The organism is Micromonospora sp. NPDC005206 (assembly GCF_040608175.1).
Lineage (GTDB): Bacteria > Actinomycetota > Actinomycetes > Mycobacteriales > Micromonosporaceae > Micromonospora.
This window is the reverse complement of the sequence record NZ_JBEXHU010000030.1, coordinates 1-51,693: the sequence shown is the minus strand read 5'-3', so window position 1 is coordinate 51,693 and position 51,693 is coordinate 1. Positions and strand designations below refer to the sequence as shown.

Below are 51,693 nucleotides of genomic sequence, written 5' to 3'. Positions count from 1 at the left end.
GAGAGGTCGGGTCGGCCGCCGCAGAAGCTAGAACTTCCGAGGAAATCGTCACCCACGAAGCTTTGCACGTCTTTGCACGTCTCAAGATCGGACGCACTGTTCTCGACACGACAGGGCGGTGCCGGACGCACGGTCAGCGGCAAATGAGTGCACCGCGGCGAGGGGACGGCTCTACCGGATCGCCGGGGAATCAGCGCCACCTCGACATGCCCACGTCACCGGTCGCCCTGGCTGAGCATCGCCCGCCGGCGCCCCCATGAACGGATTTTTAGCCCGATCAGTACCGCTGAGACAATTCCCGGTCCACAGTGGACCGCTAGTACGCCGGCCAGGCTCGGGCCGCCCCAATCCGACCGGTAGTCGGCCGGATCCTTCATGTTGATCACGAACGGCTCGACAGCAGCACGAACAATCAGGTAGAGCCCGAACAGCATTCCGACAGCGGCAAGGATCCTCTTCATGCGCACGACGCTAGAAGGAGATCGCGCGGCTCCACGTCACTCCCCGGTATCATCTTCCGCCTCGTACCAGCGTGCGACTGCCGCACGTCGACCTGACTGAGCGTCGGAATCGAAGACGTCCGACTCGCGGCTACTTAGAGACTTTGCGCAGGATCGGTGTCCGGCCAGACTCGGTCCAGGTGCTCGGCGAGACGCTCCCACATTGCGGCTGCCCACCGGTGTCATTGGTGTGGCTCTCTCATGGCCTGCGGTCTCGCCGGGCACCGCGCGAGGAGAGGCTGGAAAGGGGTTTGTTCTGCTCGAAGTAGCGGTGCCCTCCTTGCTGACAACTCATCGAGTTCAGTCAAGGGGAGGCGCCGATGTCGGTGATCATCGGGATGGACCCGCACAAGCGCTCAGCAACCATCGAGGTTGTCGACGAACGCGCCCGGGTGCTCGCAGTGGGCAGGTACGGCACCGACAAGACCGGCTACGCGCAGATGCTCGCCGCCGGCCGCAAGTACACCGATCGGGTGTGGGCGGTCGAGGGGTGCAACGGCATCGGCAAGCACATCGCCCACCGCCTGCTGCATGACGGTGAGACGGTCATGGACGTGCCCGCGAAGCTGTCCGCGCAGGTGCGGGTGTTCGCCACTGGCAACGGCCGCAAGACCGACCCGGTGGATGCGCACTCGGTGGCGATGGTGGCACTGCGTTCGCCGAACCTCGTACGGGTCCAGCTCGACCCGGACCTGCAGGTGATGGGGATGCTGGTCGACCGTCGCGACGAGCTTGGCCGCGCACGGACGCAGACCGTCAACCGGCTGCACCGGCTGCTGCTGGAACTTTTCCCAGGCGGGGCAAAGCAATTCCTGTCCGCCCGGCAGGCACGTGCGCTGATCGCGACCATCAAACCCCGCGACATCGTGGGCAAGACCAGACGCCGCCTCGCCGTCGAGCTGATCGGTGAACTTGAGAGCATCGACAAGAAGATCAAGACCGCGGAGAAGGACCTCAAAAAGCTGGTGATCGCCCGCGGCTGCACCCTGATGGACCTGCACGGCATCGGCCCGTCAGGTGCAGCCCGGCTGCTGGCAGACGTCGGCGACATCCGCCGCTTCGCCGACCGCAACCGGTTCGCCTCCTGGAACGGCACCGCCCCGCTCGACGCCTCCTGCGGCGACCAGCAGCGTCACCGGCTCTCCCGCGCCGGCAACCGCCGCATCAACCGGACGCTGCACATCATGGCCGTGGTCCAGCTACGCAACCGCACCGAAGGCCGCGCCTACTTCGACACGAAGAAAGCCGCCGGGAAGACCTCGATGGAAGCCATGCGGGCGCTCAAGCGGCGACTGTCCAACGTCGTCTACACCCGCATGCTCGCAGACCAACAGCAACGGCAGGCGGCGGATCCGGGAGGGCACTCGGGGACGACTCTGCAACCCAGCGTGACCGACCTGACCCCGGACATCGGCCCTTCGGACAAGCCACTTCCCGGACCCGCCACCACCCAACCTAAACCCGCCCTCCGAGCGGTGTCTTGACACAAAGGGTGCCATGACAGGACGCCCGAGGGTGACCAATCGGTTGTCGCGTGCTTCGATGGGAAGGTGACCCGCCTCCATGAATCCGAGCATGTCGTCACCGCCAGCCGTGATATTGCCGCGACGGCTGCGGAGATCTTCGAGCTCATCGCCGATCCGTCACAGCAGCCCCGCTGGGACGGCAACGACAACTTGTCCGAGGCGCTTTCCGGGCAGCGAGTCCATGCCGTCGGTGACGTCTTCATCATGACGATCACGACAGGCAGCGTCCGCGAGAACCATGTGGTCGAGTTCGTCGAGCAGCGCCGCATCGCGTGGCGACCAAGCGAGCCAGGCCAGCCGACACCCGGGCATCTGTGGCGGTGGGTACTCGAGCCGATCGACGCATCACACACGCGCGTGACGCACACCTACGACTGGACACAACTCACGGATGAGAAGCGCATCCCGCACGCAAGAGCGACCACGGCGGACAAGCTGCGGGCCTCGCTCGACCGGCTCGCCGAGCTGGCCGAACGCCGCTGATCCACACCCTCGGAACGCCATCAGCCGAGCAACGTCGTTCAGCGGAGCACGTCCCGAATCCGGCGCCGCCGGCCATCGGCCGTTTGATCACTTCGACGCCGGGCCTCCGCCATGATCACGTGCGCGCTCATCGGCAGATCCGGATGGTGGGGGCGCATGCCTGCAACTCATGGCGTGGGTCCTATCGCCGGCAGCCCCAGGAAGGCGGGCCCGGCAGGCTGCCTGCGGAGGGCTTCTTGGCGTTTCTGAGCGAGGAAGGTCAGCGTTAGGTCGATTCCTTCAATCTCGACGAGCCAGCGCTCCTGTTCAGCGCGGTGCCGCACCCGCTCGAAGAACTCGGGAAGCTCGAACGGTTCGGCCTCCTCGTCGAGCTTGCGTAGGTCTCCCCGCAGCCCCTCGGGGAGCTGCACGGCGAGATCCCGTGCCTGGCCGCCGCTGAGCCGCTCCGCCAACGTCGCGAGCGTCGGGATGTCGTCTTCGTCGACGGCGTCCGTACCCCGTTCGGCAAGGCGGGTGGCACGGGTGATCGGCTCGGACCTCGAACCCCCTCCTGCCGCGAATGCTGCGTCTACCCGCGCGTCAAGGGTGAAACGGCGCCCGCCGCGTCAGTGGCCGGGGGCCTCCGCGGCGCGTGCCGCCGCGACGATGGCGCTCACCCCGATCCCGGCCTGGTCCATCAGCTGGGTCGGGGTACCGGAGGTGGGGAGGCCCCGTACCGCCAGGTGCTTCACCCGCACCGGCTCGGCGAGGTCGGCCAGGGACTCGAGGACCGCCGACCCCACGCCACCCTCCGGGTAGTGATCCTCGACCACCAGCAGCCGGCCGCCGGTGGCCCGGACGGCGTCGAGCAACCGGTCCCGGTCCAGCGGCTTGACCGAATACAGGTCGATGACCCGGGCCTTGATCCCCTCGCGCGCCAGCTCGTCGGCGGCGGCGAGGCAGTTGTGCACCGTCACCCCGGCGCCGATCAGCGCGACGTCGTCGTCGCCGCCGCCGCCGCGGAGCAGTTTGCTGCCGCCGACCGGGAAGGCGTCCTCGTTGTCGTAGAGCACCGGGTACTTGCCTCGGGTGGTGCGCAGGTAGTTGACGCCCTTGCGGTCGACCATCTGCGCGACGAGGGCCGCGCAGGACACGGCGTCGCTGGGATACAGCACCGTCGACCCCTGCACGGCGCGCATGGCTGCCAGGTCCTCCAGCCCCATCTGCGAGGGACCGTCCGTCCCGATCTCCACCCCAGAGTGCGACCCGGACAGGGCGATGTCGGCCCGGGAGATGCCGGCCATCCGCACGAAGTCGTAGGCGCGGGAGAAGAACGCCGCGAAGGTCGAGGCGAAGGGCCGATAGCCGCGTACCTGAAGCCCGACCGCGGCGGCGACCAGTTGCTGTTCGGAGATGAACATCTCGAAGAACCGGTCGGGATACGTTTCGCCGAACTTGTCGGCGCGGGTGGAGTCGCTGACCTCACCGTCTAGGGCGACCACGTCCGGCCGCGAGCCCAGCGCGCGCAGCGCGTCACCGTACGCGTTCCGGGTGGCCACCTTTGCCCCCTTGTCGTACCGCGGCAGCGTGGGCGGCTCGCCGACGGGGGCGCCGGCGGGCGGGGCGGACTCGGGTTGCGGCCCGGTGACGCGGATCTGGCGTATCCCGCCGAGAGCCTCCACGGCCCGCTCGGCCATGTCGGGTTTCAGCGGCTTGCCGTGCCACCCGGGCTGGTTCTCGACCTCCGGCACCCCCTTGCCCTTGACCGTCCGGGCGAGCACCACGGTCGGGCCCGTCGCCTGCCGCGCCCGGCCGAACGCCTCGTCGATCGCGGCCAGGTCGTGGCCGTCGATGACGAGCGCCTGGCAGCCGAACGCCTCGACCCGGCGGCGGTAGGTGTCCAGGTCCCATTCCAACTCGGTCGGACCCCGCTGCCCGAACCGGTTGATGTCGACGATCGCGGTGAGGTTGCGCAGTCCGTAGTGGCCGGCCTTGTCCAGCGCCTCCCAGATGGAGCCCTCGGCCATCTCGCTGTCGCCGCACAGCGCCCACACGTGGAACGGCAGGTGGTCGAGGTACCGGCCGGCGAGCGCGATCCCGACCCCGACGGGCAGTCCCTGACCGAGCGACCCGGTGGCCACGTCGACCCAGGGCAGGGCCGGCGTGGGGTGTCCCTGCAGGCGCGACCCGAACTGGCGGTAGGTCTCGACCAACTCCTGATCGGTGATCGCGCCCACCGCCTTGAAGACCGCATACAACAGCGGCGAGGCGTGGCCCTTGGAGAAGATCAGGTGGTCGTTGGTCCGACCGCGCGGGTCCGTCCACTGGTAACGCAGGTGTCGGGAGATCAGCACCGCGAGCAGGTCCGCGGCGGACAGACTCGAGGTCGGATGCCCCGATCCCGCCCTGGTGCTGCACCGGATCGCGTCCACTCGGAGTTGGGCGGCGAGCTCACCCAGTCGGGTGAGCTCCTCCGCGCGCAGGGTGCGCTCTGCTTCCATCGTCACCGGCATCGCCTCCGCAGATACCGTAGTCAGGAAAGACCCGCATTACCCGGTAATCGCCGATTTGCCAGGGGCAGAGCGGGCCGGCCACGACCGGGAGCCGACCAGCCAGCCCGCCACCGCCAGGTACGGGCCGAAGACCGTCGGCGGGTGCCGGGCCGTGGGTGGTTGCGGAGGGAGCCATCCCGCCTGCCATCGACCCGGCGAGCCGAGCAGGCGCTCTTGCATTAAGCCATCGCGCCGTCTCGGCGCCGCAGATCTTCCCGTCACGAGGTTCCAGACGGGCGGCAGGGCGGCCATCGGTTGCTCGATAGGGCTGCCAGTAGGACACCTTTTGTCCCGATCCTGTAGACCGAGTTGTGGGCCCCAAGCTCGATCTTGCAGGAAGCCTTGCGACAAGTGATCTTGACGATCCCTTAACGCAACAGCGCCCCAGTCAGCACGGCGTCGGCCGACTGGAGGCGGATCTGGCTGACCTCGGCGACCGCCAGCCTGAGCTGGTATCCGTAAGTTCCTGTGCGGTTGGTGACCTGGCAGGTGCCGATCGGGTGCATGGCGCCGGCACGGTCGACGGCGAAGGCTGCGTAGGGGCCGTCGGCGGGCGCGGCGGTGATGGTGACCAGCACCCAGGACGGGTTCCCCTGGTAGAGGAAGACGGTGCCCGCTGGTCGTGCGTCGGCAGTGGTCAGGGTGGTTGCCTTGAGGTAGCGACCGTTGGCGACAGCGAGGGTCTGCCGGTACTGGTCGGCTAGGCGCCGGTCCTCTGCGGTACGTGACTGGACGAACAGCGCCCCGCCGCCGGCGCCGACCAGCACGGAGACCGCGATCGCCAGGGCCGCCACGACCCGCCGCCGGGCCAAGAAACGCCGGCGGGGTGGCGGCGCGGGAGCCGCGTCCAGCCGGGCGAGGACGCTGCTCTCGAACTGCGGCGGGGGATCGACGGAGGGCGCGAGCAGCAGGACGGCATCGGCGGTCGTGGTCAGGTGGTGAAGTTCTCGGCGACAGTCCTGGCAGCGCGCCACGTGGGCCAGGGCCCAGGCCCGATCATCCCCAGCGGCCGCACCGGTGGCGAGCTCCGGGAGCACGCCGCGCACGTCGGGGCACTGTGGCAGCTCACTCATCACGTACCTCGAAATGATCGCGTAGCCGGGACAGGCCCAGCCTGATCCTGGTCTTGACGGTGCCCAGCGGTAGGCCCTGTCGCTCGGCGATCTCCTTGGCGGTGAGTCCGTGGAAGATCGCCAGGACGACGGCCGTGGCCTGTTCGGGCGGCAGCTCGCGCAGGGCGACGCGGATGCGGTCGGCGTCGGCGACCTCGTCGGTCGGTGCGGTGGTGGCGGCGGTTTCGGCGGCGGCGAGCAGCGCCACCATCACCTCCGGCTCGTAGGGGCGATCGCGGCGCAGCCGTATCGCGTCGATTGCCGCGTTGCGGGTGATGGACAGCAGCCACGGCAGCACGGCGCCACGGCGGGGATCGTAGCCGCCGGCGTACCGCCACGCCCGCACGAACGCCTCCTGGGCGACGTCCTCCGCGGTGGCCGTGACCCCGACGATACTCACCGCCAGGCCGTATACCCGGGCCTGGAAGCGGCGCACGAAGCTCGCCGTGGACTGCGGGTCCCCGGCCGCCATCCCAGCGACCAGAGCCTCGTCACTGACACCCACATTCAGTACTACGCACGACACGTCGTTGCGGGATCTCTCCTGGGCGAGAAATCCCTCCCCAGGTCGACGCAGGTAGTACTGGTATGAGACTCAAGATTGCGATAGGCGTGGCGATGCTGGCCACACTGGCCGCCTGCACCGGACCGAACGGCGCGACCGGGGGCGACAGCGGCGAGTTGTCGGTCCTCGTCGTCGAGCCCGTCAGCGGCGCTACCGTGTCCACCCCGTTCACCGTCAAGGTTGACAGCAGCGAGCCGCTCGGCCCGAGCGAGTCTGGCCAGCACCACGTGCACATCTGGTTCGACGACAACGAATCCGACTACCTCATCGTCGAGTCCAACACCACCCAGATCACCGACGCGCCCTCCGGGCAGCACACGATGCACGTGTCGCTGCGCAACGCCAACCACTCCCCGGCCGGGGCCGAAGCCACCACGCCGATCACCATCGGAAGTGGCGGAGGGCCTGTACCCTCGCCCAGCGCCGCAAGCGAGGGGACGCCACCCACGATCTCCAACCCGTACATCTACTGACGCCATGGCCAGCGACCCAGGCACCGTCCGGCGCTACTCCCGCGCCACGCGGTGGTTTCACGCACTCACCTATCTCACCGTGCTGATCCTGCTGGGTACCGGCTGGTGGTTGGTCGCCGGGCGGGAGGGGCAGCCCAGTGTTGCCGCTCGGCTGACCGGGATCGCCGACACCAGCCTGCACCGGTACGCCGGCTGGGTGCTGACGGCACTGGCCGCCAGCGCGGTGACGCTCGGGGTACGGGCAACCCGCGCCTTCCTCCGGGAGTCGCTGCGCCACGACCACGGCGATCTGAGGTGGTTCGCCCGCTGGCCGGGCGCACTCGTGACCGGCCGGTTCGCCCGGCACGAGGGCCACTTCGACCCGGGACAGCGCGTCGCGAACCTGCTGATGGTCGGGCTGTTCGTGGCCCTGATCGGCAGCGGCATCGGGTTGGTCCTGGTCACCGGCGGCCCCTGGTTCGTCTGGCTGCAGCGGGTGCACCGCTGGGCCACGTACCTCATCACACCGGTCCTCATCGGACACATCGTCATCGCTGCCGGCCTCCCGCCCGGCTACCGCGGCGTGGCCCGAGCCATGCACCTCGGTGGCCGCCTGCCGCTACAGGTCGCCCAGCGGCTCTGGCCGGGCTGGCTCGATCGGCAACGCGGAGCCCACCATGACAGCTGAGCCGCCGTGCCCGTTCACGACCTCGGTCGCCTCGCTGCTCATCGGCGCCCTCGGCCCGCTCGAACGGCAGGAACTCGAAACCCACCTGCGGCAGTGCCCGATGTGCCTGGAGGAACTCATCCTCCTCGCGCCGCTGCCCGGCCTGCTGCACCGAGCAACGCCGCCTGAGTTGTGCCCCCGATGGGAGCCCTGATCGACGGGATGGCAACGAGCGTCGGGGTCGGGCTCGCGGTGGGTGTCCGCGTCGGCAGCTCGGCCGGCTGCTGCGCCAGTTTCGCACCGGAGCGGGCGTGACCGTGGGCGCCGCCGCCGAGGCGGCGGGCGGTTGAATGGCTGGTCGACAACTCGCTCGTCGACGACGAAACGGGCGAGCGTTTCGTGGCCGAGCACCGAGATCCCGACCATCCCTGAGCTGGCGCCCGCGCCGCGCGATTTCCTGTACGACGAACGCACGCATCTGCCGCAGGCCGCGCGTCGTGGAGCGCAGCCGTCTGACGGGTGGCGACGCGCGCATGTGCCGATGAGCGGATATCTGATCTTGATCCCGGTGTCGGTGTGCGATGACTAAAGTCTCGTGCCCTTGCGCGGAGCCGAGACCCACGCGGGCTGGTACTGCTGCGGGCTGATTGTGCGGCAGCCGCCGAAACAAGTACTAGCGGAAACGGGTTTGCTATGGAAACCTGTTGGCATGACCACTGACTCGGTACCCGCCGGCGGTGACCCCCGCCGGCTGCTGTCTGATGCGCGCGACCTCGCGCGCCGGGTTCGTCTTGACCAGCGGGTGACGTGGCTGCCGCTGCTGGTGCTGGCCCTGGTGATCTTCGGGGCGATCCCGGCGTACCGGTACGGTCGCGTCGTCAGCGACTGCCAGGCGGTGCAGGACGGCCAGGTGTGCAAGGTCTGGTTCCAGACCGTGACGTTCTACTGGTTGGCGGCGCTGGTCCTGGCGTACGTGGTGATCGCCGGCGGGTACCTGCGGGTGGCCCGGGCCCGGGGCGTGGACGCCCGGGTGCTGCCGTACGCGGTCACCGGCGTCGCGCTCGTCGGGCTGGGCTTCGCCTTCGCGGCGGTGTGGATCCGCCTCAACCCGCTGACCTACCCGGAGGAGCCGTCCGCCTTCGCCCAGTTCCTGTCCCGGCTGCTCGACCCGCCCGGCGCGATCGGGTTGGCCCTGCTGGTGCTGGCCTGGCTGGAGCGGCACGTCGCGCTGCTGCTGTTCACCATCGGGTACCTGACGGTGGTGCTGGTGCCGATCAACTTCGGATGGGGCGCGCACTGGGGTCCGCACACCTGGTTCATACCCGAGCTGGTCATCAACGGCGGCGTGCTGCTGCTGGGCAGCGCCGGCTTCGCGCTGGCGCAACGGCTGCGGCGGCCCCGGTGACCGACCCCGCCGACACCCCGGAGCCGGACGAGACCGAATCCCCGCATCCGGTCACCGGCCTGGACGACGTGGTGCACCAGCGGGTCCGGCTCGGCATCCTCACCATCGCGCACGAGGCCCGCCGGGTCGAGTTCGGCTACCTACGCACCCAACTAGAACTGACCGCCGGCAACCTCTCCCAGCACATAGGCGTGCTGGAGACCGCCGGGCTGGTCCAGGTCGAGAAGGGCTACGCCGGACGGCGCGGCCGTACCTGGATCACCCTCACCGCCGCCGGCAACACCGCGCTCGCCGAAGAGATCGGGCGCCTGAAGCTGCTCATCGCGCGAGTCGAGACCACCGACACCCAGGAGGACCGATGACCACCGCACTGACCCGCCGACACCTGCTCGCAGCCGCGCTCGCAACCGGGGTCGCCGTGCCGCTCGGCGACGCCGGCCGCGGCCGCGACCACGACAGCCACCGCCGCTTCGTCCGCGCCCGCGGCATCACCCCCGTCATCGCCCGCCGCGGCACCGCCCACGGCTCCAACCTCGGCACACTGCGCTGGGTCAACGCGCGTCCAACCCAGAGCCTCCGTCGACGAGACGAGTCGACTAGGCAAACGACACCATTTGATCGGGTACACGGATCTGCCGCTGAGGCGGTGCTGCGGCTCACGTCGATCGTCACGGTCCGTACGCCGCTCAGCAGGCCATTGATCACAAGTCTGGCGAGCGCGCCACATGGCGACGATCTTGGCTCGGCTTACGCCACCAGCTCCTCGCTGAGGGTCCATAGACGCGCGGCCGCCTCGGGGTCGCGGGCCAGGGAGCTCGGCTCGATCTGCTTGCCGCGGAAGAAGTAGCCTCCGGTGACCTCGGCCGCCTCTGGGGCGCTGGCCAGGTGGACCGGGGTGGCCGCGCCGGTCTGGACGGTACCCATGAAGGGCTTGGCGGCCGCGACGAGGAGCTTCGCGACGCCGCGGACCTCGCGGCCCAACTGGGTGCGGATGAGGCCCGGGTGCAGGCAGTTGGCGACCACGCCGGTGCCGGTCAGGCGCTTGGCCAGCTCGGCTGTGAACAGGATGTTCGCCAGTTTCGACAGCGGGTAGCTCGGCTCGCCGTGGGCCAGTTCGTCCCAGGGAATCTGCTTGGCCGAGCGATGCACATTGGACGAAACCGTGATCACGCGGGCCGGCGCGCTGCCTACCAGCCGTTCCCGCAGCAGGCTGGTCAGCAGGAACGGCGCCAGATGGTTGACGGCGAACATGGTCTCGTAGCCGTCGACCGTGAACTGCTGCTTGAGCATGATCACACCGGCGTTGTTGTCGAGCACGTCGAGCCGGTGGTACTTCTCCAGCACCTCGGCGGCCAGCCGGCGCACTTCGGCCAGGCTCGACATGTCGGCCGTCAGGAGGTCCACCTCGGCGCTGGGCGCCCGATGCCGGATCTCCTTGACGGCCGCTCGCCCTCGCTCGACGTCGCGCCCGACGACGACCACGGTGGCCCCCAGCTCGGCCAGCCGGGCCGCCGTCTCCCGGCCAATCCCGCTGGTCCCGCCGGTCACCAGACACACCTTGCCGGACATTGTGGTCATCGACCCTCCCGGATGTACTTGCCGCAGCGCCATTCTCTCCACGGCGACGCCTCGGGTACCAGGTGTGGCTCGACGCCGTCAGCAGACGTGCCCAAGACACACGAGCGCGACGAGCAATCCCTCCGTCGAGCGAACGCGTCTGCCCTCGTACACGTGGCAAACGCCTGAAGACGTGCCAGCCTTCAGGTATCTCTGATTTCCGTGCCCGGCGCACTCATTTGCCGCGATTCGCGCGCTACGCAGCGTCACGCCGAGTTGGCCCGGTTGCCGTCCGGACATGCCGAGATGCGTGCAGCCGATCAAGGTCCGGCGGGTCGGTGCCGTCCGCGGCGGCGTCAGGGGATGAGCCGGTCGAGCAGTTCGAACCGTTCGTACGGCTGGTTGTAGTCGCCGAAGTGCCCGTCGTCGCGCACGATCTGGGTGCCGCCGAGTCGCTCGAACATGGCGCGTCCCTGTCGGTCGTCGCAGCCGTACGGATCCTTGCGGGAGTTGATGTAGTAGATGTCCCGCACGTGCGACCGGATTGCGGCCCAGTCGTAGCCCTGCTGGAGGACCGGTTCCTCCTCCGTGTTGGGCCGGGTGCAGTAGCCGGCAACCAGGATTGCCTGGGCGACGGTTACGTCCATATGCTCCAGGAGCGCGAGCAGGAGGGCCGCGCCGCCGGAATGGCCCACGAGGACCGTGTCCTCGTCGAAGCTGTGCCCGTTCAGCACCTTCGGTAGGAACGTAGCGATCGGCTCGACGTTGATGCCCGGGTGATGCGGCACCTCGACGGCGTATCCCCGGGCCGCGAGCCGCCCTGCCAGCCAGGGATACCAGCATATGTCCGGGTTGCCGCCGGTCCCGTGGAAGATGATCGCTCTGCGCCCCATCATGCCCCCTTCGGATCGACGTCTTGATCAAACCACGTGATCCGCACGAGCGGCTCTCGGCGTGCTGACGCAAGTCAGGCGGAGTCGAGTCGCCCTCATGTGCCACCGATCGCGCGCGTTGGCTGCGGTGCCGACTTGGTCCCCGCCGATTGGGCGCGCACATCTAGCCGCGTTCCGCTCGGCCGTACGGAAGGTCATTCCGCTGCGCCCCGGCCGCGGCACTCAAGTCGGGCGCGGATGTCTCGGTCACCGTGCGCTTGGACGCCAAGGTCAAGACCGCGATCTCCTCGATCCCCGAGGACGCCTGGACCACGATCGAGTACACCGACGCCGACTACGACGAACAGACCAGTCGTTTCTCCCGCTCGATGTCACATCCGCGGCCCGGCCGGTGTCTCCATGGCATGACGACCTACCAACCGGTCGACACAGCCACCGACACAGGAGGAGACATGGAGCACACGACCCGCATCCCCCCGGCCGAGATTACCGGCGTCAAGGGAGCGCTGATCAAGCGGATGATCGAGAAGAAACTGGGCAAGGTGCCGACGGCGGTGGGCGTCTACTGGCACAACCCCAAGGTGCTGTTCGCCAGCTTCGGCCTCGGCGGCAAGCTGCAGAAGTGGGACGCCTGCGACGAGGGCCTGAAGTCGTTCGCCCACATGGCGGTCGCGTCGCTAGTCGGCTGCACGTGGTGCCTGGACTTCAACTACTTCGAGACCCGCAACAAGGGGCTCGACGTGGAGAAGGCGCGCGAGATCCCGCGGTGGCGGGAGGCGGACGTCTTCACCCCGCTGGAGCGGGACGTCCTGGAGTACGCCGAGGCGATGAGCCAGACACCGCCGACCGTGACCGACGAGCTGGTGGACCGGCTGCACGCCGAGCTGGGACCTCCCGCCGTGGTCGAGCTCACCTCGGTGATCGCATTCGCGAACATGAGCACGCGTGGCAACGTGGCGCTCGGCATCGAGTCCGACGGGTTCGCCGCCACGTGCGGCTTAAAGCCGCTGGCCGAGCGACCGGGAGTAGCGTCCGCGTCATGAGCGAGGACCCCTTTGTCGCCCACCGCAGCCTGCTGTTCACCGTCGCCTACGAGATGCTCGGCTCGGTCGCCGACGCCGAGGACGTGGTGCAGGAGACCTGGCTGCGGTGGGCAGCCTTGGTCGACGCCGAGCGCTGCGAGGTCCGGGACCCCCGCGCGTACCTCGTGCGGATCGTGACCCGGCTCTGCCTCAACCGGCTGCGCACGCTCGCGCGGCAGCGCGAGGAGTACGTGGGCGAGTGGCTGCCCGAGCCCGTGCTGACCAGCCCGGACGTCGCCGAGGACGTCGAGCTTGCGGAGAGCGTGTCGATCGCCATGCTGGCGGTACTCGAGACGCTGCTACCGACGGAGCGCGCGGTCTTCGTGCTCCGCGAGGTCTTCGACGTTGCCCTTGCCGAAAACCTCATCCGCACAGGTCAGGCGGCATGCTGGTACTCGTGGAGGATGCCGCCGAGCCGATCACGTCGGCGTATGTCGAGACGGGTGATCTTGTATGGGTCGGCGATCGGCGCGGGTAGCGAGCGGAGCGGACGGGCGTTCGCGATGCCCTGGTGAGGCCGGTGCCCGTTGTAGAACTGTTCGAACGCGCGCAGGGCGTGCAGCAGGTGGCGCTGATTCCAGATCAAGGTCCTGTCGAGGAGCTCTTGCCTGCAGCTCTGCACCCACCGCTCCATGATCGAATTCATCCTTGGCATCCGGACGCCGCTGAGCACGACCTCCATCCCCGAGTCGTTGAGGACGGCGTCGAACAGCTCCGGGAACTTGCCGTCCCGGTCCCGGATCAGGAACCGCGCCACACAGTCGGCGTCCTCAAGGTCCATGACGAGGTTCTTCGCGGCCTGCACCACCCAGGCCGCTGTCGGGTGTGCGGTAGCGCCCAGGACCCGGATCCGGCGACTGCCGTGCTCAATCACCGCGAAAACGTACATCCGCGCCCCGGACAGGGTGACCGTCTCGAGAAAGTCGCACGCCAGCAGGGCGTCGGCCTGGGAACGCAGGAAGTCGGCCCAGGTACTGCAGGTGCGCTCGGGTGCCGGGTCGATGCCTGCCTCCTTCAGGATCTCCCACACCGTGGAGGCGGCCACCTTCACCCCTAGGACCAGAAGCTCGCCGTGGATCCTGCGATACCCCAGCTGGGGTTCTCCCGCGCCAGGCGCAAGGCCAGGGCGCGGACGGAGCGCACGGTCCGCGGCCGGCCCGGGCGTTTCGGCCGGGAGCCGGCGGCTTGCCGACGGGCGACCAGGTCGCGCTGCCAGCGCAGCACCGTATCCGGACGGACCAGCAGCCGCAGCCGACGCAGCACGCCCTTCGGCAGGCGGTGCAGCAGCGCCGCGAGAAAGATCCGGTCGCTCGGGGTGAACCGCGCTCTCTCCATGCCCAGTTGACGCTGCAGGACAGCGAGTTGGTGACGCAGGGCAAGGATCTCCGCATCCTTCTCCCGATCACTCATCGGCAGCAAGCGCAGCACCGCGAACGCGTTCGACACGGTCAGGAAGGCGAGTCGCAGCAGCACGGTCGATCATCATGCCGCGGCGATCACCAAGCGCGCGAGGCCACAGCAGCTATAGCCAACCTCCCTGACCCCGCACACCAGCTTTCACCAGGGCGGATGAGGTTCTCGGCAAGGGCAAGGTCAACAGGGATTGCACCTCGGCTGATGTCCTCATCTGGCCGCAAGCTGCAGTTCGTCCTGAATGACGATCATGGACTCCCGGTCGACGTCGCCCCTCGGACACCAATCATTACCCCACGGTGTGCGCTGAGATCTACTTCAGCGCGCACCGTTTGCGTTTTGGTCTGGTAGGTGAGCCGGCGGCCCAGCTGTCGGTAGACCTCGGCTTTGTCGTCGGGGTCGGCGTCGCGCAACACGGTGGCGATGTCGCCGAGCGCTCGGACCAAGTCGGCGATCTGGGAGGGCGGCCCGGAGCTGCGCGGGCTTGTGTCACAGGCCGCGACAGTGGCCCGGGCTGCGGCCGCAACTGGCGTGAGTTGATCCACGGGCTGGGCGTCGGCCAGGGCGTGGTCGTTTGTTCGAGATGGTCCAGGGCGAACGCGGATGCCAGCCACGCGTCGAGCGGGTCGGTGAGGGCGTCCTCGCGGAGGTAGCAGCCGCTGCCGCTTGTCGTCACGTAGCCCGGAGCGGGCAGACGTCCAGCAGCGCCGGTCATGCTGTCCGCAACCGGACGACGAACCGGCACCCCTCGATCGTGTTGTGCACGTCGACCTTGCCACCGTGCGCCTCGACCAGCCCGTGCACGATCGCCAGGCCGAGTCCGCCGGCGCCGCCTGGGCTCTGCCCGGGGGAGCGAGCCGGCTCGCCGCGGAATGCCACGTCGAATAGTCGGGGCAGGTCGCTGGGGGAAATCCCGCCGCAGGTGTCGGCCACGGACAGCCACGCGGCATTCCGGTCATGCCCCGCCTCGATCCGCACGGTGCCGTCGTCCGGTGTGTAGCGCACGGCGTTGAGCAGCAGGTTGGCCACCACCCGCGCCAGTTCCGGCTCACTGGCTGCCACGGTGGGCCAGCCGGCTTCGGGGGCGACCAGACGGATGCGACGGGCGTCCGCCAGCGGCGCGGCGGCAGCCAGCGCGTCCGACACCACGTCCCTGAGGGGCACCGCTGCCAGCGACAGCCGCAACGCCCCCGCGTTGATCCGGGAGAGCTCGAACAGGTCATCGACGAGTCTCGTCATCCGGTCGGTCTCCACGCCGATCCGCCGGTGATACTCGGCAACCGTCGCCGGGTCCCGTACCACCTGGTCCTCCAGCGCCTCCGCCATTGCCCGCAGGCCGGCAAGTGGCGTACGCAGGTCGTGGGACACCCAGGCGACGAGGTCACGGCGGCCCTTTTCCAGTTGCCGTTCCCGGGCGCGAGCCTGGCCCGCCCAGACCGCCGCGCGCGCCAGCCGATGCCCGAAGTGCCCGCCGATGCCGAGGCTGACGACGGCGGCTGCGGCGACCGTGATCAGCACGACCTCGAGGTCGTGCCGGGACAGGAACATCGCCTTGGCGACGGCGGCGACGCCGCCCACGACAGCGAGCACGGTGACAGTGAGTAGTACGCAGAGGTGCACGGTGATCGAGCTGCGGCGCAGTAGCCGTAGCAGCAGCCCTCCGGCGAGGCCGACGACGAGTGCCGCGCCGAGGGCGAGCGCGAAGATCAGCGCAAGATCACGCATCGGTCGGCTCGTACCGGTAGCCAACGCCCCAGACCGTCACGATCCGCCGCGGGTTGGACGGGTCGCTCTCGATTTTTTCCCGCAGCCGTCGGACGTGCACGGTGACGGTCGACTGGTCGCCGAAGTTCCAGCCCCACACCTGCTCCAGCAGGTCGACGCGGGCGAACGCCTGCCTCGGGTGCCGCATCAGATGCGCGAGCAGGTCGAACTCGCGCAGCGTCAGGGACAGCTCCGTCGCACCCAACTGCGCCACCCGGGGACCGATCCGCACCACCAACCCGCCGTCGGTCAACACCTCCGACGGGCGCTCGGAGCGCGGCACGCCGCCGGTACGGCGCAGCACCGAGCGCACCCGAAGCACGAGTTCGCGCGGCGAGAACGGCTTGGTGAGGTAGTCGTCGGCGCCGAGTTCCAGGCCGAGGACCCGGTCGGTCTCGTCGTTACGCGCAGTCAGCATGATGATCGGTACGCCTTCCGGAGCGGACCGCAGCTCGCGGCAGACCTCCAGACCATTCACCGTTGGCAGCATCAGGTCGAGTACGACCAGATGCGGCGCCCGACGAGCGATGGCGGTGAGTGCGGCGGCGCCGTCACCCACGTGGCTGACCTCGTAGCCCGCGTGTTCGAGATAGCGGCAGACCACGTCGCTGACGGTCCGGTCGTCATCGACCACGAGCACCCGTTGCGTCATCGGCCGCTCCCAGATGCTCCCGGCCGCCTGCTGGTGTCCATCGCGGCCCAGCCTAATCAGCGGTTGGGGCGATGCCGACCGGCGAAGTCCTTGCGAGATGGTTACGGCTGGCCCCGTGGGCAGAGTGCTCTCCGGGCCCGTCGAACGCGCGGGCGGCTCAGCGGTGCGTCGTCGGCGGGGACGGCGACACGGTGAGCTCGGCAAACCAACGCCCACGGTGCTCGACGATCTCCCGCACGGACAGGCCGGCCCGGGAGGCGACGTGCTGGGCGGCCCGGGTGTCGAGCCGGGCCCAGCGGAACGCCGGGCCGAGGACCGAACGGCCCGGACGACGTGGTGCGGCGATCCGGGCGAGCCCCTGCCACAGCCCGGAGCCCGGCGGATCGAGTTCGACCAGCACCGTGCCGGCCGGGTCGAGCAGGGCGCGGCAGCGGCGGAGCAGCGCGACCGGGTCACCGCCGATGCCGACGTTCCCGTCGAGCAGGACGGCATGGGCCCATCGGCCCTCACCGGGCAGCGGGTCGAACAGGTCGCGGTGGATCGCCACGGCTCCTCGGGTCCGTGCGTTGGCGACCGCGTAGGCGCAGACGTCGACCCCGACCGCGGTGATCCCGGCGCGGGCGAGCGCCAGCGTGAACCGGCCCGGGCCGCACCCGAGATCGAGCGTCGGGCCGGTGCAGCGGGCCAACACCTCGGCTGTCGCCGGTTCGGCCGGCCCGTGCCAGCGACGAACCGGCAGCCGGCTGCGTGTGCCGTCCCCGTACACGAGCCAGTGGTCGTCCGTGTCCCGGGCGCGCAGCGTGGAGGCGAAACCGCCGCCGTTCGCGGAGACGGTGGAGATGGAACTCATCGGAGCCCGCCGGAATCCAAGGTGCGGTGGACAGCCGTGACCTGCCGCGCGAAGCGGCCACCGGCGATCGCTGCGGCCACCGCCAGCGCATCGGGCCACTCGTCCACGTCACGCAGCACCGGCAGCGGCACGGGCCGCAGTCCGCGTCGCACCAGCGCGGCCCGGGTACGCCGGCCGGTTTCAGGCGTGGACATCGGCACGGTCCGGAGCACGGACGCGTGTCGGGGGTCGCGTAGCCCCAACGCCCACCAACCGCCATCGGCCGCCTCGGCCAGGACCGCCTCCACGCTGGCGAGCTGGCGCACGGCGGCGGCCAGCCGATGTGCCGTGACCTGTGGGGTGTCCATGCCGATCTGGAGCACCGGTCGATCCGGAAAGGCCGCTGCCACGTCCGCGTGGGCGTTGGCCAGCCGCTCTCCCAACCCGGTCCCGCGCTGCGGGAGCACGGTCCAACCGGCGGTCGTCGCGGTCAGCCCGACGGCGTCCTCGCCGTCGGCCAGTCGGCCCGCGCACGCGAGCACCGGGGTCACCCCGGGGGTGGCGCGGACCGCGTCCAGGGTGTCCCGCAGCGCCCCGGCGGCGATCCGGGCCGCCTGCAGCGGAGTGGCGGGCGGGCAGAGTCGGGTCTTGACCGCACCCGGCACCGGCGCCTTGGCCACCACCAGCAGAACCGCGTTCGTGCCGTCCGAACTGCCGTCGGGGGGCGCGGAGCCGGGATCGCCGGCGGAGATCAACGGTTCACGTCCACGGTGCGCAGCACGGCCGCGAAGTCGCGGGTGGCGCGCAACGTGCCGCGTACCGAGCCGGAGACCTTCGACCGGGTGCTGGCGGCGCGGGCCGCGTACGTCACGTCGATCTCGCGGATGCGCCAGCCGGCCGCGGCCGCTCGGATCAGTAGTTCCAGCGGATAGCCGAACGCCCGATCGGCGACGCCCAGGGCGAGTAGCCCCTCGCGGCGGCCCACCCGGATCGGGCTCAGGTCGCGCAGGGGTATGCCCTGGTGCCGTAGGAGCGCCGCGACCAGGGCCGTACCGGCCCGTGCGTGCCACGGCCACACTCCGGCAGAGACGGGCCGGCGGCGACCGACCGCCAGGTCCGCCGTTCCGGTCGCGACCGGCGCGACCAGGGCGGGCAGTTCGGCCGGGTCGAAGGAGCCGTCGGCGTCGAGCACACAGACCAGCTCCGTCCCGGCGGCCTCCAGCCCGGTGTGAACGGCCGCGCCATAGCCCCGGCGAGGTTCGTGTACCACCTGTGCGCCGTGCTGGGTGGCGATCTCCGGCGAACCGTCCCGAGACCCGTTGTCCACCACGATCGCCCGGTAGCCGGGCGGTAGCGCGGCGAGCACCCGGGGGAGTGCGGCGGCCTCGTCCAGGCACGGCAACACGACGTCGATGGGGGTCGGCGCGGCAGCGTCGCGGTCGAACTGAGTTGGCATATCGGCGACGCTAGAACCTCTGCAGGCCGGCCGGGACCGGAAATTGATTACCGAACCCTTACTGCCGGAGCGGTTCTTACCGAACGGTGACGACCTCGTGGTTCGGCTGCCGCCGGGCCGGTTGTGGCCGTACCGTCCGATCGTCATGGACCGCGGTTCCGCTCTCGCCCCCGCCCCCGAACGGGCTCCCCTCCGCCGCCGACCCGCCGACCTTGTGCTGCTGGGCGTCGAGGCGGCGCTGCTCGTCGCCGCGGTGCTCCTCGGCCTGCTGCTCAACCGGCGTGGGGTGGGCCTGCGCGCCAGCGCGGCTCCGCTGTACGCGACCTGGCAGCCGCACATTGGCTGGGGCACCCCGATCGCGGTGCTGGTCGCCGCCGGTGTGATCGCTGCGGGACCGCGCTGGGCCAGGACGGCCCGGTGGGGCGTCCTGCTGGCCGTGGCCTGGCTCGGTGCGGTCGCCTGGACACTGTCGCTCGCCCTGGTGGACGGCTGGTCGGACGGCCTGACCCGCAGGCTGACCGCGCAGGCGGAATACCTGCACGAGGTGCCTCGGGTCACCGACATTCCATCGACGTTGGTCAGCTTCAGTGGCCGGATCCTCGACTTCCAGCCGGAGTCCTGGTCCACCCACACCGCCGGCCACCCGCCCGGCGCGCTGCTGCTCTTCGTCTGGCTCGAACGGGTGGGTCTGGGTGGCGGTACGGCCGCCGGACTGGCCTGCGTCCTGGTCGGAGCGACGGTGGCCGTGTCGGTACCCGTGACGTTGCGAGCGCTCGGCGCCGCCGACGCCGCGCGGGCCGTCGTGCCGTTCCTGGTGCTGCTGCCGGGTGCGGTCTGGATGGGCGCCTCCGCGGACGGGATCTTCGCCGGGGTGGTCGCGGTAGGCTTGGCTCTGCTGGTGGTACGGGGACCGCTCGCGGCGGCGGCCGGCGGCCTGCTGCTCGGTTTCGCGCTCTATTTGTCGTACGGTTTCGTGCTGGTCGGGCTGCTCGCGCTGGCCGTGATCGCGCTGCGACCGGCGCGCCGAATGGGCGCACTGTTCGCCGCGCTCGCCGCGCTCGCCGGGGTTGCCGCGGTGGTGCTCGCGTTCACGGCCGCCGGCTTCTACTGGTGGGTGGGGTACCGGCTGGTGGTCGAGCGCTACTACCAGGGCTGGGCGGCCGAGCGCCCGTACGCCTACTGGGTCTGGGCGAATCTCGCGGCGCTGCTGCTCTCGACCGGCCCGGTGCTCGGGCCGGCGTTACGCCGGGCGGTGCTCGCCGCCGTCGCCGCGGTGCGCGCCCAGCTGGCCCCCGGGCATCGCGATCCGCGGGACCTCGCCTCGGCGGCATGCGCGGCCAGTCCAGCGGCGCTGCTTCCGCTGGTCGCCGCGCTGACCGTCGTCGGCGCGGATCTGTCCGGGCTCAGCAAGGCCGAGGTCGAGCGGATCTGGCTGCCGTTCACGGTCTGGCTGCTGGTGGCCGCGGCTCTGATGCCGGAGAAGACCCGTCGCTGGTGGTTGATAGGGCAGGCGGCGACCGCACTGGCGGTCAACCACCTGCTGTGGACCGTCTCGTGACCCGGCTTCGGCGGATCAGCCGCTGAGGGCGGCCGGCTCACGCAGCGGATCGGTGGCGAACGCGGTGATCCCCTCGGTGAAGCGCACCCGCGCGCTGTAGCCCAGCAACGCTGCCGCCCGCTGCGGGTCGGCCATCACGTGCCGCACGTCGGCCGCACGGGCGCCCCCGACCACCACGGGCGCCGGCCCGTCCATCGCCGACGCGAGCGCCGTGGCCAACTCGCCGACGGTGTGCGGCTCGCCGGAGCAGATGTTCACCGGCACCAGAGCATCGGGGGCCGGGGTGGCGAGAGCGAGCACGTTCGCCCGGGCTACGTCGGTGACGTGGACGAAGTCGCGCCGCTGCCGGCCGTCCTCGAGCACCCGGGGTGGCAGCCCGGTGGCCAGCGCGGAGCGGAAGATCGAAGCCACACCGGCGTACGGTGTGTCGCGCGGCATCCGGGGGCCGTAGACGTTGTGGTAGCGCAGCGCCCAGACCTCGCCGCCGATCTGCCGGGCCCACGCCGCGGCCAGATGTTCCTGGGCCAGCTTGCTGGCCGCGTACGTGCTGCGTGGCTCCAGCGGCGCGTCCTCAGGCACCAGCAGCGGGGTGAGCGGCTCGGCGCAGCGCGGGCAGGTCGGGTCGTACCGACCGTCCGCGACATCCGCGGCCCGGCGGGACGCGGGGCGAACGACACCGTGCTCGGCGCAGGCGTACCGCCCCTCGCCGTACACCACCATGGAACTGGCCAGGACCAGCCGGCGCACCCCGCTCCGGTACATCGCGGCGAGCAGCACGGCGGTGCCGAAGTCGTTGTGGCTGACATAGTCGGGGCCGTCGGACGGGTCGAGACCGTGCCCGACCATGGCCGCCTGGTGGCAGACCGCGTCCACGCCGGTCAGCAGCCGTTCGAGGAGCGCCGCGTCGCGTACGTCGCCCCGTATCACGTCGTGCCGGACGGACCAGTCGGGCAGTTCTCCCCGGTGCGCCTGCGGCAGCAGCGCGTCCAGCGCGACCACCTCGTGGCCCTCGGTCGCGAGCAGATCCGCGACCTGCGATCCGATGAACCCGGCCGCGCCGGTGACGAGTACGCGCATCCTGGTCACGCTAGGCCAACCGGTGCCCCGGGCGGGGTGCTTCCGGCCGCACGTCAGGACTCCGTAACAACCGGGTGCCCGGGTCACGCTCTCCGCGTCGGACCATCCCAGCCGGTAAGTGTTCCGTAAGGCGCGAATACGACCGAGTGGCGGCTGCATCTCCTAGCCTGCATCCCTAGGGGCGGCACGCGGACGTCCGCGTCACGGACGCCGCTCCAGCTCGACCGGGATGCGTTCCCCGAGGTGGCGAGGGAGAAAACCAGTGCCAGCCCGCACTCCCCGACGTTCCGGCCCCGAGGACCCTGGGCAGCCGGATGACGGACGCCGGCCCGGCCCGGCGGGCTCGCCCGGCGCCGCCTTCCCGGACCGGCTGTGGCGGGCGCTGGAGCAGCACCCGGCACCGGGCACCCGAGCCGTCCGGCGGGCATGGCGTAGCCCGCTGCGCGGCCCCTGGCTCACGTCCGTCTTCGGCGTAGTGCTGCTCGTCTCGCTCCCCGTGGTGATCATCACCGGGCTGCTCGACTATGCCGCCTACGGGCCGCAGTTCGGGCAAGCCTTTCCCCACGACGTGGGCTGGCTGCGGCTACCGCCGTTCGACTGGCCGACCCGCCCGTCCTGGCTGTTCCGTCTCACCCAGGGCCTGCACGTCGGCCTCGGCATCGTCCTGATCCCAGTGGTGCTCGCCAAGCTCTGGTCGGTGGTCCCCAAGTTGTTCGACTGGCCACCCGCCCGCTCGGCGGCCCAGGTGTTGGAGCGACTGTCCCTGCTGCTCCTGGTGGGCGGGATCCTTTTCCAGATCGTCACCGGCCTGCTCAACATGCAGTACTCGTACCTCTTCGGCTTCGACTTCTACACCGCGCACTATTTCGGTGCGTGGGTGTTCACCGTCGCGCTCGTCTCGCACGTCGCTCTGAAGCTGCCCCGGCTGGTCTCCGCGCTGCGGTCCCGCCCGGTCCGAGACGTCCTGCACACCTCCCGCGTCGCGACCCGGCCCGAACCGGCCGACCCGGACGGGCTGGTGCCCGCCCTTCCCGGACAGGCCACGTTGAGCCGGCGCGGCGCGGTAGCCCTGGTCGGCGGCGGCTCGCTGCTGCTGGCGGTGCTGACGGTCGGGCAGACTCTCGACGGCCCGCTTCGCCGCGCCGCCCTTCTGCTGCCGCGCGGGCGGAATCCCGGTGCGGGACCGAACGGTTTTCAGATCAACCGCACCGCCGCGGCGGCCGGCATCCGACCGGCGGACACCGGCCCGGAGTGGCAGCTGATGCTCACCGGGGTCGGTCGCACCGTCCAACTCGATCGCGCCGCCCTGTTGGCGATGGGCCAGCACACCGCCCGGCTGCCAATCGCCTGCGTCGAGGGCTGGTCGACTCTACAGACCTGGACCGGGGTACGGCTTCGCGACCTGGCCGTCCTCGCCGGCGTGACCGATCCCGCCTCGGCGCACGTCCAGTCGCTGGAATCCGCGGGCCTGTTCCGGCAGGCGACGCTGCAGTCCAACCAGGTTCTCGACCCCGATTCGCTGCTCGCGCTCCGGGTCAACGGCGCCGATCTGTCCGTCGACCACGGATATCCGGCGCGGGTCATCGTCCCGGCACTGCCCGGTGTCCACTGCACGAAGTGGGTGGCCCGAGTCGAGTTCCGGAGCCGCGGCGATGAGTGAGGCCGTCGCACGCCTACGAACCGGCTACGGCGCGGGTCTGAGGCACGCGCTGTTCATGATCTTGTGTCTCGCCGTCGCCGGCTGGGTCGTGCTGCGGCTGGCAGGAGAGGCGACGGCCGGCCGCATGCTGCTGTGGTTCGTGGGCGCGGTCGTGTCCCACGACCTGATCCTTTTCCCGAGCTACGCGACCGTGGACCGCGCACTGCGTAGGGCGGCCCGCGGCGGAGGCCGCGAGGTTGGACCGGCGCGAAGCAGCCTGCTGAACCACGTCCGAATACCGGCGCTCGCCGCCGGGGTGCTCTTCCTGGTCTTCCTTCCCGGAATCCTCGGCCTGAGCGAGGACACCTACCGGGCCGCGACCGGCCAGGACCGGTTTCCGTACCTCGCCCGCTGGCTGGCGATCAGCGGCGGGCTGTTCCTGATCAGCGCGACGGTGTGGGTGATCAGGTGGGCCCGGTGGCGGCAACGCTCCGGGCCGCCGGGTGCATTGGGGCCAGGGTGACCTGGCGGTCTCGGCATCCGTCACCACCGGCGTCACGCCGCACTACAACAGCCGTCCTACCCGCAGGCAGAACAGAGAAAGGTTGGCGGTGGAACCGTTCGCCGAAATCGCGGTCATCGGGGGCTCCGGGCTCTACGCCCTGCTCGATGGGGCCGTCGAGCACACAGTCTCCACCCCGTACGGGCCGCCCTCCGATCCGATCACGGTGGCCGAGGTGTCCGGCCGCTCGGTGGCGTTCCTGCCGCGGCACGGGCGGGACCACCGGCTTCCGCCGCAGCGGATCCCCTACCGAGCCAATCTCTGGGCGCTGCGCTCGATCGGTGTACGCCAGATTCTCGCCCCGTGCGCGGTCGGCAGCCTCCGGCCCGACCTCGGACCGGGCACGCTCGTCGTGCCCGACCAGCTGATCGATTGCACCAGCGGCCGCATCCAGACCTACTACGACGAAGGCGCGGTACACGTCTCCTTCGCCGACCCGTACTGTCCCGCCGGGCGCACGTCGGTGCTGACGGCGGCGCGGCGGCACGACATGGCCGCGCACGACGGAGGCACGATGGTCGTCGTGGAGGGGCCGCGCTTCTCCACCCGGGCGGAATCCCAGTGGTACGCCGGCCTCGGCGGTTCGATCATCAACATGACCGGGCACCCGGAAGCGGTTCTCGCTCGGGAGTTGGCGCTGTGTTACAGCGCGATCGCGCTGGTCACCGACTTTGACGCCGGGGTCGCTGGCGGCGACGCCGTGACCCAGGAGGAGGTGTTCCGGGTCTTCGGCGAGAACACGGCCCGGCTGCGTACCCTGCTGCTCTCCGTTGCCGAACGGCTGCCCGAGCAGCGGGACTGCCTCTGCCTCCGCGCACTTGACGGCATCACGCTCCCATTCCCGCTGCCCGACCCGCAGATCCGGAACCTCGCCACGGCTGCGGGGTCGTGCCGGGGTTCCGGCCGGCCGTGACAGCCGGCCCCGGCGTTGACATTGCCGGCGGCAGCCGTGTCCGCGCCTGACGCCCTCGGCGGCATACCGAGCCAGCCAATTGTCGATCGTCTGCCGCGACACCCCATACCGGGCGGCGACCTCAGTCTTCGGAGTGCCGCCCAGGCACTTCATCACCGCGTGAATTCGCTGCTCCATGACGCTCAACCCCGCGAGTCAACCAACGAGGGTGGAGGCGCTGAGCAGGCCAATGACGCCGGTCCGGTCCTGAACAGTCATTCTCCCTACACCTCTCGTTAGCCTGGCATGTCTATGTTCCGTTGGCCGGGGGCCCACCCGGACCAGCGCAGACCAACCGGAAGCTGAGCACCATGAACGCGATTCTCGTCAAGATAGTCGTTGAGATCCTCGCCGCCGCGGCAGCGGCGCTTATTGCGACACTCGCCCAACGCTGGCTGCGCGCGATCTGACGCTCGACCGTGAGCGCGGGTGATTCGCGGCGGATTGCAGCGGCACGAGGGGTAACCAGGCTCACTGGTGACCGGCTCGACGGAATCGGACCGCTGATCGCCCCGGCACGCGACTTCCGCTGACGCTTCGAAGGGGTTTGTGGACGACCGGCTCAGCCGGCCATGCTCGCGAGCGCGGCACCGGCGCTGCCGAGCAGCCCGATCAGCACGATCCGTCGGAACACCACGGGGTCGATGCGGTGGAACAGTCGGTTTCCCAGCCACCAGCCCAGCGGCACCGCGGGGAGCGCCACGAGGGAGATCCGCACCACATCGGCGTGTATCTGACCGGCCAGCAGGAACCCCGTCAGCCCTATCAGACTGGTGCCCGAGAAGGTCGCCGCCAGGGTGGCCCGGAAGGTGCGCGGGTCGTAGCCGAGCGACTGGAACGCGGCGACCAGCGGCGGCCCGTTCGTCCCGGTGGCGGCGGTTAGCACCCCGACGAGGATGCCGATGGCCCCGAGACCGATCCGTCCGGTGCGGATCCGTGCCCTGGACCAGACTAGTGCGGCGCAGCCGAGCACCACGACCGCGATCAGCGCGCTCAACAGCCGCTCCGGAGCGAGCGCGAGAACCAGCAGGCCGGCCGGCAGGCCGAGCAGGGCGGTGGCGGTGAGTGCCGCCGCGACCCGCCACCGGGCGTGGGCGCGTTCCCGGATGGCCGCGGTGACGGTCAGCCCGACGCCGGTCAGCGCCGACACCACCACGGCGGCGCGCGGGTCGACGGCGGCGGTCAGCAACGGCACGGTCACCAGCGCGTACCCGAAGCCGCTGACCGCCTGGGCGAAGGCGCCGAGCAGCACGATGCCGAACGCGCTGAGCAGGATCACCACCTGCTGAGACTGACGCACCGGACGGCGGGCGGACAACCGGCCGGCCCGGAGATCCCCGACACACGACCAGCGGCCGGCAATGCTCATGAGTCTGCCGTTCAGGCCGGACGGCGGCATCGCGGGGTCCCTACTACGCGGGGAACAGCCGTACCCGGTTACACCTGTGCGGGCTGAGTAGCCACGCGAGTATTCAAGGCGGTGCACCGGCCGAGACACCCCCGCATTTGTAGCGGAGGAGCAGGTCGGGCGGCTGTGTCGGTGCCTGGGGTCAAGGAGTCACGGGTTGACGTCCATAGGAGCATCGAGATTGCTGTGGGACGTACGTCCCCCATCGTCCCCTACGAGGAGAGCGTCGATCTCCAGCCGATCGACGCGTACCGAACGGAGCTGTAGGTGTCGTACGGCCGCGCGGCGGACCACCAGGCGCCCGATTGCCATCGCACCGACGGCGACGGAACCCAGGGCCAGCGCGCCGACGGCCAGGGCGCCGAGACTGACGACGCCGACCGCCGATGCACCCCCGGCAGCCGCGCCGGTGGCGGCGGCGCCAGCGCGCCGGTGCCAACGCGGGACCGGCGAACCGCAGCGCCCACATGTCGTCATGACCTCATCATGGGCCACGGCGACCAGGTCAGTTGGTACTTCTCCGCCGCTAGCCGCCGCGGAGGCCGCCAGGTCCCCGCCCGGCAGCTACGGCGCGTCGCCCCGCACGGACCGGTCGGCGGCGCGACGGAGGCGGTCGTGCCGGGAGGGTTCCTCGCGGGAGGGCATCCGCTGCCGGACGGGGTCCACCGGCCGGGCCGGGACGCGCGGGGCCTGCCCGCTCTCCGTCAGCAGGTCCTCCGTCTCCTGGACCAGGTAGTGCGGCCGGCATTTGGTCTCGTAGTAGATCCGGCCGATGTACTCCCCGACGACGCCGAGGATCATCATCTGGATCCCGCCGAGACCGATCACGCTGACGATGATGGTGGTGTAGCCGGGGACGTCGATGCCCTTCTCCACGGCGTCGGCGACCACCCAGATCATGTATCCCAGCGCGATCAGGGTGAGGAACAGGCCGCCGTAGATGGCCAGTCGCAGCGGCCGGTTGTTGAACGACAGGAGACCGTCGAACCCGTAGTTGAAGAGCTTGCCGAACGTCCACCGACTCCGACCGGCCCGACGTGTCTCGTTGCGGTGCGCGACCACGACCGTCCGGAACCCGATCCAGGAGAACAGTCCCTTGGAGAACCGGTTGTACTCGGGCATGGCCAGCACGGCGTCCACCGCGAGCCGGGACAGCAGCCGGAAGTCGCCCGCGCCGTCCAGCAGCCGTACGTCGATCCACCAGTTGACCATCCGGTAGAAGGACCGCGAGGCGAGCATCCGCAGGAACCGGTCACCATGCCGGTCCCGGCGGGCGATCACCTGGTCGAACCCCTGGCGGTACAGCGCCACCATGTCGGGCAGCAGTCGCGGCGGGTGCTGCAGGTCGGCGTCCATGATGACCACGGCGTCCCCGGTGGCGCGCTCCAGGCCGGCCAGCATCGCCGCCTCCTTGCCGAAGTTCCGGCTCAGCGACGTGTACCGCACCGACGGGTCGCCGGCGGCCAGCCGGCGCAGCGCCACGAGGGTGCCGTCCGCGCTTCCGTCGTCGACGTAGACCACCTCGACATCGACGTCGGACAGCTCGGCCAGCGCGGCGGTCACCGCCCGGTGCAGCCCTTCCACCGACGCTTCCTCGTTGAAGCAGGGCACCACTACCGACAGCCGCACGTCGTCACCCCGCCCGGCCCGTAACCGGGGAGCCGTCACCAGAGGTGGTAGACCAGCACACCATCGAGCTCCTCCCGCGTGATGCCCAGTCCGTCGACCGGCCGGGCCGCCATGCCCTCCCACGGCGTCCCGACGGCCCGGTCGGGCATGACCACGACCGACCGGATCCCGATGCCGCGCAGGTAGGCCACGCTGCCGGAATCGGGGAAGGAAGCCGCCGCCGCCCTGGTCTGCGCCAATGTGGCGGGCTCGAAGCCGGCCAGCCCGTTCGCCACCCGGGGGAACCCGTCCGTCGTCCACAGCATGTAGTGCAGATCGTTCGTGCCGCCGATCGGCAGCAGCAGGACGGGCTCCTGCGCCACCCGCATCGCGGCCGGTGGCCGCGGCACCACCAGGTGCGGCGTGCGGTTGACCCCCTCCAAGCCGACCAGGGCCAGCGGTATCACCAGAACCGCCGGCGCCAGCAGCCGCGTGCGCCTCCGGGTGGGGGACCGTCCCACCGACTCGGCGACCGCCGTCACCAGCCCGGCCGCCAGCACCGCCAGCAGCAGGCTGGTCCAGTGCATCATCCGGCCCGGCGTCCGCAGCGCGTCCCAGCCGGGCAGGTGCCGGGACAGCGTGAGGTAGCCGGGGTCACCATCGCCACCCAGCGTCGCGCCGAGGCCCAGCAGCACCGTTCCGAGGACGCCCAGCCCCAACGCGACCCGGTACCGGACCGGATACACCGAGACGAACAGCCCCGCCATGGCCATCCCGATCAGGGCCATCCCGGGCAGCAACGCCATCTCCGGGGGCCAGGACAGCTGTTCCCGGGCCGCCGCGTGCGGTTCACCCCACAACCAGGAGTCCGCCGGGGCGGTGACGAAGCCGATCAGCGGCGGCGAGAACATCTCCGTCCAGTCCAGGGACCGCACGGCCTGCGGATTGAGGTCGGCGACCCGCAGGTAGACCAGCCCCAGGAGCAGCGTCACCGCGCCGAAGACGAGCCCACCGGCCAGGTCGGCCAGCAGCAACCGGCGGCCGAACGGGACTCTCGCCCGCTGCCGCCACCACGACCAGCCGTAGCAGACGAAGGCCACCAGCACCGCGGCGAGCAGGAAGTAGACCAGTGGCAGCCCGATGCCGAAGCCCAGGCTGACCTGCCAGGCGGCGACGATCCACCCGGCCAACGCCCACCCGGGTCGGCGTCGCTCCGGCCGGTACCCGTGCCGCAACGACCAGCCATGCCCGCGTGCCAGCATCGCCAGGGACAACGCGATCCCACCGCTGGAGAGGATGTTCAGGTGACCCGCGTGCGCCAGCCGCCACGGCCCGTACGCCCACGCGAGCCCGGCGACCGCGCCGCCCCACCGGCCCGCCCCGAGCTGCCGGACCAACGCGTACGCCCCGACGAACGCCAACGCGTGTACCAGCACGTACATGACGTTGTAGTGGACCAGGGCGGTCTCGAAGCCCGAGCCGAGCGCGCCAATCGGGGCGTATCCGAGGAGGGTGTCGCTGTAGGCGAACGTGTACCTCTCCGGGTAGAAGGTGTTCGAGTGCCAGAGGTCGAGGGGCTGGCTCACCAGGGAGTGGCCCGACCAGGCGATCTGCCACGCCTGCAACGTCGGGTCGCCGAGGTCGCCGGGCACCGTGCTCGCCGGATGCCGCATCGTGGGCCAGGTCAGCACCACCGCGAGCAGCAGGCCACCGACCACCGCGCCGGTCCATTCGTGGCGTAACCAGCGCCACCGGGCCCAGCGGTCAGGGGCCGGGGCGGCGGGGGCCGGGCTGTGGCCGTCGCTCGCGGCGACCGGCGGGCCGTCGGCGGCTCGGGTAGACACAAATATGCATGATCCTCGATGCTGGTCGCGTTGTCGACGGGCGGCCCGAAGCGTGAACTCGCCGAATGATCATCCGGAATTGGTGATCCGGGCGATGACAACGGCTTCGCGGACCGCGTGGGCCTTCAAGGGGTTTCTTGGGCGCGTTCCCAGTCAGCGCCACGGCTCTTCTGGAGTGTCGGTTCGCCGGTTGTGGTGGTCCAACAGCCTGGACAGCAGCTCGGTCAACCGCTGTCGCTCCTCGGGCGACAGCGGAGCCAGCAGTTTGTCCTGGGTTTCGGCCAACTGTTTCTCCAGTCGCCGTAGATGCCGCTTGCCTGCAGCGGTCAGTGAGATGATGTTGCGCCGCCGATCGGAGGGGTCCGCAGCGCGCTCGACCAGTTTGTGGTCGGCGAGCTCGTTGATCGTCGCGACCATGTCGCTGAGGTGGATGCCGCTACGGCGGCCCAGCGCGGCCTGGCTGGCCGGGCCGAACTCCTCCAGCGTTGCCAGCAGGCGGTAGTGGTAGCCGCGGGCACCGACGGACGAGAACCCCTCGGCCACCAGGCGGTGCGCGTGGTTGGCGGTCTGGGTGAGCAGCCAGCTGGGCAGGCTCTCCCACTTTGCGGGCGTCTGCTCGGCTGGGTGGTCCATGTGACAAGTCTAACGAGTCGTTGGAAGCACTAATGATCGTGATACCGTTCAGCCAACAAACGTTAGGCGCACGAACGTTCAGACGCTGAATGAGATCCCCTGGAGTCAAGGCTATGATCAAGCCGTTCCGCATCGACATCCCTCAGGCCGACCTCGACGACCTGGCCGACCGGCTCTCCCGCACCCGTTGGCCCAATGAGGTCGCCGACGCCGGGTGGGACTACGGCTTCCCGCTGGCGCGGCTCAGGGAACTGGCCGAATACTGGCGCACCGGCTACGACTGGCGCGAGCACGAGGCCAAGCTCAACGAGCTTCCGCACTTCACCACCGAGATCGACGGCCAGAACATCCACTTCGTCCACGTCCGGTCTTCGAAACCGGATGCGCTCGCACTGATCCTCACCCACGGCTGGCCCGGTTCGTTCCTGGAGTTCCTCGACGTGATCGAGCCGCTGTCGCGCGACTTCCACCTGGTGATTCCGTCCATCCCCGGTTACGGCTTCTCCGGACCGACCCATGAGCGCGGCTGGGACGCCGTCCGGGTCTCGCGGGCCTGGGCTGAGCTAATGCGCCGCCTGGGGTACGAGCGCTATGGCGCGCAGGGTGGCGACTTCGGCTCGGGCATCTCAACGGCGCTCGGCGCGGTGGCACCCGAGCGCGTCGTCGGGGTGCACGTCAACTACCTGCCGACCCGGCCGGTCCCCGACGCCGACATTGAGCTGTCCGAGACGGATGAAGCTCGGCTGAACAAGGTCAGGCAGCTCATGGCGAATCGCCCGCCGTACCAGGCTCTGCAGGTGCTCACCCCGCAGACCATCGGCTACGCGCTGACCGACTCACCGGTCGGCCAGCTGGTCTGGATCGCCGAGCGATTCGCACAGTGGACCGATCCCGCCACGCCGGTCAGCGACGATCGGATGCTCACCGACATCTCGCTGTACTGGCTGACCGCGACCGCGGCCTCCTCGGGCCGGTTCCACCACGACGCCCCGCGGGGAGTCCAGCAGCCGTGCCGGGTGCCGGTCGGCGTGGCGGTGTTCGCGCACGACATCACGCTGTCGGTGCGACCGCTGGCCGAGCGGCTGTACGACATCAGGCACTGGTCGGAGTTCGACCGTGGCGGCCACTTCGCCGCGATGGAGGTGCCAGAGCTGCTTGCCGAGGACGTCCGGGATTTCTTCCTCACCCAGATCAAGTGACACGAACGTTCGCTAGTCGAACTACCTGAGGAGGCATCATGACCAGCACCGAAACCCTGATCCGCGCACTCGCCGACCGCGCCGAACTTGCCGACCTGGTCGCCCGCCACAGCTTGTGGATCGACGAGGGTCGCTACGGCGAGACCGACCGGCTCTTCACCGAGGATGTCGTCGTCAAGTCCCCGCGGGGGGAGGCCCGCGGCATCGGGGCGCTCATCGAACTCGTGCGCTCGGGCCACGACACGTACGCCCGCACCCTGCACAGCAAGTCCAACCTCGTCATCGAGGTCGACGGCGAAACCGCCACGGTGCGGGCCCACGACATCGCCGTGTTCGTCGTCGACGACAAGACTGAGGCCATCGCGGCCGGATTCCACCGCTACGGGGCGCGCCGCACCGAGGACGGCTGGCGCTTCGACCACCTCGTGGTCACCCCGGTCGCACTGACCGAAGCCCTCGGCCGGGCCCTCTAGAAGACACTGCTGGCCACGGCTTCCGGGCCTCCCGGGAGTTCGCGGCCAACGGCCGTTCGCCTTCGCCGTCCGCGAAGGAATCGTGGCGGCAGCACCTGGCCGCGGCGTGCGCAGCGCACGCCTTGAGGCGCTCGTGCCGCCTGGTTCCCGACCAGCGAGCGTCTCCACACCCGATCACGACCGCCTTCCAGGTGCCGGCCGGGTCCTTCATGGCATCGCACGGCCCGCCTGAACCGCGGTCAGAATGTGGCGATCGGGTTGACCGGGCTGCCGGACGTACCGGCGAAGCGGACCGGCGCGACTGCGAGGTGGAAGTCCCACTGGCCGAGCTCGGCAGCCGTCGTCGCGCACACCTCCAGGTCGCAGTTGTCGAGCATCCACAGACCCATCGCGACGAGGCTCACGGCGTGAACCGGCATCAACACGTCTTCGTACCCCGACGGCTGAACGTCCTGCGGGGTGTCGGCGCCGATCAGCGCGACCTCCCGTTCATGCAGCCACGGCAGGCAGGACGCGTGCCAGCCGGCCTGCGTGAAACCGCTGGCCTCACCGGCCTCGTGCCGGCCGCGGCCATAGCCGGTCCGCAGGAGTACCGCATCGCCGGGTCGCACCCGCACACCCTGGCGCCGCTCGGCCTCCTCGAGATCGTCGGGAAACACACCCTGCCCCGGTTCCAACCACGGCACGTCGCGGACCGTCGCGATGTCCAGCAGGACACCACGCGTGATGATCCCGTTCGCCGCCGCCGTGACGGCGGCCCAGGCCGATCCCGTTGCGGCGTCGACCAACGAGTGCGACCGCCCGTTGTACATCGTGCCGTCCCAGAAGATGTGGCACGGCGAGTCGACGTGGGTGAGGGTGTTGCCGTGGAACGTGATGCCGAGCCGCTCGGACGAAAACCCCCAGCGCCGGTCGGCGTGGAAGCCGGGCACCGGCATGTTCTCGGCACCCGGCATGTCGGCGGCGCAGGGGCACGTCGTCGTCGAGCGCTCCATGTCTTCCGGTACGGCAACCTCCCATGCGCACGACACGCTCCTGCCGTGGCGCACGGCCCGCGCCGCCGCCAGCCGGACGTCGTCGGTGATGTGGTTCAGAGTGCCGAACTCGTCGTCGTCGCCCCACCGTCCCCAGTTCGACAGCGAGCGGAAGTACCCGAGCACGTCGTCCTGCGTGGGCATCGGTCGCCCTGCCGTCATCCCAGCATCGACTCCTTCGGTCATGCGGTGCGAGGCGCAGCAGGTAGGGTATCCCGCCTTCTCCTTCGACATGCCAAGGCCCGGTGAGCGGCGGGCCTACCCACACTCGGCCGCAACCGCTGAACCTTCAATAGATCATCGGGTTTTGACGACTGCGGACAGACCCCTGCCGGCGGATCATGCGGTCGGCTCCCCGCGGGCCCGGCCGGCGGCCCATAGTTCGCGCAGGTCGGGGATGTGGTTGTAGAGGGTGCCGGGGCTGACGCCGAGGAGCCGGGCGATGTTCTCGCAGATGGCTAGCGGAGTGCGGCCCTCACGCGGAGGCTCACGAGGCGTCGAGGGCGCGGCCGCCTCGCTTCGGACGGCCGCCGTCCTCTAATCCGGTGGACGGAGTGAGCACTCACTCCGTATGGTCGACCGTATGACTGCTACCCCTGATAGGCGCAGGGCGCCGGGCATGGCCCCCGACCAACGACGCGAGACAATCATCCACGCCGCTCTGCCCTTGGTGGCCGAGCGCGGGGCTGCCGTGACCACTGCGCAGATCGCCCGCGCGGCCGGGATCGGTGAAGCCACCATCTTCCGCGTCTTCGACGACAAGGACGCCGTGCTCGAAGCATGCGTCGCGGCGGCCATGGACCCCACCCACGTCCTGCAACAGCTGAACTGCATCTCGCTGGACCAACCCCTTGCCGACCGACTCGTCGAGGCCATAGAGGCACTCGACGCCCACTTCGACCGCATGGGCACAGTGATCGGCGCCCTGCACGCCTCCGGCAACCCCAACCGCCGCCCCGGGCGCGGCACCACCAACCCCGCCCGGCCGCCGCAGCGATCCACAGACCGTGACGCCGCACAGGCCGCCACGCGCCAGGCGATCCTCGAACTGCTCGAACCCGAGCAACCGCGGCTACGACTTCCGGCCGACACCTTGACCCAGCTATTCCTCGGCCTGTTCTTCGGCAGAGGCCGAAACCTGCACCAGCACCCCGAGATCGACATCCGACAACTTGTCGATCTCTTCCTCCACGGCGCCTACGCGACCGGGCAGACAGAATGACGGCGACATCGGCACGCCGCCAGCTCGGGCGACTTGAACCCTCAGGCCGTTCCGGCGCTCACCGCGACTTCGCCGTTCATGCCGGCTGGGTAGAAGCCACCCGAATCCGCCGGGGTCTGGCTCAAGTACACGATGTTCAAGACGGACTGGGCCGATCGGCCGTAGCACATCCCGTTTTCATCCGTGGGGATGAAATTCGGGTCCGCCGCCGTGCCGACACCCTGGTCGTCATCGGCCGGACCATCAAGACTGTTACGCGCGTCGGAGATCTTTTGTACCGAGTCAAATACTGTGTCGTCGGCGAGTCCGGCGCTGTAAAGCGCGGATCGGACAATCCCCGCGTGGTATGCCTCGGTGGCCAGCAGGCCGGCTGCCGCATCAAGGTACGTTTTGTTCGACAAAAGTGACGCGGATCCCTTGAAGGCCGAAACTCCGACGTCTTCGAAGAGGAACGCCGCAAAGAGGAAGTTAAGGTCGTTCGCGTACGGATCAAAGCTTTCGCCTTGCTTGATTAGACCAGCGGCAGTCGCCGCCGCAGTGAAGCTCGCGTCCAGCGAAATCGCGGGACGAGCAACAGCGGCATTGCCGAGCGCGGCTCGCAAGAAGGCCACGTGCTGCATCTCGTCGGAGGCGATTTCCTTCGCGAACCTCTGCACGAAGTTGCTGCTGAAGTTCACTGATCGTCCGCCGGACACCTCGCCGCGCACCCCGGCGCCGGTAGTCATGTCGTCAGGAAGCCCGGATCCCGTCGTCGCGCGGAGATAGAACTCAGCTTCGAGATATTCGAGATTGAGGGCGAAGTTGAGGATAGCCGCGTCGCTCGGCGAGCCACCACCCGCCGGGTCGGCTTTGCACACCCCCGGATCTACCAAGGCCGCGAGCCTTCGCCGATCCGTTTCGGATTCTGCACTGCGTGACACTGCCTCTGAGATGAACCAGTTGTCCATGCTGCCTCCGTTTTGATGCATCCAGGTCCCCTGGCTGTCCGCGCCGGCCGACCTGAGTGGAAGGGATGACACTCACGCTAGTTGCGCGGACGAACCTCAGGATTTGTTTGCCGAAAGGCGGTACGGGATGAATCAAACTTCGACTACGCTCCGCGCGGTGGACCGTCCGCCGGTCGCCGCCCGCGCAGTCGCCAAGGTGCGCCGGGTGCTGCGGGGTTCGCGGCGTCCGGATGCTCCGCGTCGGCGGTGCTCGCCCGCCGGGCTTGCTGTCCTCTTTTTCGGCCCCCTAACCGTGGGTGCCGGTGACCGCGGGTGTGCGCTGGTCATACGGCACTTTCAAGGTCGAGCAGGCGCGTTTGGCGACGGGGTCGCCGCGGTAGCTCCCTATCGTGCCGACGGACCGGACGACGCGATGGCAGGGAACGACGATCGGGATGGGGTTGGTGGCGCAGGCGGTACCGACGGCGCGGACGGCTTGGGATTGCCGGCGGCCAGCGAGCCATAGCTGGCGATGCGGCCGTAACCGATGTCGGTGGTCAGATGGTGCAGCACGGTGCGGCGGAATCCGCGCGACAGGACGGCTGCCAGCCTGTTCCGATGACAGGGCCGAGCATCAATTCACTCGGGAGGCGCCGTCGTGGGCATGGCACCCTCGGCGAGCTTGAGTCGCGTCCAGATGTTCATGTTGATCACAACGGCCACGATCTCCAGGATCTCGTCCTCCGTGAAGTGCGTGATCATCCTGTCGTGTGCCTCCTGGACCCGGTTGTTGACGGTGGCGTCGGCGGCTCGGGTCAACGCCTCGGCGTAGGCCAGCGCGGCTCGCTCCTGCTCGGTGAACAGGTGCGTCTCCCGCCACGCGGTGAGGGTCTCGACCTTGGACGGCGGGATGTCGGCGGTGCGGGCAGCGGCGTGGTGCACCAGAAGGCAGTAGCTGCAATTGTTGATCTGTGCGACGCGTAACCGCAGAAGCTGCGCCAGGGCCTGTTCCACCTGGAGCGTGGCGGTGTGGCCGAAAGCCGCGGCCCCGGCGTTTGCCAGAGCCATGAGTTGCTCGTTCGACGTGGCGTTCAGTCGGACGTTCTGGATCCTGGTGTCCAAGAGATGACCTCCTGTAGGTCACAACGACAACACCAGTGGTGGGGACGTCCACGTCGGTGGACAGCCGTATCGGGATTCCCGGCAGCCTTGATAGGCGGGCGTAGGTCGTGTACCGCGTCTTTCAGGTGCGCAAGCGTGGCGATCGCGACGGTGTCGATTCCGGGTCCGGTGTAAGTAGGCGTCTGAGATGAACCACATGGCCGCCAGGGCCAGCAGCGCGCTGGCGGTGATCCAGAGGCCCGGTCAGCGGGCGATCCGGTCGAGGAGCCTGGTCACCCTGCCCGTGAGGCAGGTGACGGGCATGCCGACATGCCGTCACCGGAGAGAGCCTGCACCCATCCGGCTGACTCCTCGTCCAGGCCGACCACCTCGGCCCCGTGTCCGGCGCGCGGACCCGGGGTCCGCGCGCCGGAGGTGTCAGGCCGTCGCCCGCTTCGGGAGCTTCCACCCTGGGCGGGGGAAGTGGCAGGTGTAACCGTTGGGGTAGGTCTGCAGGTAGTTCTGGTGCTCGGGCTCAGCTTCCCAGAAGTCGCCTGCCGGGGTGACCTCGGTAACGACCTTACCGGGCCACAGGCCCGAGGCGTCGACGTCGGCGATCGTGTCCTCGGCGACCCGCTTCTGCTCGTCGTTGATGTAGAAGATCGCCGAGCGGTAGCTGATGCCGATGTCGTTGCCCTGGCGGTTCTTCGTCGAGGGGTCGTGGATCTGGAAGAAGAACTCGAGCAGCGCGCGGAAGTCGGTCTTCTCGGTGTCGTAGACGACCTCGATGGACTCCGCGTGGGTGCCGTGGTTGCGGTAGGTGGCGTTCGGGACGTCGCCGCCGCTGTAGCCGACGCGCGTGGACACGACGCCGGGCTGGTGGCGGAAGAGCTCCTCCATGCCCCAGAAGCAGCCGCCGGCGAGGATCACCTTTTCAGTGGTCACGTCGTCTCCTTACTTGTCGTCGGTGCCAGTGTTGCTGTCACTCGTGAACAGGGTGCGGTATTCGCCGTACCCTGCGTTCGCCAGGTCGTCGAGGTGTATGAACCGCAACGACGCGGAGTTGATGCAGTAGCGCAGTCCACCCTTGTCGGGGGGACCGTCGTTGAAGACGTGGCCGAGGTGGCTGTCGCCGTGCAGCGAGCGGGCCTCAGTCCGGATCATCCCGTGGCTGGAGTCTTCGTTCTCGACGACGTTCGTCTTGGCGATCGGCTTCGTGAAGCTCGGCCAGCCGGACTTGCTGTCGAACTTGTCGACCGATGCGAACAGCGGCTCGCCGGACACGACGTCGACGTAGATGCCGGGCTCGTGGTTGTCCCAGTAGGCGTTGGCGAACGGGCGCTCGGTGCCGTCCTGCTGGGTCACGCGGTACTGCTCCGGGTCAAGCCGCGAAACGGCGTCCGGGTTCTTGTGGTAATGGGTCTGCTGGGGCACAGCTCTCCCTTCCCGGCCTTTCGGCGCGGAGCTGGGGAACGAGGCGAAACGCACCTGTACAGACACCCTGCGGGCCGGTTGTATTCCCGCGGCCCTTGGCTTCCGTGGACCATCAAGTCCGGGAAAACTCTTCGGAAGTGCCCGGCTGGGTGGCGTCGCTATGGTGGGTGGCCTGGGGGGTGTCGCCGCCCCAGTAGCACCGGCGTGATCCCAAGAGTGGACTTGACCGACCAGTTCTACCGCGACTAGGTTCGGGGCGTCCGACTGGGTGCCTCCGCTGGCGACGAACTGTCCGACGTGCCTACCGGCGTCGAGTTCTACGGACGTCGCGCCACTCTCGGGGCGCCGGGTGCTGCCAACACACATCGCGATCGGGTGGGGAAGGGGCCAACTGTCGTGAGTGAAAGTTTCGAGGGCCGTAAGGTCGTGGTCGTCGGCGGCAGCAGCGGCATGGGTCTCGCCACGACCCACCGAGTCGTCGCCGGGGGCGGCATTGCCGTGATCACGGGCCGCGACCAGGAAAAGGTCGGGGCCGGCAGCCCGAATGACATCGCGAACGCGGTGTCATGCCTGCCGTCGGACAAGTCGAGCTGGATGACCGGCGCCATCGTCGAGGTCGACGGCGGCACCATGGCCGGCCGCAACTGACCCTCGAGACGTAACGCCGGGATCGCGCCGGCGGGGCCTCGACCCCGGCGCCGCCTTGCCGGCGACTTCGCTATCGCGCTCGTTCCTCGACACTCTCGCGCCACAACCGCTACCGATCAACGTGGTGAGACACCGAGGCCTGGCGCCGCTAATGCTGGTGAAACGAAACGTGCACCTCGTGCCCGTGCAAACGAGGACTGGATACAGGGAGGCGCCGGATGAAGGCGATTGTAGTGACGGACGAGGCCGCGGGAATGGCCGGGATGACGCTGGTGGAGCGGCCCGAGCCGGACGCGGCGCTGAACGACGTCGTCGTTCAGGTTCATGCGTCGGGATTCGTCCCGACTGAGTTGGCGTGGCCCTCGACCTGGACCGACCGCCTCGGCCGTGACCGGACGCCGTCGATCCCTGGGCACGAGCTGGCCGGAGTGGTCACCGCTCTCGGCTATGGCACGACGGGACTGTCGGTGGGTCAGCGGGTGTTCGGCCTCACGGACTGGACTCGCGACGGCACCCTGGCGGAGTATGTGGCCGTCGAGGCGCGTAACCTCGCGCCGCTGCCCGGCGACGTCGACTTCACGGTGGGCGCGAGCCTGCCGATCTCGGGCCTGACCGCGTGGCAGGGACTGTTCGAGCACGGCCGCCTTCAGGCGGGGCAGAGTGTCCTCGTGCACGGAGCGGCCGGCGCAGTCGGTTCGATGGTGACGCAGCTCGCACGTGAGGCCGGCGCCCACGTCGTCGGCACCGGGCGCGCTGCCGACCGTCAAGCGGCGCTCGATTTCGGCGCGCAGGAGTTCGTCGACCTCGAGAACGACGTCCTCGAAGACGTCGGCGGAATCGATCTGGTGTTCGATGTCATCGGCGGCGACATCGGGAAGCGGTCCGCAGGCCTGATTCGAGCCGGAGGAACGCTGGTGTCCGTCGTCGGCCCGCCGGAGGCGCGGCCCGCCGACGGCCTGGCGGTCGACTTCGTCGTCGAGCCCGACCGCGCTCAACTGGGTGAGGTCGTCCGGCGGGTGCGCGACGGACGACTCCGGACAAACATCGGCAAGGTCGCGACCCTCGACGATGCCGTCGCCGCTTTCAATCCGACCGAGCGGATCACCGGGAAGACGATCATCCGCGTTCGTCCGTAAGGACTCGGGGACAGCGAGCGGTCTGCCCTCCTTGTGGATCAGCGTCAACCCGGCGTTATCGCCGACGTCGAATCATGGCCGGCCGCGATTGACCCTCGAAACGTAACGCCGGGATCACGCCGGTTGGGCTGCGGACGTGCCCGTACGCGTCCGCAGCCCGCGCCCGCCGGGAGACCACCAGCACATTCGGCGAGAGACAGTCCCGGTTGGTGGCGTTACGGTGCACGAATGCGCGGCCGCGGCCCGGCTGGCGGCTTTGCCAGCCGGTCCCGCAGCGCGTCGGCCGTCGCGTAGTCCTTGCCCGCCCTGGCCAACTGGCGCTGCTCCAGCGTGACGTCGACGAGCTTGCCGAGCGCATCGCGGTACTCGCCGCCGGCGCCCACCTAGCCTTCACGCGATGTACCCCGCCGTTGGGGACGCCTGAACCTTCTCAGCGGTCGGCGCGCGTTCAGACGCGACGACGCGTGTTCAATGCCCATGCCCGGGTGTGTGCGATCGCGGGGATGCCGGGTCTAGAACGTCGGCATATTCCGGACGAGCATTGACGAATGCTGCCGCGAACGGACACGTGACGGTGGCGGTCTTTCCTTGCATGCGCAGCTCGTCGAGGACGCCGCCGATGAGCCTGGCGGCTACTCCCTTCCCCCGGAACTCGGGGAGCACGGATGTCGCCAACAGTATGACGCGGCTCCCGACCTTGCTGTAGACGAGCCCAGCGGCTGTCCGGCCCCCTAACGCGGCCTCGTAGATGCCGAGCTCACTGTTGTCGGTGATGACGAGGTCTTCCGCGTCGGGCGCGGTGGCTCCCGACAGGTTCGAGCCACCCAGATCTTCCTCGGTACTGGTCAACGCGATCATGTCCTCGGCGTTGCCCGCCATGTTGTCTCCTGAATCTCGCGTGTGGTCAGCGACCTGGGAGTGCCCAGTCAGCTCGGATGAAGTGGCAGGAGCATCCCGCCTCGGACTATTGCTAACCGACGTCGGAGACGTTGGCATCGTCCGGATGCGTCACGATAGAGCGGATTCTTAGCGCTCAGGCAGTCGGCACCGGGAGGCTGAGGACGAGCGACCCACGCAGGTCGACCAGGACACGGCCGGCCGTGCGCACCACGCGCATGACGACGTCCTCGCAGCCCGGACATCGGGCGACGAGGCCGGGCGCTCGGTCGAACACGCGCATCGCGGCCAGCGGACGGGGCGTCCGGCACCCGGCGCAGGTGAGCTCGGCAACGGTGAGGTCGGTCCCCATGATCTCGCCGAGCGGTCCGGCGAGGGCGTTACCGTCCACCCAGGGTGCGTCGTCGGCTCCGACGTTGATGGTCGACATGGTCATCCTCCGGTGGGTCCGAAATGTTCAGTGCGGATGTTCGCCGGATCGTGGCCGATCTCGACGAGGAGGTCGGCAACGGTCTCAACGAATCCGGTGGGCCCGCAGACGAACGCCACAGCGTCGGCATCGCGGGGCCAGGCGACGCGGGCGAGGGCGTCCGCGTCCAGTCGTCGGGGTGGGGCCGGCCAGCCGGGGGGCGCGACCCTGGTATAGACGTACGTGACTGCGACGCGCCTATCGCCTGCGGCTCGTGCAGTTGCAAGATCCGCGGCGAACAGCGCATCGAGCGGGGATCGCGTCGAGTAGAGCAGCCTGGTGGGATTCGTCGCCGCACGCACCATCGACATCAGCGGCGCCACGCCGGCTCCGCCGCCGATCAGCAACGCCGGCCGCGGATCGGCGGGTCGGCGTACGAACCAGCCGCCGAGCGGCCCACGGATCTCGAGCTGGTCACCCGGCTCTGCGACGTCGGCGAGGTACGGCGAGACCTCACCGTCGGTCACCGCCTGGACGGTCACCTCGAGGCGGTCGGGCCCCGGGGCGGACGAGATCGAGTAGCTGCGGTATGCCGTGTAGCCGTCGGGAGCCGTCAACCGGACGTCGACGTGCTGGCCCGGCACGTGACCTGTCCAGCCGTCGACGTCGAGGACCAGGGTCCGCGCCGTCGCAGTCTCCGCGCGGGTGGCGGCGACGGTCGCCGGCTGCCAGGTCAGTCTGCCAGGTATCGCTGCTCGCGCCATGGGTCCCCGTAGTTGTGGTAGCCGGCCGTCTCCCAGAACCCGGGCTCGTCGTCGAGACGCAGTTCCAGAGCGCGCAGCCATTTCGCGCTCTTCCAGAAATACAGGTGAGGGACGAGGAGACGAGCTGGCCCGCCGTGCACCGGAACCAGCGGCTCACCGTCGAACTCGTACGCCACCCAGGCCTGGCCGTCGAGAAGGTCCTCGAGCGGCAGGTTCGTGGTGTAGCCGCCGTAGGAGTGGGCGACGACGTACTCGGCCGTCGTCTCGACGTCGGCCAGCAACGTGTCCACCGACACGCCTCGCCAGCGCGTGCCGAACTTCGACCAGTGCGTGACGCAATGGATGTCCACGGTCGGTTCTTCGGCAGGAAGGGCGGTGAACTCCGCCCATGACCACGTGCTCCGCTCGCCGGTCTCGGTGATGACGGCGAGCTCCCACCGGTCGAGGCCGATGCGCGGTGTCGGTCCCGCCGACAGCACCGGGAAGTCATCCGTGCGGTATTGGCCGGGCGGGAGGTCGGTGTCGTCGCGTCTGCGGCCCCCGAAGCCGCGTGTGATCAATGCCATGCGCCCCTCCCCATGTGGCCGGGCGGCCGCGAGCCCGCTGCCACCCGTGCTTCCACTCGGCCGGTGGATGTCGATGTGGTACCCGCCCATATCGTCATCGTCAGCGAATGCCCCGGTGATGAGAAACTCCGCGGTGGGGGCGTAAACGCCCGCAATCCACGGAATATGAACTGGACCATCTCGTCCAGAGTATGCTGCCATGGCGCCGGTCGGCAAACTTCGCTGGCCATCGGTGATTCGGGGCAAGCAGCAGCGCGCCTGGTGGTCGTGGCGGTGCACCGTCATCTGATGGGTGCCTCTGCAGCGAGAGTATTATGGACGATGGCGTCCATAGAGTGCGGCTAGAGACTGTTCCGAGTTGGTCGTTGGACATGTCGTAGCGCTGCGAGATGGCGGCGGCCGGTGTCGTGCCCGATGTCAGGAGAGTTCGATGGACCCTGTTCCCTCCGGTGGGAACGTTGTCGATGGCCAGCCGGTCGCTGCGGTGGACATGATCGCCGCCCTGACCGCTGCACGGCTTGTGTTCCCAGACGGTGCAACTCAATCATTCACGGCGGGTGGTCGGACGACCTACGTCGACAGGGGCACACCGTCAGCTGGCGAGTGGTCTGTTACGGGTGACGGGACCTTCGCTTCATTCTGGCCGCCGACGTACCGGGCGACGTACACGGTTCGGTGGATCGTCGAGGACGAAGTGCGGGTGGGCGTCAGCTTCACGGATACCCGGAGCCGAGTCCGCTACGACGGCCGGTACAGATGACTGGACGAGATTCGAGCCATACGTCGAATCACGATCGGCTCGGTGCTTTCTCCTGTGAGGTCGGTCGACTCCTGGCTCAGGGCACTCTCCTCGGCCGCGTCGATGCCCAGATCAGCCGACCCGCCGCGTCCGCGATGAACTGGCACGCTCACGCCGTGCCACGTGTGCTTGCCGGAGGAGCAGGGCTCCTGGTCGCGAACCGGTCGATCGGGGGCTCCGCTGAAAAGGGCTCAATTAACGGGTCGGTTCGCCGGACGGTTCCAAGAGGAACGACTTGATGTGTTCCAGCGCCATGTCCAGAGCAACTTCCATGGGTTCAACGTTGTGCGCGGCGTTCGCCAGCAAGTAGCCGCCTTGCAAAGCTGCCATCAACCCCGTGGCCAACTTCTCCGGGTCGGCGTCCTGGCGCAGTGCACCGCTGTCCCGCATCCGGTGCAGACCATCACTGATCAGCTTTCCCCATGCCGCAAACGTCTCCGACAGCATCGATCGAGCCTGCTCATCTTGATCGGACAGCTCGACAGCCATCGACCCGAGGCCGCACCCGTATTTGCCGTTGTTCAGCGAGTTGGCCTGGACCAGCGCGTTACGCCACCGGACCAGCCCTGAGAACGATCTCAGTCGTTCGAGCCCTGCCCGCTCGCGCTGAAGCACAAGCGCGCCTCGATATTTGACCAACGCGCGCACGAGCTCCTGCTTGTCGGCGAAGTGGTGGTAAAGCTGAGACTTGCTCGTCTGGCTTGCCTCGCGGACGTCGTCAAGGGTCGTCGCGTTCACTCCGCGCACGAACATCAGCCGGTTCGCCGCCTCGAGGATCCGCTCTCGAGTCGCGATGCCCCGTTGACTGATCCTCCGCTGCTTCGTCGGCGCAGCCACCTGCTCGTCGCCCATCGGTCAAGTGTATCTAGCGCCGCGCGCCAGAGAATCTATGGAGGATGGGACCTTGGAGTCCATCCAGCGTTATGTCGCATTGACGTGATGGTGAAGGACGAACGTACGCACCGCCTGCTCGGTTGAACGGGTGCTATGTCCGCGAGAGCATCAACAGGGCGAATTCTTCCCTGGACTGTCTGGTCCTCATTGCGGCAAGCTGTTGCTCAGGAGTTGCTCGGCGGTGCGTCGTGAGCGGCGCGCCGGAGGTCAGCGTGTGTCATCGCTCGTTGACTGCGTCTGCACATCATGCGCATCACCCGCAGCTGAACTTGGCTGCGGCCATGAAGCAACAAGAGGGAATCAACGGGGAAAACCAGTGAACGCGAGGAGGTCCTCGCGGGCGTCAGCGAGGTTCTCAGCGGCAGCGGGGAACTGGACCAGACTGCTGTCCTAGGGCGCGTATCGAAGTCCGTGTCGGTAGTTGTGGGGGACACGGCGCGTCGGGACCGGTAAACAGCGAGGTCTCCGGTAGATGGTTTGTCGACCAAGACGAACCATCAGCACGAAGACCTCATGGACACCATAGTGGTGACGAGGCGGCACGACCTGACTGACGCGCAGTGGAGAGTGTTGCAGCCTCTGCTGCCGGTCGCATGCAGGCCCGGTCGGCCACCTCGATGGACCAGACGGCAGCTCATCGACGCGATCCGGTGGCGGATCCGGGTCGGTGCCCCGTGGCGGGACGTCCCGGCCTGCTACGGCTCCTGGTCGGCGGCGTACGCGTTGTTCCGCCGCTGGCAGCGCGACGGGACCTGGGCCCGCATCATGACCGCGTTGCAGACCCTCGTGGACGCGGCCGGCCGCATCACCTGGGACGTGTCTGTGGACTCGACAACTGCCCGAGCGCATCAGCATGCCGTTGGCGTCCGGAAAAGGGGGATCTGCAGGCAGAAACGCCTGGTGGCGTATACGTGGAGCCAGCCGATCACGCTCTTGGTCGGTCCCGCGGCGGACTGACCACGAAGCTTCATCTGGGCTGCGAGCAGGGCCAAAAGCCGCTGTCGATCGTGTTGACTGCTGGGCAACGCGGAGACAGCCCACAGTTCATCGCGGTCCTGGCCGGCATCCGTGTGCCCCGCCCGACCGGTGGCCGGCCCCGGACCCGGCCTGACCGGGTGCTGGCCGACAAGGCGTACACCTCTCGGGCGACCCGCGCCTATCTGCGCCGACGCGGGATCAAGGCGACTATCCCGAGCAAAGCCGACCAAGACGCTCACCGCCGTAAGCGAGGGTCGAAGGGCGGACGGCCACCTGCCTTCGACCGCGATGCCTACAAGCAGCGTCACGCTGTGGAGTGCGGCATCAACCGGCTCAAACGCAACCGTGGCGTCGCCACGCGCTTCGACAAGCTTGCCGTGCGCTACGCGGCCGTCGTACACATCGCCGCGATCAACGAATGGCTTTGACCCACTTCAGATACACGCTCTACTCGCTCTTGGGCCAGATGGGGCCCTGGTCGGTCCAGGTGACACCCTTGTTGTGGCAGAGGCAGAACGGGTGGCCGACGGGGTCGGCGTAGACGCGCCAGCCGTAGCCGTCGGGGCCGATGGAGTCCTGCTGCAGGGTCGCGCCGAGGGCCAGGACGCGGCTCTGTTCGGCCTCGATGTCGTCGACTTCGAAGTCGAGATGGAACTGCTTGGGGTGCTCGCTGTCGGGCCACTGCGGGGCGCGGTAGTCCTCCACCCGGATGAAGGCCAGCTCGATCTCGCCGAACCGGATACCGGCCCAGTTGCCGTGGCTGCCCTCCTTGACCGGGCGACCCGTCACCTCTGAATAGAAGGCTGCCAGCGCCATCGTGTCCGGGCAGTCGATGATGAAATCGGTGAGTTGCAGCATCCGGCGATCTTGCCACAAGATCAAATAAGCCGGAGTTTGAGACAGGCCTAGGCATCGGCGGCCACTTTGCGAGGTCGCTGGCTTTCAGATTGCGGACGAACTGGTCGGTACTGCGCCGGACCGTGCGGATGCTGTCATCGCACGCGACGGCCAGTTCGGTGTCGGTGATATCAATGGTGACGTTCTTGCCGGCGTGGACGCGGCCGAGGGCGACTTTCTGCCCCACGACCGTGACGAGCCCGCTGTTGGAGGCCCGCCGCTGCACCGCACCGGTCCGGCCCCGGGTTGCGGGGGTGGTCCGGCGGGTCGGGCGTCGCGCAGGCGGGCTACCTCGGCGGGGGTGAGCGGGTTGGGTCGGGTGCGCGGCAGCTAGCGGGTGTCGGTCGAAGAAGCTGGTCTTGTCATCGCTGCGGATGCCGACGCGTTGCCCGCCGAGGATCTCGGCGGCCAGGACGATGTGCTGGCCCAGGAAAACGCGACCTGCCCGGCTGATGGTTCGGTCGACCTGGACCGCTTCACCCGGTGGCGCCGGCGGCAACGGCGGCTCACCAGCGGGACGGCTTCCTGGCGCAGCAGCGCAGCGAGGTCGGCGGCGGACAGGTGGGAGCGCACTGACTTGAGCCGGACGCCGGCGATCAGGAGATGGATGACATCGGTGTCTGCCCAGGACGTGACCGTCACACCGGAGCAGGCCGGGCCGCCAGAATTGCTTACCTGCCACCTGCAGATTCCCCGACGGTGGCACCACCCGGTCGAACTTCACCGCCCCCGCCACCACCTGAACGGGCGCCGGGACCGGAGGCGACGGTGAGACGAGGGTCTGGTCGACGGGTTAAGTGAGCCGGGGAGGCAGCTTCACCGGCACCATTTCCTCGGCAGCCTTGGCGGGGGTGAAGCGGTCGGCGGAGACGGCCATCTTCAGGGACTGGTGCGGCCGGTTGGTGTTGTATTCGTGCCGAACGGCGTCGACGGCGGCTTGGACGGTGTCCAAGTCGGGCCAGACCGGCACGTCCTCGGTGTGTGGCGGGTCCCAGCGGGTAATGGTCCCCGGCACGCCGACCGTCGACACAGCGACTAGGAGCGAGCGATGGGCACACGACACGCCTCGGCCGATGACCTCGCTTCCGTAGGCTTCTCGGTCCTGCGCTCCGCACTGGCGACGAACATCTTGTGGATCGGTGCGCTCAAATTCAAGCAGTACGAGGTCGAAAACGACGAACCCCTGGTCACCTCGAGTCCGCTGTTCTCGCGGTTCCGAGAAAAGCTGGGCGCACAAAAGCTCAACCGACTCATCGGTGTCACGGAGATCACCGTGGGCTCTCTGATCGCCGCGAAGCCGTTTGCGCCCAGAGCGTCGGCGATCGGTAGCTTCGGGGCGGCGGGGATGTTCCTCACCACGCTCAGTTTCCTGGCCACGGCACCCGGGACTCGGCAGGAAGGGCAGGGGATGTTCAGCCTTTCTCAGCTGGGGCAATTCCTGTTGAAGGACACAGTGCTCCTCGGTGCGGCGCTCCTGATAGCTGCCGAGTCGCTGCGCGTCGCCCGCCACCGATAATGCCCGGCAGTCCGCTCGGAGCGCTGGACGCGTACGACAATGACAGCGCCTGGGCCGACGCAGGGCAGCGAGAAGGCAGCAGCACCGCGCTCCCGGTCGGCTGTGTCAGCCACACCGGCACGGCCGGGCGTTGAGGCGGGCATCGTGAGCGCCAGCCAGCGCCGCGACGGCGCCGTCGCGGTAGTACACGGTCGCGCTGTGAGGTCACAATCGACGCCCGACTTGACGCGGACTACCCAGGGCGCTGATCCCGCCATAGATCGAGCCGGCCTCCGATGCGCGACGACCAGATAAATCCGGGCAAACGGGCGCGTACCCACCCGACCGGCAAGGCATGGTGGGTGCATGACGACATCGACCCCGAGCGCCGCCAATTCCGTGGCCGACCGTCCCGCTCCCGGGGACCCCGAACCCCAGACGCTGCTGTTGCTCGGCGCCACCGGTGACCTGGCCGAGCGCCTGCTCCTGCCCGGGCTGGGTCGGCTGGTGGCCACGGGCGCCCAGCCGGACCTTGCGCTGATCGGCAGCGGCAGGGACGACTGGGACGACGAGCGGTGGCGTCGCCGCGTGGCCGAATCCTTCGCGACGGTGGGGGCGGACGGGCCTCGGGAGACCGAGATAGTCCGCACCACCCGCTACGTGCGTGCCGACGTTACCGGGGAGGAAGACCTGCGGCGGCTGCTGGCCGCCTGCCACAACCAGCTGGTGATCTACTTCGCCCTGCCGCCGGTGATCACGGCCCGGGCCGCCGCAGCGCTGGCCCGCATCGGTCTGCCGCCCGGTACCCGGCTGATGCTGGAGAAACCATTCGGTACGGACGCCGATTCGGCGAGGTCGCTCAATGACATCCTGGCCGGGCTGGTGCCGGAGGACCAGGTACACCGCATCGACCACTTCCTGGGCAAGTCCACGGTGGTGAACATCCTCGGTCTGCGCTTCGCCAACCGGATCTTCGAACCGGTGCTCAACGCCGCGCACGTGGCCTGCGTGGACATCGTCTTCGACGAGGCCCTGGGCCTGGAGGGCCGGGCCGGCTACTACGACGGCGCGGGCGCGCTCGTCGACATGGTGCAGAGTCACCTGCTGCAGGTCCTCGCGTTGATGGCGATGGATGCGCCGCCCACCCTTCACGCCAGGGAACTGCGGGGCCGCAAGGCGCAGGTGCTGCGGGCCACGAGGGTGTGGGACGGCGATCCGGTGCGGTGGAGCGGGCGGGCCCAGTACACGGCAGGGGAGGTGAACGGGCGGCGACTGCCCGCGTACGCCGACGAGCCCGGCATCGACCCGGCCCGGGGGACCGAAACCCTGGCGGAGGTGGTGCTGGCCGTGGACACCTGGCGGTGGGCGGGTGTGCCGTTTCGACTGCGCTCCGGCAAGGCGCTGGCCGGCCGGCGCAAGGAGGCCGTCGTCACCTTCAGACAACCTCCGCGGGTGCCCACCGGCCTCTCCGGATACGAGCAACCCGACCGGCTGCGGATTGGCTTCGGTCCGGACCAGCTGGGCCTCGACGTCAACATCAACGGCCCGGGGGAACCCTTGGGACTTGATCAGGTGCAGCTGGTGGCGCACTTTGGCCCCGGCGACCTGCCGCCGTACGGGGAGGTGCTTCGTGGCGCCTTCGACGGCGACCCGACGCTGTCGGTGCGGGGCGACACCGCTGAGGAATGCTGGCGCATCGTGGAGCCGGTGCTCGAAGCCTGGCGGGCGGGAGCGGTGCCGTTACAGGAGTACCCGGCCGGTAGCCGCGGCCCGGCTGACTCCCTACTGGCCCCCGCGCCCGGCGAGGTCGGTCTTCACTGAGATGTCACTGCTCTCGGCAGCCGCCGCGGGCAGCTGGCAGGACTTGAACGGATCCGCCACCGCCTCCACCACTTTGTCGGCGATGCGGCCCCGGCCCTGCCTGGTCGGCTCGGGCAGACCGGCGTTGCGCCAGCTCTCGACCCACCTCCGCCGGATCTCGCGGCGCTGCGCCGCGTCCATCGTCGTGGGCTGGCGCGGCGGCTGGAAGCGCGACATCTTCGTCATGGTATTCGGCAGCGGCCGGCCGGCGGCGATGAACGGCGCAAGTTGCTTCCACCTCCCTGCAACCAGCGGAATCTCGCCTCGGTAGCCCAACCCGGTAGGAGACAGCGCGCTCAAACCGCGCACAGTGCGGGTTCGAATCCCGCTCGGGGCACCACGCCGTCGTAGCTCAGTCGGTAGAGCAGCGCCATGGTAGGGCGCAGGTCGCCGGTTCGATCCCGGCCGACGGCTCCATGCGGACGTAGCGCAGCTGGTAGCGCATCACCTTGCCAAGGTGAAGGTCGCGGGTTCGAATCCCGTCGTCCGCGACCCGCCTAAGTTCATGCGAACTGAAGTTGCTTCAGGACGAACTTGGAACCCCTCCAACGCCTTGAACTTCACCTCGCCTTCAAGTTCGAGGTGAAGTTGAGCCGGCGGCCGGGTTGGTGAGCGGGGTGTTTAGCCAGCTTCGAACGTCGGTCGGGCAATCCAGGCAGCGGAGTCCTGGTCGGCGGCAAGGGCCAGGCAGCGGGCTTGATGGGGTGACAGAGGTGGAACGGCATGCAGGTCGAACCAGCCGACCTCCACCGACTCGTCGTCGTTGACCCGCGCCCGACCCCGCAGGAGTCGGCATTGCAAACCAACCGTGAGCCAGTAGACCTGGTCGCCGTTGGGCGCGACAGATAGGTCCAGCGCTTCGACCGACAGCAGTCGCTCGACGGTGACCTCAACGCCGACCTCTTCGAATACTTCGCGGGCCGCCCCGTCCGCTGGCTGTTCGCTGGGTTCCAGGCATCCTGTGGTGAGGGCCCAGTCTCCGGTATCTGAACGCCGAACCATCAGTACGCGATTTTCCTCGTCGAGCACGACCGCGATGACGCCGGACAGCGGCAGCGGGGCGTGGCCGATTTGGGTGCGCAGGGCGACGACAAACTCAGGTGGTTCTCATTGCGAGTAGCGGTCCCGACTGGGCGGGAGTTTGGGTCCCGGCGTCTTCCGGCGGGGTTCATTGGGCGTGAGTTTGGGACCCGGGGCGCGTGTACCTCGAGCTCGCTGACGCGACGCCCGCCTGGCCGCGACGCCGTAGTGGCGTAGAGTCGCCGGCCATGGGACTGCTCACCTTCAGCCTCAACCTCACCCTGGACGGTTGCGTCGACCACCAGGAGGGGATCGCCGACGACGAGACCCACGCCTTCTTCACCCGTCTCATGGACGAGGGCGGGGCAATGCTGTGGGGTCGCGTCACCTACGAGATGATGGAGAGCTACTGGCCGGCCGTCGCCCGCGGCGACGAGGAGGCGCCGCCGGCCATACGCGAGTGGGCGGTCAAGCTGGAGGCCAAGCCCAAGTACGTGGTGTCGGCGACGCGCAAGGACTTCTCGTGGGCCAACAGCTACCACATCGCCGGTGATCTGCGCGAGGGCGTGCAGAAGCTCAAGGACGCGACCCCGGACGGGGTCCTCCTCGGAAGCGGCAAGCTCGCGACCGAGCTCGACCGGCTGGACTTGATCGACGAGTACAAGCTGCTCGTCCATCCCAGGATCGCCGGCCACGGCCCGACGCTGTACCAGAGCGGGCTGCCCGGCACGCGCCAGCTCGAGCTGCTATCGGCGGAGCCGCTCCGCAACGGCGCGGTGGCCATGCACTACCGCCGCGCGCGTTGAATCACAAGGGTCCATCGCCGCCAGCTCACCGGGAGCGCGCCGTCCTGCTCTTCGAGGACGTCCTCGCCTTCGAGGAGTCGATCGGCGCTGCGCGGCGAGCGTGAAATGCCCTTCTCCGCGGCCAAGACATCACCGGCGGCCCCGGCTGGTTGATCGACATGCTTGCGCTCACCCGCCGACGCCTCCAGGGCGGGACCCGAACTCCCGCACATTGATCATGGAGTAACACTCCGCACTGGGCCCAGAAGAGACGCCTATCTGGGCCCCGTTTCCACGACCGAAGCCACTCAGGTATGGCCATGGAGAGCCACCTTATGGGAGGCCCTGCGGGCGGACACGGTGGCCCAAGGCGCTCGTCATGTCAATTGCTCACCCTTCGAATGGAATCGAGGTTCATCGCTGAAAAGCTGTTCGGCGAGCCGCAGGTACTTCAGGGCGGTCTCCTTGCTGCAACCGAATACGGCCTGAAAGTGCAGTCGGTCGGGGCCGTGAGCAGTAAGTTCGTCGAGCAGCCGGTCGTGGCGGAGCTCGGTTAGGGTGATGCCGAGCGATTTCATGTGGATCTTGTGCCAGGTGCTGCTGACTTCTCCCATCTCAACTGCGGTCTGCTGGCTGATCAGCAGGTGCGGATTTTGGGTGCTGGGCCATCGGGCCCGGCGGTGGTCGAGGTAGGACGTCAGGGCCCCAAGCGTGAGGTCGTGCAGAGGCCAAGGCTGCCCGTCGACAAGTAGGACCCGTTCCCCCAGGTTGACGTCGTCCAGCAGAAGGCGGCGCATCTGAGCTGGTCGGAGAGCTTGTCCCACTGCTAGTGCCGTGACCACGAACGTTCACGGTGTTGGTTGACACGCCGTCCGGCCTGTCGGTCTGGCGGTGTTGCGGCGGTCAGGCTGTGGCGGTGGCAGATCTTGTACGCGTGCGGCGGCTGAGTGATCAGGAAGGTCAGCAGCTGCTCAGAATCACCCGCCGG

General features: G+C 69.0%; 56 protein-coding genes, 3 tRNA genes and 5 pseudogenes. 27 read left to right on the top strand and 37 right to left on the bottom strand.

The window, feature by feature from the left end:
* Positions 1-215: 215 nt before the first annotated feature.
* Positions 216-461: a hypothetical protein gene (locus ABZU69_RS33090; RefSeq protein WP_354968217.1), complete on the bottom strand. Its 246-nt coding sequence runs from the start codon at positions 459-461 to the stop codon at positions 216-218.
* 359 nt (positions 462-820) lie between these two features.
* Here ABZU69_RS33090 and ABZU69_RS33085 point away from each other — a divergent pair, with 359 nt between their 5' ends.
* Positions 821-1,984: an IS110 family transposase gene (locus tag ABZU69_RS33085; protein WP_354968216.1), complete on the top strand. Its 1,164-nt coding sequence runs from the start codon at positions 821-823 to the stop codon at positions 1,982-1,984.
* 66 nt (positions 1,985-2,050) lie between these two features.
* Positions 2,051-2,509 carry an SRPBCC family protein gene (locus ABZU69_RS33080; RefSeq protein WP_354968215.1) on the top strand — a complete coding sequence of 153 codons (459 nt, stop codon included), beginning with the start codon at positions 2,051-2,053 and terminating at the stop codon, positions 2,507-2,509.
* Positions 2,510-2,676: 167 nt separating this feature from the next.
* Here the strand turns inward: ABZU69_RS33080 and ABZU69_RS33075 are convergent, their stop codons facing one another.
* The 4 genes from ABZU69_RS33075 to ABZU69_RS33060 form a co-directional block, all read right to left on the bottom strand.
* On the bottom strand, positions 2,677-2,961 hold the full coding sequence (locus tag ABZU69_RS33075) for a DUF2267 domain-containing protein (protein WP_354968214.1): 285 nt from the start codon (positions 2,959-2,961) through the stop codon (positions 2,677-2,679).
* 153 nt (positions 2,962-3,114) lie between these two features.
* On the bottom strand, positions 3,115-4,989 hold the full coding sequence (locus ABZU69_RS33070) for a transketolase (protein ID WP_354968224.1): 1,875 nt from the start codon (positions 4,987-4,989) through the stop codon (positions 3,115-3,117).
* A 419-nt stretch (positions 4,990-5,408) separates the two neighbouring features.
* Positions 5,409-6,113 carry a hypothetical protein gene (locus ABZU69_RS33065; protein WP_354968213.1) on the bottom strand — a complete coding sequence of 235 codons (705 nt, stop codon included), beginning with the start codon at positions 6,111-6,113 and terminating at the stop codon, positions 5,409-5,411.
* Complete coding sequence (locus ABZU69_RS33060; protein ID WP_354968212.1) at positions 6,106-6,624, bottom strand: sigma-70 family RNA polymerase sigma factor; 519 nt, start codon at positions 6,622-6,624, stop codon at positions 6,106-6,108. Before ABZU69_RS33060 ends, ABZU69_RS33065 begins: the two co-directional genes overlap by 8 nt.
* A gap of 116 nt (positions 6,625-6,740) precedes the next feature.
* On the opposite strand from ABZU69_RS33060, the gene ABZU69_RS33055 reads away from it, so the two are divergent.
* The 6 genes and pseudogenes from ABZU69_RS33055 to ABZU69_RS33030 all read left to right on the top strand — a co-directional run.
* Positions 6,741-7,190, top strand: coding sequence for a hypothetical protein (locus ABZU69_RS33055; RefSeq protein ID WP_354968211.1), 450 nt, complete (start codon positions 6,741-6,743; stop codon positions 7,188-7,190).
* A gap of 4 nt (positions 7,191-7,194) precedes the next feature.
* A complete protein-coding gene (locus tag ABZU69_RS33050) occupies positions 7,195-7,857 on the top strand; it encodes a cytochrome b/b6 domain-containing protein (RefSeq protein WP_354968210.1) in 663 nt (220 codons plus the stop codon).
* On the top strand, positions 7,847-8,050 hold the full coding sequence (locus tag ABZU69_RS33045) for a hypothetical protein (RefSeq protein ID WP_354968209.1): 204 nt from the start codon (positions 7,847-7,849) through the stop codon (positions 8,048-8,050). Before ABZU69_RS33050 ends, ABZU69_RS33045 begins: the two co-directional genes overlap by 11 nt.
* Before the next feature lie 495 nt (positions 8,051-8,545).
* Entirely contained in the window at positions 8,546-9,241 is a 696-nt protein-coding gene (locus ABZU69_RS33040) for a hypothetical protein (protein WP_354968208.1), read from the top strand.
* Positions 9,238-9,603 carry a transcriptional regulator gene (locus ABZU69_RS33035; RefSeq protein ID WP_354968207.1) on the top strand — a complete coding sequence of 122 codons (366 nt, stop codon included), beginning with the start codon at positions 9,238-9,240 and terminating at the stop codon, positions 9,601-9,603. Before ABZU69_RS33040 ends, ABZU69_RS33035 begins: the two co-directional genes overlap by 4 nt.
* A 71-nt stretch (positions 9,604-9,674) precedes the next feature.
* A pseudogene (locus ABZU69_RS33030) lies at positions 9,675-9,794 on the top strand (IS5/IS1182 family transposase); the annotation flags it as partial.
* A 194-nt stretch (positions 9,795-9,988) separates the two neighbouring features.
* Here the strand turns inward: ABZU69_RS33030 and ABZU69_RS33025 are convergent.
* Both ABZU69_RS33025 and ABZU69_RS33020 read right to left on the bottom strand, forming a co-directional pair.
* Positions 9,989-10,819 carry an SDR family oxidoreductase gene (locus ABZU69_RS33025; RefSeq protein WP_354968206.1) on the bottom strand — a complete coding sequence of 277 codons (831 nt, stop codon included), beginning with the start codon at positions 10,817-10,819 and terminating at the stop codon, positions 9,989-9,991.
* Positions 10,820-11,154: 335 nt separating this feature from the next.
* Positions 11,155-11,691, bottom strand: coding sequence for an alpha/beta fold hydrolase (locus ABZU69_RS33020; protein WP_354968205.1), 537 nt, complete (start codon positions 11,689-11,691; stop codon positions 11,155-11,157).
* A 452-nt stretch (positions 11,692-12,143) separates the two neighbouring features.
* Between ABZU69_RS33020 and ABZU69_RS33015 the strand changes: the two genes are divergently transcribed.
* Positions 12,144-12,734, top strand: coding sequence for a carboxymuconolactone decarboxylase family protein (locus ABZU69_RS33015; protein ID WP_354968204.1), 591 nt, complete (start codon positions 12,144-12,146; stop codon positions 12,732-12,734).
* Positions 12,731-13,114, top strand: a pseudogene (locus tag ABZU69_RS33010) (sigma-70 family RNA polymerase sigma factor); the annotation flags it as partial. The gene ABZU69_RS33015 and the pseudogene ABZU69_RS33010, both read left to right, overlap by 4 nt.
* Positions 13,115-13,149: 35 nt before the next feature.
* Here the strand turns inward: ABZU69_RS33010 and ABZU69_RS33005 are convergent.
* The 7 genes from ABZU69_RS33005 to ABZU69_RS32975 form a co-directional block, all read right to left on the bottom strand.
* Entirely contained in the window at positions 13,150-13,818 is a 669-nt protein-coding gene (locus tag ABZU69_RS33005; RefSeq protein ID WP_354968203.1) for an integrase core domain-containing protein, read from the bottom strand.
* A gap of 8 nt (positions 13,819-13,826) precedes the next feature.
* Entirely contained in the window at positions 13,827-14,246 is a 420-nt protein-coding gene (locus ABZU69_RS33000) for a hypothetical protein (protein WP_354968202.1), read from the bottom strand.
* A 651-nt stretch (positions 14,247-14,897) separates the two neighbouring features.
* A complete protein-coding gene (locus tag ABZU69_RS32995) occupies positions 14,898-15,911 on the bottom strand; it encodes an ATP-binding protein (RefSeq protein ID WP_354968201.1) in 1,014 nt (337 codons plus the stop codon).
* The gene (locus tag ABZU69_RS32990) at positions 15,904-16,602 is read right to left on the bottom strand and encodes a response regulator transcription factor (RefSeq protein ID WP_354968200.1); all 699 of its coding nucleotides are present in this window, start codon (positions 16,600-16,602) and stop codon (positions 15,904-15,906) included. Before ABZU69_RS32990 ends, ABZU69_RS32995 begins: the two co-directional genes overlap by 8 nt.
* A gap of 157 nt (positions 16,603-16,759) precedes the next feature.
* Complete coding sequence (locus ABZU69_RS32985) at positions 16,760-17,452, bottom strand: class I SAM-dependent methyltransferase (RefSeq protein ID WP_354968199.1); 693 nt, start codon at positions 17,450-17,452, stop codon at positions 16,760-16,762.
* Positions 17,449-18,183, bottom strand: coding sequence for a DUF2064 domain-containing protein (locus tag ABZU69_RS32980; protein WP_354968223.1), 735 nt, complete (start codon positions 18,181-18,183; stop codon positions 17,449-17,451). Before ABZU69_RS32980 ends, ABZU69_RS32985 begins: the two co-directional genes overlap by 4 nt.
* On the bottom strand, positions 18,183-18,887 hold the full coding sequence (locus ABZU69_RS32975; protein ID WP_354968198.1) for a glycosyltransferase family 2 protein: 705 nt from the start codon (positions 18,885-18,887) through the stop codon (positions 18,183-18,185). The genes ABZU69_RS32980 and ABZU69_RS32975 overlap by 1 nt, the downstream gene beginning before the upstream one ends.
* A 145-nt stretch (positions 18,888-19,032) precedes the next feature.
* Between ABZU69_RS32975 and ABZU69_RS32970 the strand changes: the two genes are divergently transcribed.
* A complete protein-coding gene (locus ABZU69_RS32970) occupies positions 19,033-20,445 on the top strand; it encodes a hypothetical protein (RefSeq protein WP_354968197.1) in 1,413 nt (470 codons plus the stop codon).
* A gap of 15 nt (positions 20,446-20,460) precedes the next feature.
* On the opposite strand, the gene ABZU69_RS32965 is transcribed toward ABZU69_RS32970, so the two are convergent.
* Entirely contained in the window at positions 20,461-21,522 is a 1,062-nt protein-coding gene (locus ABZU69_RS32965) for an NAD-dependent epimerase/dehydratase family protein (RefSeq protein WP_354968196.1), read from the bottom strand.
* A 370-nt stretch (positions 21,523-21,892) separates the two neighbouring features.
* Between ABZU69_RS32965 and ABZU69_RS32960 the strand changes: the two genes are divergently transcribed.
* The 3 genes and pseudogenes from ABZU69_RS32960 to ABZU69_RS32950 form a co-directional block, all read left to right on the top strand.
* Complete coding sequence (locus ABZU69_RS32960) at positions 21,893-23,182, top strand: molybdopterin-dependent oxidoreductase (protein ID WP_354968222.1); 1,290 nt, start codon at positions 21,893-21,895, stop codon at positions 23,180-23,182.
* Positions 23,175-23,684: a hypothetical protein gene (locus ABZU69_RS32955; protein WP_354968195.1), complete on the top strand. Its 510-nt coding sequence runs from the start codon at positions 23,175-23,177 to the stop codon at positions 23,682-23,684. The genes ABZU69_RS32960 and ABZU69_RS32955 overlap by 8 nt, the downstream gene beginning before the upstream one ends.
* A gap of 88 nt (positions 23,685-23,772) precedes the next feature.
* Positions 23,773-24,573: pseudogene (locus tag ABZU69_RS32950) on the top strand (S-methyl-5'-thioadenosine phosphorylase); the annotation flags it as partial.
* A 108-nt stretch (positions 24,574-24,681) separates the two neighbouring features.
* Here ABZU69_RS32950 and ABZU69_RS32945 read toward each other — a convergent pair.
* The 5 genes and pseudogenes from ABZU69_RS32945 to ABZU69_RS32925 all read right to left on the bottom strand — a co-directional run.
* Positions 24,682-24,813 (bottom strand): annotated as a pseudogene (locus tag ABZU69_RS32945) (helix-turn-helix domain-containing protein); the annotation flags it as partial.
* Between the two features lie 424 nt (positions 24,814-25,237).
* On the bottom strand, positions 25,238-25,957 hold the full coding sequence (locus tag ABZU69_RS32940) for a sulfite exporter TauE/SafE family protein (RefSeq protein ID WP_354968194.1): 720 nt from the start codon (positions 25,955-25,957) through the stop codon (positions 25,238-25,240).
* Positions 25,958-26,647: 690 nt separating this feature from the next.
* Positions 26,648-27,712, bottom strand: coding sequence for a glycosyltransferase family 2 protein (locus tag ABZU69_RS32935; RefSeq protein WP_354968193.1), 1,065 nt, complete (start codon positions 27,710-27,712; stop codon positions 26,648-26,650).
* A gap of 35 nt (positions 27,713-27,747) precedes the next feature.
* Complete coding sequence (locus ABZU69_RS32930) at positions 27,748-29,535, bottom strand: hypothetical protein (RefSeq protein WP_354968192.1); 1,788 nt, start codon at positions 29,533-29,535, stop codon at positions 27,748-27,750.
* A 153-nt stretch (positions 29,536-29,688) separates the two neighbouring features.
* Positions 29,689-30,168 carry a MarR family transcriptional regulator gene (locus ABZU69_RS32925; protein ID WP_354968191.1) on the bottom strand — a complete coding sequence of 160 codons (480 nt, stop codon included), beginning with the start codon at positions 30,166-30,168 and terminating at the stop codon, positions 29,689-29,691.
* Positions 30,169-30,281: 113 nt separating this feature from the next.
* Here ABZU69_RS32925 and ABZU69_RS32920 point away from each other — a divergent pair, with 113 nt between their 5' ends.
* Together ABZU69_RS32920 and ABZU69_RS32915 are read left to right on the top strand one after the other, a co-directional pair.
* Entirely contained in the window at positions 30,282-31,367 is a 1,086-nt protein-coding gene (locus ABZU69_RS32920; RefSeq protein ID WP_354968190.1) for an epoxide hydrolase family protein, read from the top strand.
* 38 nt (positions 31,368-31,405) lie between these two features.
* Entirely contained in the window at positions 31,406-31,840 is a 435-nt protein-coding gene (locus ABZU69_RS32915) for a nuclear transport factor 2 family protein (RefSeq protein ID WP_354968189.1), read from the top strand.
* A 239-nt stretch (positions 31,841-32,079) separates the two neighbouring features.
* Here ABZU69_RS32915 and ABZU69_RS32910 read toward each other — a convergent pair whose 3' ends face one another.
* Entirely contained in the window at positions 32,080-33,018 is a 939-nt protein-coding gene (locus ABZU69_RS32910) for a cyclase family protein (protein WP_354968188.1), read from the bottom strand.
* A 475-nt stretch (positions 33,019-33,493) separates the two neighbouring features.
* On the opposite strand from ABZU69_RS32910, the gene ABZU69_RS32905 reads away from it, so the two are divergent.
* Positions 33,494-34,096, top strand: a complete 603-nt coding sequence (locus ABZU69_RS32905; RefSeq protein WP_354968187.1) for a helix-turn-helix domain-containing protein — start codon at positions 33,494-33,496, stop codon at positions 34,094-34,096.
* Positions 34,097-34,137: 41 nt separating this feature from the next.
* On the opposite strand, the gene ABZU69_RS32900 is transcribed toward ABZU69_RS32905, so the two are convergent.
* The 5 genes from ABZU69_RS32900 to msrB all read right to left on the bottom strand — a co-directional run bounded on the left by ABZU69_RS32900 (position 34,138) and on the right by msrB (position 37,557).
* The gene (locus ABZU69_RS32900; RefSeq protein WP_354968186.1) at positions 34,138-35,043 is read right to left on the bottom strand and encodes a ferritin-like domain-containing protein; all 906 of its coding nucleotides are present in this window, start codon (positions 35,041-35,043) and stop codon (positions 34,138-34,140) included.
* Between the two features lie 286 nt (positions 35,044-35,329).
* Positions 35,330-35,608, bottom strand: a complete 279-nt coding sequence (locus tag ABZU69_RS32895) for an MGMT family protein (RefSeq protein ID WP_354968221.1) — start codon at positions 35,606-35,608, stop codon at positions 35,330-35,332.
* A 53-nt stretch (positions 35,609-35,661) separates the two neighbouring features.
* The gene (locus ABZU69_RS32890) at positions 35,662-36,090 is read right to left on the bottom strand and encodes a carboxymuconolactone decarboxylase family protein (protein ID WP_354968185.1); all 429 of its coding nucleotides are present in this window, start codon (positions 36,088-36,090) and stop codon (positions 35,662-35,664) included.
* A 471-nt stretch (positions 36,091-36,561) separates the two neighbouring features.
* Entirely contained in the window at positions 36,562-37,068 is a 507-nt protein-coding gene (gene msrA, locus ABZU69_RS32885; RefSeq protein ID WP_354968184.1) for a peptide-methionine (S)-S-oxide reductase MsrA, read from the bottom strand.
* 9 nt (positions 37,069-37,077) lie between these two features.
* Complete coding sequence (gene msrB / locus ABZU69_RS32880) at positions 37,078-37,557, bottom strand: peptide-methionine (R)-S-oxide reductase MsrB (RefSeq protein ID WP_354968220.1); 480 nt, start codon at positions 37,555-37,557, stop codon at positions 37,078-37,080.
* 426 nt (positions 37,558-37,983) lie between these two features.
* Here msrB and ABZU69_RS32875 point away from each other — a divergent pair, with 426 nt between their 5' ends.
* Positions 37,984-38,205, top strand: coding sequence for an SDR family oxidoreductase (locus ABZU69_RS32875; protein WP_354968183.1), 222 nt, complete (start codon positions 37,984-37,986; stop codon positions 38,203-38,205).
* A gap of 218 nt (positions 38,206-38,423) precedes the next feature.
* Positions 38,424-39,341 carry an NADP-dependent oxidoreductase gene (locus ABZU69_RS32870; protein ID WP_354968182.1) on the top strand — a complete coding sequence of 306 codons (918 nt, stop codon included), beginning with the start codon at positions 38,424-38,426 and terminating at the stop codon, positions 39,339-39,341.
* A 215-nt stretch (positions 39,342-39,556) separates the two neighbouring features.
* Here ABZU69_RS32870 and ABZU69_RS32865 read toward each other — a convergent pair whose 3' ends face one another.
* The 6 genes from ABZU69_RS32865 to ABZU69_RS32840 form a co-directional block, all read right to left on the bottom strand.
* Complete coding sequence (locus ABZU69_RS32865; RefSeq protein WP_354968181.1) at positions 39,557-39,724, bottom strand: hypothetical protein; 168 nt, start codon at positions 39,722-39,724, stop codon at positions 39,557-39,559.
* Between the two features lie 85 nt (positions 39,725-39,809).
* On the bottom strand, positions 39,810-40,220 hold the full coding sequence (locus ABZU69_RS32860; RefSeq protein ID WP_354968180.1) for a GNAT family N-acetyltransferase: 411 nt from the start codon (positions 40,218-40,220) through the stop codon (positions 39,810-39,812).
* 154 nt (positions 40,221-40,374) lie between these two features.
* Positions 40,375-40,668: a DUF6510 family protein gene (locus ABZU69_RS32855; protein ID WP_354968179.1), complete on the bottom strand. Its 294-nt coding sequence runs from the start codon at positions 40,666-40,668 to the stop codon at positions 40,375-40,377.
* Between the two features lie 2 nt (positions 40,669-40,670).
* Complete coding sequence (locus ABZU69_RS32850) at positions 40,671-41,411, bottom strand: FAD-binding oxidoreductase (RefSeq protein ID WP_354968178.1); 741 nt, start codon at positions 41,409-41,411, stop codon at positions 40,671-40,673.
* Positions 41,381-41,977, bottom strand: coding sequence for a sulfite oxidase-like oxidoreductase (locus ABZU69_RS32845; RefSeq protein ID WP_354968219.1), 597 nt, complete (start codon positions 41,975-41,977; stop codon positions 41,381-41,383). The genes ABZU69_RS32850 and ABZU69_RS32845 overlap by 31 nt, the downstream gene beginning before the upstream one ends.
* A gap of 994 nt (positions 41,978-42,971) precedes the next feature.
* Positions 42,972-43,628 carry a TetR/AcrR family transcriptional regulator gene (locus ABZU69_RS32840; RefSeq protein ID WP_354968177.1) on the bottom strand — a complete coding sequence of 219 codons (657 nt, stop codon included), beginning with the start codon at positions 43,626-43,628 and terminating at the stop codon, positions 42,972-42,974.
* Positions 43,629-44,183: 555 nt separating this feature from the next.
* Here ABZU69_RS32840 and ABZU69_RS32835 point away from each other — a divergent pair.
* A pseudogene (locus ABZU69_RS32835) lies at positions 44,184-45,076 on the top strand (IS5 family transposase).
* Positions 45,077-45,095: 19 nt separating this feature from the next.
* Here the strand turns inward: ABZU69_RS32835 and ABZU69_RS32830 are convergent.
* Entirely contained in the window at positions 45,096-45,506 is a 411-nt protein-coding gene (locus tag ABZU69_RS32830) for a VOC family protein (RefSeq protein WP_354968176.1), read from the bottom strand.
* 376 nt (positions 45,507-45,882) lie between these two features.
* Between ABZU69_RS32830 and ABZU69_RS32825 the strand changes: the two genes are divergently transcribed.
* Positions 45,883-46,317 carry a hypothetical protein gene (locus ABZU69_RS32825; RefSeq protein WP_354968175.1) on the top strand — a complete coding sequence of 145 codons (435 nt, stop codon included), beginning with the start codon at positions 45,883-45,885 and terminating at the stop codon, positions 46,315-46,317.
* A gap of 21 nt (positions 46,318-46,338) precedes the next feature.
* Here ABZU69_RS32825 and ABZU69_RS32820 read toward each other — a convergent pair whose 3' ends face one another.
* Positions 46,339-46,560, bottom strand: coding sequence for an integrase core domain-containing protein (locus ABZU69_RS32820; protein WP_354968174.1), 222 nt, complete (start codon positions 46,558-46,560; stop codon positions 46,339-46,341).
* Positions 46,561-46,593: 33 nt separating this feature from the next.
* On the opposite strand from ABZU69_RS32820, the gene ABZU69_RS32815 reads away from it, so the two are divergent.
* Both ABZU69_RS32815 and ABZU69_RS32810 read left to right on the top strand, forming a co-directional pair.
* On the top strand, positions 46,594-47,061 hold the full coding sequence (locus tag ABZU69_RS32815) for a DUF417 family protein (RefSeq protein WP_354968173.1): 468 nt from the start codon (positions 46,594-46,596) through the stop codon (positions 47,059-47,061).
* Between the two features lie 345 nt (positions 47,062-47,406).
* The gene (locus ABZU69_RS32810; RefSeq protein ID WP_354968172.1) at positions 47,407-48,861 is read left to right on the top strand and encodes a glucose-6-phosphate dehydrogenase; all 1,455 of its coding nucleotides are present in this window, start codon (positions 47,407-47,409) and stop codon (positions 48,859-48,861) included.
* Here the strand turns inward: ABZU69_RS32810 and ABZU69_RS32805 are convergent.
* Positions 48,823-49,077, bottom strand: a complete 255-nt coding sequence (locus ABZU69_RS32805; RefSeq protein WP_354968171.1) for a hypothetical protein — start codon at positions 49,075-49,077, stop codon at positions 48,823-48,825. The genes ABZU69_RS32810 and ABZU69_RS32805 overlap by 39 nt on opposite strands.
* Before the next feature lie 84 nt (positions 49,078-49,161).
* On the opposite strand from ABZU69_RS32805, the gene ABZU69_RS32800 reads away from it, so the two are divergent.
* The 3 genes from ABZU69_RS32800 to ABZU69_RS32790 all read left to right on the top strand — a co-directional run bounded on the left by ABZU69_RS32800 (position 49,162) and on the right by ABZU69_RS32790 (position 49,391).
* Positions 49,162-49,240, top strand: a tRNA-Leu gene (locus ABZU69_RS32800).
* 1 nt (position 49,241) lies between these two features.
* Positions 49,242-49,317 (top strand) — tRNA-Thr (locus ABZU69_RS32795).
* A 1-nt stretch (position 49,318) separates the two neighbouring features.
* A tRNA-Gly gene (locus ABZU69_RS32790) sits at positions 49,319-49,391 on the top strand.
* 130 nt (positions 49,392-49,521) lie between these two features.
* On the opposite strand, the gene ABZU69_RS32785 is transcribed toward ABZU69_RS32790, so the two are convergent.
* The gene (locus ABZU69_RS32785) at positions 49,522-49,950 is read right to left on the bottom strand and encodes an NUDIX domain-containing protein (RefSeq protein ID WP_354968218.1); all 429 of its coding nucleotides are present in this window, start codon (positions 49,948-49,950) and stop codon (positions 49,522-49,524) included.
* Positions 49,951-50,168: 218 nt separating this feature from the next.
* On the opposite strand from ABZU69_RS32785, the gene ABZU69_RS32780 reads away from it, so the two are divergent.
* Positions 50,169-50,726, top strand: coding sequence for a dihydrofolate reductase family protein (locus ABZU69_RS32780; protein WP_354968170.1), 558 nt, complete (start codon positions 50,169-50,171; stop codon positions 50,724-50,726).
* Between the two features lie 356 nt (positions 50,727-51,082).
* Here ABZU69_RS32780 and ABZU69_RS32775 read toward each other — a convergent pair whose 3' ends face one another.
* Positions 51,083-51,502: a hypothetical protein gene (locus ABZU69_RS32775; RefSeq protein ID WP_354968169.1), complete on the bottom strand. Its 420-nt coding sequence runs from the start codon at positions 51,500-51,502 to the stop codon at positions 51,083-51,085.
* Between the last annotated feature and the right edge of the window lie 191 nt (positions 51,503-51,693).

Coding starts and splice junctions, on each gene's coding strand:
- ABZU69_RS33085 (WP_354968216.1), top strand. CDS start 821: ATGTCGGTGATCATCGGGATGGACCCGCACAAGCGCTCAGCAACCATC.
- ABZU69_RS32955 (WP_354968195.1), top strand. CDS start 23,175: ATGAGTGAGGCCGTCGCACGCCTACGAACCGGCTACGGCGCGGGTCTG.
- ABZU69_RS32985 (WP_354968199.1), bottom strand. CDS start 17,452: ATGAGTTCCATCTCCACCGTCTCCGCGAACGGCGGCGGTTTCGCCTCC.
- ABZU69_RS32915 (WP_354968189.1), top strand. CDS start 31,406: ATGACCAGCACCGAAACCCTGATCCGCGCACTCGCCGACCGCGCCGAA.
- ABZU69_RS32805 (WP_354968171.1), bottom strand. CDS start 49,077: ATGTCGCGCTTCCAGCCGCCGCGCCAGCCCACGACGATGGACGCGGCG.
- ABZU69_RS33065 (WP_354968213.1), bottom strand. CDS start 6,113: ATGAGTGAGCTGCCACAGTGCCCCGACGTGCGCGGCGTGCTCCCGGAG.
- ABZU69_RS32840 (WP_354968177.1), bottom strand. CDS start 43,628: ATGGGCGACGAGCAGGTGGCTGCGCCGACGAAGCAGCGGAGGATCAGT.
- ABZU69_RS33015 (WP_354968204.1), top strand. CDS start 12,144: ATGGAGCACACGACCCGCATCCCCCCGGCCGAGATTACCGGCGTCAAG.
- ABZU69_RS32965 (WP_354968196.1), bottom strand. CDS start 21,522: ATGCGCGTACTCGTCACCGGCGCGGCCGGGTTCATCGGATCGCAGGTC.
- ABZU69_RS33040 (WP_354968208.1), top strand. CDS start 8,546: ATGACCACTGACTCGGTACCCGCCGGCGGTGACCCCCGCCGGCTGCTG.
- ABZU69_RS33050 (WP_354968210.1), top strand. CDS start 7,195: ATGGCCAGCGACCCAGGCACCGTCCGGCGCTACTCCCGCGCCACGCGG.
- ABZU69_RS32850 (WP_354968178.1), bottom strand. CDS start 41,411: ATGGCGCGAGCAGCGATACCTGGCAGACTGACCTGGCAGCCGGCGACC.
- ABZU69_RS32775 (WP_354968169.1), bottom strand. CDS start 51,502: ATGCGCCGCCTTCTGCTGGACGACGTCAACCTGGGGGAACGGGTCCTA.
- ABZU69_RS33060 (WP_354968212.1), bottom strand. CDS start 6,624: ATGGCGGCCGGGGACCCGCAGTCCACGGCGAGCTTCGTGCGCCGCTTC.
- ABZU69_RS32855 (WP_354968179.1), bottom strand. CDS start 40,668: ATGTCGACCATCAACGTCGGAGCCGACGACGCACCCTGGGTGGACGGT.
- ABZU69_RS33055 (WP_354968211.1), top strand. CDS start 6,741: ATGAGACTCAAGATTGCGATAGGCGTGGCGATGCTGGCCACACTGGCC.
- ABZU69_RS33090 (WP_354968217.1), bottom strand. CDS start 461: ATGAAGAGGATCCTTGCCGCTGTCGGAATGCTGTTCGGGCTCTACCTG.
- ABZU69_RS32900 (WP_354968186.1), bottom strand. CDS start 35,043: ATGGACAACTGGTTCATCTCAGAGGCAGTGTCACGCAGTGCAGAATCC.
- ABZU69_RS32860 (WP_354968180.1), bottom strand. CDS start 40,220: ATGGCGGGCAACGCCGAGGACATGATCGCGTTGACCAGTACCGAGGAA.
- ABZU69_RS32995 (WP_354968201.1), bottom strand. CDS start 15,911: ATGCGTGATCTTGCGCTGATCTTCGCGCTCGCCCTCGGCGCGGCACTC.
- ABZU69_RS32810 (WP_354968172.1), top strand. CDS start 47,407: ATGACGACATCGACCCCGAGCGCCGCCAATTCCGTGGCCGACCGTCCC.
- ABZU69_RS32970 (WP_354968197.1), top strand. CDS start 19,033: ATGGACCGCGGTTCCGCTCTCGCCCCCGCCCCCGAACGGGCTCCCCTC.
- ABZU69_RS32870 (WP_354968182.1), top strand. CDS start 38,424: ATGAAGGCGATTGTAGTGACGGACGAGGCCGCGGGAATGGCCGGGATG.
- ABZU69_RS32925 (WP_354968191.1), bottom strand. CDS start 30,168: ATGGACCACCCAGCCGAGCAGACGCCCGCAAAGTGGGAGAGCCTGCCC.
- ABZU69_RS33025 (WP_354968206.1), bottom strand. CDS start 10,819: ATGACCACAATGTCCGGCAAGGTGTGTCTGGTGACCGGCGGGACCAGC.
- ABZU69_RS33045 (WP_354968209.1), top strand. CDS start 7,847: ATGACAGCTGAGCCGCCGTGCCCGTTCACGACCTCGGTCGCCTCGCTG.
- ABZU69_RS32920 (WP_354968190.1), top strand. CDS start 30,282: ATGATCAAGCCGTTCCGCATCGACATCCCTCAGGCCGACCTCGACGAC.
- ABZU69_RS33020 (WP_354968205.1), bottom strand. CDS start 11,691: ATGGGGCGCAGAGCGATCATCTTCCACGGGACCGGCGGCAACCCGGAC.
- ABZU69_RS32845 (WP_354968219.1), bottom strand. CDS start 41,977: ATGGCATTGATCACACGCGGCTTCGGGGGCCGCAGACGCGACGACACC.
- ABZU69_RS32975 (WP_354968198.1), bottom strand. CDS start 18,887: ATGCCAACTCAGTTCGACCGCGACGCTGCCGCGCCGACCCCCATCGAC.
- ABZU69_RS32780 (WP_354968170.1), top strand. CDS start 50,169: ATGGGACTGCTCACCTTCAGCCTCAACCTCACCCTGGACGGTTGCGTC.
- ABZU69_RS32905 (WP_354968187.1), top strand. CDS start 33,494: ATGGCCCCCGACCAACGACGCGAGACAATCATCCACGCCGCTCTGCCC.
- ABZU69_RS33070 (WP_354968224.1), bottom strand. CDS start 4,989: ATGGAAGCAGAGCGCACCCTGCGCGCGGAGGAGCTCACCCGACTGGGT.
- ABZU69_RS32830 (WP_354968176.1), bottom strand. CDS start 45,506: ATGCTGCAACTCACCGATTTCATCATCGACTGCCCGGACACGATGGCG.
- ABZU69_RS32990 (WP_354968200.1), bottom strand. CDS start 16,602: ATGACGCAACGGGTGCTCGTGGTCGATGACGACCGGACCGTCAGCGAC.
- ABZU69_RS32815 (WP_354968173.1), top strand. CDS start 46,594: ATGGGCACACGACACGCCTCGGCCGATGACCTCGCTTCCGTAGGCTTC.
- ABZU69_RS32890 (WP_354968185.1), bottom strand. CDS start 36,090: ATGGCTCTGGCAAACGCCGGGGCCGCGGCTTTCGGCCACACCGCCACG.
- ABZU69_RS32910 (WP_354968188.1), bottom strand. CDS start 33,018: ATGCCCACGCAGGACGACGTGCTCGGGTACTTCCGCTCGCTGTCGAAC.